At 54.6% G+C, this 57,671-nt stretch carries 52 protein-coding genes and 1 pseudogene (2 of these 53 cut by a window edge); 20 read left to right on the forward strand and 33 right to left on the reverse strand.

Translation table 11 applies throughout. From position 1 onward, the window contains the following. Positions 1-1,209, forward strand: the 3' portion of a protein-coding gene (accC, locus tag ACMV5H_RS10440) for an acetyl-CoA carboxylase biotin carboxylase subunit (RefSeq protein WP_021180772.1). It extends 141 nt beyond the left edge of the window; 1,209 of the gene's 1,350 nt are visible here — the last part of the coding sequence; its start codon lies beyond the left edge, outside the window; the stop codon is at positions 1,207-1,209. 83 nt (positions 1,210-1,292) lie between these two features. Here accC and gatZ read toward each other — a convergent pair whose 3' ends face one another. From gatZ to ACMV5H_RS10470, 6 genes are all read right to left on the reverse strand, one after another. Continuing rightward, positions 1,293-2,582: a tagatose-bisphosphate aldolase subunit GatZ gene (gene gatZ, locus ACMV5H_RS10445; protein WP_414821794.1), complete on the reverse strand. Its 1,290-nt coding sequence runs from the start codon at positions 2,580-2,582 to the stop codon at positions 1,293-1,295. A gap of 85 nt (positions 2,583-2,667) precedes the next feature. Then, positions 2,668-3,627, reverse strand: coding sequence for a sugar kinase (locus ACMV5H_RS10450; RefSeq protein ID WP_115159786.1), 960 nt, complete (start codon positions 3,625-3,627; stop codon positions 2,668-2,670). A gap of 34 nt (positions 3,628-3,661) precedes the next feature. Next, on the reverse strand, positions 3,662-4,651 hold the full coding sequence (locus tag ACMV5H_RS10455; protein ID WP_059199005.1) for an ABC transporter permease: 990 nt from the start codon (positions 4,649-4,651) through the stop codon (positions 3,662-3,664). Then, positions 4,651-6,144 (reverse strand): sugar ABC transporter ATP-binding protein, encoded by a 1,494-nt coding sequence (locus ACMV5H_RS10460; RefSeq protein ID WP_414821795.1) that lies wholly within the window; start codon positions 6,142-6,144, stop codon positions 4,651-4,653. Before ACMV5H_RS10460 ends, ACMV5H_RS10455 begins: the two co-directional genes overlap by 1 nt. Before the next feature lie 401 nt (positions 6,145-6,545). Next, positions 6,546-7,436: a substrate-binding domain-containing protein gene (locus ACMV5H_RS10465; protein ID WP_098929671.1), complete on the reverse strand. Its 891-nt coding sequence runs from the start codon at positions 7,434-7,436 to the stop codon at positions 6,546-6,548. Between the two features lie 68 nt (positions 7,437-7,504). Continuing rightward, positions 7,505-8,359: a tagatose bisphosphate family class II aldolase gene (locus tag ACMV5H_RS10470; protein ID WP_414821796.1), complete on the reverse strand. Its 855-nt coding sequence runs from the start codon at positions 8,357-8,359 to the stop codon at positions 7,505-7,507. A gap of 401 nt (positions 8,360-8,760) precedes the next feature. On the opposite strand from ACMV5H_RS10470, the gene ACMV5H_RS10475 reads away from it, so the two are divergent. The 8 genes from ACMV5H_RS10475 (at position 8,761) to fis (ending at position 15,827) form a co-directional block, all read left to right on the forward strand. Then, positions 8,761-9,591 carry a DeoR/GlpR family DNA-binding transcription regulator gene (locus tag ACMV5H_RS10475; RefSeq protein ID WP_414821797.1) on the forward strand — a complete coding sequence of 277 codons (831 nt, stop codon included), beginning with the start codon at positions 8,761-8,763 and terminating at the stop codon, positions 9,589-9,591. Positions 9,592-9,601: 10 nt separating this feature from the next. Further along, positions 9,602-10,561 (forward strand): sugar kinase, encoded by a 960-nt coding sequence (locus ACMV5H_RS10480; RefSeq protein ID WP_071681558.1) that lies wholly within the window; start codon positions 9,602-9,604, stop codon positions 10,559-10,561. Positions 10,562-10,692: 131 nt separating this feature from the next. Beyond that, complete coding sequence (locus ACMV5H_RS10485; protein ID WP_024486310.1) at positions 10,693-10,935, forward strand: YhdT family protein; 243 nt, start codon at positions 10,693-10,695, stop codon at positions 10,933-10,935. Next, positions 10,925-12,370, forward strand: a complete 1,446-nt coding sequence (gene panF / locus ACMV5H_RS10490; RefSeq protein ID WP_094981536.1) for a sodium/pantothenate symporter — start codon at positions 10,925-10,927, stop codon at positions 12,368-12,370. Before ACMV5H_RS10485 ends, panF begins: the two co-directional genes overlap by 11 nt. Before the next feature lie 10 nt (positions 12,371-12,380). Next, positions 12,381-13,262: a 50S ribosomal protein L11 methyltransferase gene (prmA, locus tag ACMV5H_RS10495; protein ID WP_021180783.1), complete on the forward strand. Its 882-nt coding sequence runs from the start codon at positions 12,381-12,383 to the stop codon at positions 13,260-13,262. Positions 13,263-13,454: 192 nt separating this feature from the next. Further along, positions 13,455-14,189: a carbonic anhydrase gene (locus ACMV5H_RS10500; RefSeq protein WP_414821798.1), complete on the forward strand. Its 735-nt coding sequence runs from the start codon at positions 13,455-13,457 to the stop codon at positions 14,187-14,189. 355 nt (positions 14,190-14,544) lie between these two features. Then, on the forward strand, positions 14,545-15,549 hold the full coding sequence (dusB, locus tag ACMV5H_RS10505; RefSeq protein ID WP_059199012.1) for a tRNA dihydrouridine synthase DusB: 1,005 nt from the start codon (positions 14,545-14,547) through the stop codon (positions 15,547-15,549). Beyond that, positions 15,531-15,827, forward strand: a complete 297-nt coding sequence (fis, locus tag ACMV5H_RS10510; RefSeq protein ID WP_000462905.1) for a DNA-binding transcriptional regulator Fis — start codon at positions 15,531-15,533, stop codon at positions 15,825-15,827. The genes dusB and fis overlap by 19 nt, the downstream gene beginning before the upstream one ends. 79 nt (positions 15,828-15,906) lie before the next feature. On the opposite strand, the gene ACMV5H_RS10515 is transcribed toward fis, so the two are convergent. Further along, positions 15,907-19,224 carry an autotransporter domain-containing protein gene (locus ACMV5H_RS10515; protein ID WP_414821799.1) on the reverse strand — a complete coding sequence of 1,106 codons (3,318 nt, stop codon included), beginning with the start codon at positions 19,222-19,224 and terminating at the stop codon, positions 15,907-15,909. A 363-nt stretch (positions 19,225-19,587) separates the two neighbouring features. On the opposite strand from ACMV5H_RS10515, the gene lpxP reads away from it, so the two are divergent. Then, positions 19,588-20,508 (forward strand): kdo(2)-lipid IV(A) palmitoleoyltransferase, encoded by a 921-nt coding sequence (gene lpxP, locus ACMV5H_RS10520; protein WP_223500461.1) that lies wholly within the window; start codon positions 19,588-19,590, stop codon positions 20,506-20,508. 131 nt (positions 20,509-20,639) lie between these two features. Beyond that, positions 20,640-21,329 (forward strand): CTP synthase, encoded by a 690-nt coding sequence (locus ACMV5H_RS10525; RefSeq protein ID WP_094981542.1) that lies wholly within the window; start codon positions 20,640-20,642, stop codon positions 21,327-21,329. A 30-nt stretch (positions 21,330-21,359) separates the two neighbouring features. On the opposite strand, the gene ACMV5H_RS10530 is transcribed toward ACMV5H_RS10525, so the two are convergent. Next, a complete protein-coding gene (locus tag ACMV5H_RS10530) occupies positions 21,360-22,049 on the reverse strand; it encodes an LrgB family protein (RefSeq protein WP_021180789.1) in 690 nt (229 codons plus the stop codon). Beyond that, positions 22,042-22,464, reverse strand: coding sequence for a CidA/LrgA family protein (locus ACMV5H_RS10535; protein ID WP_059199016.1), 423 nt, complete (start codon positions 22,462-22,464; stop codon positions 22,042-22,044). Before ACMV5H_RS10535 ends, ACMV5H_RS10530 begins: the two co-directional genes overlap by 8 nt. Positions 22,465-22,598: 134 nt before the next feature. Between ACMV5H_RS10535 and ACMV5H_RS10540 the strand changes: the two genes are divergently transcribed. After that, a complete protein-coding gene (locus ACMV5H_RS10540) occupies positions 22,599-23,483 on the forward strand; it encodes a LysR family transcriptional regulator (protein WP_094981540.1) in 885 nt (294 codons plus the stop codon). Positions 23,484-23,735: 252 nt separating this feature from the next. Then, entirely contained in the window at positions 23,736-25,463 is a 1,728-nt protein-coding gene (locus ACMV5H_RS10545; protein ID WP_223498546.1) for a SulP family inorganic anion transporter, read from the forward strand. Between the two features lie 36 nt (positions 25,464-25,499). Here ACMV5H_RS10545 and ACMV5H_RS10550 read toward each other — a convergent pair whose 3' ends face one another. The 5 genes and pseudogenes from ACMV5H_RS10550 to ACMV5H_RS10570 form a co-directional block, all read right to left on the reverse strand. Beyond that, a complete protein-coding gene (locus ACMV5H_RS10550) occupies positions 25,500-27,149 on the reverse strand; it encodes a Na+/H+ antiporter (RefSeq protein WP_021180793.1) in 1,650 nt (549 codons plus the stop codon). 184 nt (positions 27,150-27,333) lie between these two features. Then, positions 27,334-28,695 (reverse strand): NCS2 family permease, encoded by a 1,362-nt coding sequence (locus ACMV5H_RS10555; RefSeq protein WP_039995975.1) that lies wholly within the window; start codon positions 28,693-28,695, stop codon positions 27,334-27,336. A 390-nt stretch (positions 28,696-29,085) separates the two neighbouring features. Then, positions 29,086-29,490, reverse strand: a pseudogene (locus tag ACMV5H_RS10560) (VOC family protein). A 46-nt stretch (positions 29,491-29,536) separates the two neighbouring features. Further along, positions 29,537-30,205, reverse strand: a complete 669-nt coding sequence (locus tag ACMV5H_RS10565; protein WP_414821800.1) for a glutathione S-transferase family protein — start codon at positions 30,203-30,205, stop codon at positions 29,537-29,539. Next, positions 30,202-30,426 (reverse strand): lipocalin-like domain-containing protein, encoded by a 225-nt coding sequence (locus ACMV5H_RS10570; RefSeq protein WP_414821801.1) that lies wholly within the window; start codon positions 30,424-30,426, stop codon positions 30,202-30,204. Before ACMV5H_RS10570 ends, ACMV5H_RS10565 begins: the two co-directional genes overlap by 4 nt. A gap of 211 nt (positions 30,427-30,637) precedes the next feature. Between ACMV5H_RS10570 and bhsA the strand changes: the two genes are divergently transcribed. Together bhsA and ACMV5H_RS10580 are read left to right on the forward strand one after the other, a co-directional pair. Then, positions 30,638-30,898 (forward strand): multiple stress resistance protein BhsA, encoded by a 261-nt coding sequence (gene bhsA / locus ACMV5H_RS10575; protein ID WP_021180798.1) that lies wholly within the window; start codon positions 30,638-30,640, stop codon positions 30,896-30,898. A gap of 196 nt (positions 30,899-31,094) precedes the next feature. Further along, positions 31,095-31,844: a 3-oxoacyl-ACP reductase family protein gene (locus ACMV5H_RS10580; protein ID WP_059199020.1), complete on the forward strand. Its 750-nt coding sequence runs from the start codon at positions 31,095-31,097 to the stop codon at positions 31,842-31,844. A gap of 58 nt (positions 31,845-31,902) precedes the next feature. Here ACMV5H_RS10580 and ssb1 read toward each other — a convergent pair whose 3' ends face one another. Next, positions 31,903-32,445 (reverse strand): single-stranded DNA-binding protein SSB1, encoded by a 543-nt coding sequence (ssb1, locus tag ACMV5H_RS10585; protein WP_024483970.1) that lies wholly within the window; start codon positions 32,443-32,445, stop codon positions 31,903-31,905. A 287-nt stretch (positions 32,446-32,732) separates the two neighbouring features. Here ssb1 and uvrA point away from each other — a divergent pair, with 287 nt between their 5' ends. Then, the gene (gene uvrA / locus ACMV5H_RS10590) at positions 32,733-35,561 is read left to right on the forward strand and encodes an excinuclease ABC subunit UvrA (protein ID WP_024528000.1); all 2,829 of its coding nucleotides are present in this window, start codon (positions 32,733-32,735) and stop codon (positions 35,559-35,561) included. A 218-nt stretch (positions 35,562-35,779) separates the two neighbouring features. Here uvrA and ACMV5H_RS10595 read toward each other — a convergent pair whose 3' ends face one another. The 4 genes from ACMV5H_RS10595 to ACMV5H_RS10610 all read right to left on the reverse strand — a co-directional run bounded on the left by ACMV5H_RS10595 (position 35,780) and on the right by ACMV5H_RS10610 (position 38,906). After that, entirely contained in the window at positions 35,780-36,199 is a 420-nt protein-coding gene (locus ACMV5H_RS10595) for a DUF1090 domain-containing protein (protein ID WP_059199022.1), read from the reverse strand. Between the two features lie 372 nt (positions 36,200-36,571). Further along, entirely contained in the window at positions 36,572-36,925 is a 354-nt protein-coding gene (locus ACMV5H_RS10600) for an MmcQ/YjbR family DNA-binding protein (protein WP_021180803.1), read from the reverse strand. A gap of 245 nt (positions 36,926-37,170) precedes the next feature. Beyond that, the gene (locus ACMV5H_RS10605; protein ID WP_414821802.1) at positions 37,171-38,364 is read right to left on the reverse strand and encodes an amino acid aminotransferase; all 1,194 of its coding nucleotides are present in this window, start codon (positions 38,362-38,364) and stop codon (positions 37,171-37,173) included. 74 nt (positions 38,365-38,438) lie between these two features. Further along, on the reverse strand, positions 38,439-38,906 hold the full coding sequence (locus ACMV5H_RS10610) for an Lrp/AsnC family transcriptional regulator (protein WP_414821803.1): 468 nt from the start codon (positions 38,904-38,906) through the stop codon (positions 38,439-38,441). Positions 38,907-39,130: 224 nt separating this feature from the next. On the opposite strand from ACMV5H_RS10610, the gene ACMV5H_RS10615 reads away from it, so the two are divergent. Continuing rightward, positions 39,131-39,898 carry a transporter substrate-binding domain-containing protein gene (locus ACMV5H_RS10615; RefSeq protein WP_414821804.1) on the forward strand — a complete coding sequence of 256 codons (768 nt, stop codon included), beginning with the start codon at positions 39,131-39,133 and terminating at the stop codon, positions 39,896-39,898. Positions 39,899-39,972: 74 nt separating this feature from the next. Here ACMV5H_RS10615 and alr read toward each other — a convergent pair whose 3' ends face one another. Both alr and dnaB read right to left on the reverse strand, forming a co-directional pair. Next, positions 39,973-41,052, reverse strand: coding sequence for an alanine racemase (gene alr, locus ACMV5H_RS10620; protein WP_414821805.1), 1,080 nt, complete (start codon positions 41,050-41,052; stop codon positions 39,973-39,975). A 17-nt stretch (positions 41,053-41,069) separates the two neighbouring features. Next, positions 41,070-42,482, reverse strand: coding sequence for a replicative DNA helicase (gene dnaB / locus ACMV5H_RS10625; RefSeq protein WP_024483977.1), 1,413 nt, complete (start codon positions 42,480-42,482; stop codon positions 41,070-41,072). A gap of 167 nt (positions 42,483-42,649) precedes the next feature. Here dnaB and ACMV5H_RS10630 point away from each other — a divergent pair, with 167 nt between their 5' ends. Further along, on the forward strand, positions 42,650-43,639 hold the full coding sequence (locus ACMV5H_RS10630) for a quinone oxidoreductase (RefSeq protein ID WP_059199026.1): 990 nt from the start codon (positions 42,650-42,652) through the stop codon (positions 43,637-43,639). Positions 43,640-43,934: 295 nt separating this feature from the next. On the opposite strand, the gene pspG is transcribed toward ACMV5H_RS10630, so the two are convergent. The 3 genes from pspG to ACMV5H_RS10645 all read right to left on the reverse strand — a co-directional run bounded on the left by pspG (position 43,935) and on the right by ACMV5H_RS10645 (position 46,048). Then, complete coding sequence (gene pspG / locus ACMV5H_RS10635) at positions 43,935-44,153, reverse strand: envelope stress response protein PspG (protein ID WP_021180810.1); 219 nt, start codon at positions 44,151-44,153, stop codon at positions 43,935-43,937. A gap of 158 nt (positions 44,154-44,311) precedes the next feature. Continuing rightward, positions 44,312-45,322 (reverse strand): tRNA dihydrouridine(20/20a) synthase DusA, encoded by a 1,011-nt coding sequence (gene dusA, locus ACMV5H_RS10640; protein ID WP_024528008.1) that lies wholly within the window; start codon positions 45,320-45,322, stop codon positions 44,312-44,314. Between the two features lie 153 nt (positions 45,323-45,475). Further along, positions 45,476-46,048, reverse strand: coding sequence for a sugar O-acetyltransferase (locus tag ACMV5H_RS10645; RefSeq protein ID WP_059199028.1), 573 nt, complete (start codon positions 46,046-46,048; stop codon positions 45,476-45,478). Positions 46,049-46,268: 220 nt separating this feature from the next. Here ACMV5H_RS10645 and zur point away from each other — a divergent pair, with 220 nt between their 5' ends. Next, the gene (gene zur, locus ACMV5H_RS10650) at positions 46,269-46,778 is read left to right on the forward strand and encodes a zinc uptake transcriptional repressor Zur (protein ID WP_024483981.1); all 510 of its coding nucleotides are present in this window, start codon (positions 46,269-46,271) and stop codon (positions 46,776-46,778) included. A 115-nt stretch (positions 46,779-46,893) separates the two neighbouring features. Here zur and ACMV5H_RS10655 read toward each other — a convergent pair whose 3' ends face one another. The 4 genes from ACMV5H_RS10655 to ACMV5H_RS10670 form a co-directional block, all read right to left on the reverse strand. Continuing rightward, positions 46,894-47,103 carry a CsbD family protein gene (locus ACMV5H_RS10655; RefSeq protein WP_024483982.1) on the reverse strand — a complete coding sequence of 70 codons (210 nt, stop codon included), beginning with the start codon at positions 47,101-47,103 and terminating at the stop codon, positions 46,894-46,896. Between the two features lie 286 nt (positions 47,104-47,389). Beyond that, positions 47,390-48,751: an MATE family efflux transporter DinF gene (gene dinF, locus ACMV5H_RS10660; RefSeq protein ID WP_414821806.1), complete on the reverse strand. Its 1,362-nt coding sequence runs from the start codon at positions 48,749-48,751 to the stop codon at positions 47,390-47,392. A gap of 111 nt (positions 48,752-48,862) precedes the next feature. Then, positions 48,863-49,471, reverse strand: a complete 609-nt coding sequence (lexA, locus tag ACMV5H_RS10665; RefSeq protein WP_021180815.1) for a transcriptional repressor LexA — start codon at positions 49,469-49,471, stop codon at positions 48,863-48,865. A gap of 123 nt (positions 49,472-49,594) precedes the next feature. Further along, positions 49,595-49,963: a diacylglycerol kinase gene (locus ACMV5H_RS10670; RefSeq protein WP_021180816.1), complete on the reverse strand. Its 369-nt coding sequence runs from the start codon at positions 49,961-49,963 to the stop codon at positions 49,595-49,597. 322 nt (positions 49,964-50,285) lie between these two features. On the opposite strand from ACMV5H_RS10670, the gene plsB reads away from it, so the two are divergent. Beyond that, positions 50,286-52,751 (forward strand): glycerol-3-phosphate 1-O-acyltransferase PlsB, encoded by a 2,466-nt coding sequence (plsB, locus tag ACMV5H_RS10675; RefSeq protein ID WP_414821807.1) that lies wholly within the window; start codon positions 50,286-50,288, stop codon positions 52,749-52,751. A 69-nt stretch (positions 52,752-52,820) separates the two neighbouring features. On the opposite strand, the gene ubiA is transcribed toward plsB, so the two are convergent. From ubiA to malK, 5 genes are all read right to left on the reverse strand, one after another. Next, positions 52,821-53,687 carry a 4-hydroxybenzoate octaprenyltransferase gene (ubiA, locus tag ACMV5H_RS10680; protein WP_414821808.1) on the reverse strand — a complete coding sequence of 289 codons (867 nt, stop codon included), beginning with the start codon at positions 53,685-53,687 and terminating at the stop codon, positions 52,821-52,823. Positions 53,688-53,704: 17 nt separating this feature from the next. Then, positions 53,705-54,226: a chorismate lyase gene (ubiC, locus tag ACMV5H_RS10685; protein WP_414821809.1), complete on the reverse strand. Its 522-nt coding sequence runs from the start codon at positions 54,224-54,226 to the stop codon at positions 53,705-53,707. A gap of 300 nt (positions 54,227-54,526) precedes the next feature. Next, positions 54,527-55,429 carry a maltose operon protein MalM gene (malM, locus tag ACMV5H_RS10690; RefSeq protein ID WP_094982846.1) on the reverse strand — a complete coding sequence of 301 codons (903 nt, stop codon included), beginning with the start codon at positions 55,427-55,429 and terminating at the stop codon, positions 54,527-54,529. A 112-nt stretch (positions 55,430-55,541) separates the two neighbouring features. Beyond that, positions 55,542-56,837, reverse strand: a complete 1,296-nt coding sequence (locus ACMV5H_RS10695; RefSeq protein WP_141234374.1) for a maltoporin — start codon at positions 56,835-56,837, stop codon at positions 55,542-55,544. A gap of 29 nt (positions 56,838-56,866) precedes the next feature. Beyond that, positions 56,867-57,671 carry the 3' portion of a maltose/maltodextrin ABC transporter ATP-binding protein MalK gene (gene malK / locus ACMV5H_RS10700; protein ID WP_059199032.1) on the reverse strand. The gene runs 311 nt beyond the window's last position, so the window shows 805 of its 1,116 coding nt (coding positions 312-1,116); its start codon lies off the right edge, out of view; the stop codon is at positions 56,867-56,869.

The following is a 57,671-nucleotide window of genomic DNA, read 5'->3' on the forward strand; positions in this document are numbered from 1 at the left end:
ACCGTTTGTATCGGCCCTGCACCGTCAGTTAAAAGCTATCTGAACATCCCGGCCATCATCTCCGCCGCCGAAATTACCGGCGCCGTGGCGATCCACCCGGGTTATGGCTTCTTGTCCGAGAACGCCGACTTTGCCGAGCAGGTAGAGCGCTCTGGCTTTATCTTCATCGGCCCACGCGCCGAAACCATTCGCCTGATGGGTGACAAGGTTTCTGCCATCAGCGCGATGAAAAAAGCCGGCGTACCTTGCGTACCAGGCTCCGACGGCCCGCTGACCGATGACATGGACAAAAACCGTGCCTTCGCCAAGCGCATCGGTTATCCGGTGATCATCAAGGCTTCCGGTGGCGGCGGCGGTCGCGGCATGCGCGTAGTGCGCGGCGACAAAGATCTCGAGCAATCCATCTCCATGACCAAAGCGGAAGCCAAAGCGGCTTTCAACAACGACATGGTGTATATGGAGAAGTACCTGGAAAACCCACGCCACATCGAAATTCAGGTGTTGGCAGACGGTCAGGGCAACGCCATCTATCTGGCTGAACGTGACTGCTCCATGCAGCGCCGCCACCAGAAAGTGGTCGAAGAGGCACCAGCACCGGGGATCACCCCAGAGCTGCGCCGCTACATCGGCGAGCGCTGCTCAAAAGCCTGTGTGGAAATCGGCTATCGCGGTGCGGGTACCTTTGAGTTCCTGTATGAGAACGGCGAGTTCTATTTCATTGAAATGAACACCCGTATCCAGGTGGAACACCCGGTTACCGAAATGATCACCGGCGTGGATCTGATCAAAGAGCAGCTGCGTATCGCTGCCGGTCAACCGCTGTCGATCAAACAGGACGAAGTGAAGGTACAAGGTCATGCGGTGGAATGCCGTATCAACGCCGAAGACCCGAACACCTTCCTGCCAAGCCCAGGCAAGATCACCCGCTTCCACGCTCCTGGTGGTTTCGGCGTGCGTTGGGAATCTCATATCTACGCTGGCTATACCGTGCCGCCGTACTATGACTCCATGATTGGCAAGCTGATCACCTACGGTGAAAACCGTGACGTGGCAATTGCCCGCATGAAGAACGCCCTGGCTGAGCTGATCATCGATGGCATCAAAACCAACGTTGAACTGCAGCAGAAGATCATGACCGACGAAAACTTCCAGCATGGTGGCACCAACATCCACTATCTGGAGAAGAAGCTGGGTCTGCAGGAAACCTGATTATCGGTTAACGATATTGGGCTAATAAAAAACACCGCATGAGAACTTCTGCGGTGTTTTTTTATTGGGGCTGGGTCTCTGCCTCAAAGCACGTTTAGCGCCTCTTCCTGCCGCTCATTACACCCATACGCATACGCACGCAATACTTCCTGGATCTTGTCGATCATCAGGCTATGTGGGTCACCAGCACACTCGCCAGCCATCAGGCGTGGAAATTGCAGCGGAAAATACTGGCTCAGCATACCCAACGGAATGGTTACCCCGCTCAGGTTTGCCACCAGCTTGTCGATGGCCGCGCTGATGCGCGCTTCAGGCCAGTAATAGCGGATCCGATCGGACAGGCTGTAGTGCAGATCGATCATCGCCTTCGAATGACGCGGATCGTAATACTTCTTCCAATACTTGGGCTCATCCTGCATCACGCTGTCGATCACCGCCAGCACGTGGCTCTGCTGTTCTGCGGCGATCAGTTCCTTCTCGATCAGCGCCAGGCTGAAGATCGCCTCACGCAGGGCAAAGGTCAGCGCCGGGCCGACTTTCAGGATCGCAAAGTGATCGCGCACCAACTGGCGGAACGCTTTCGGGGTTTGATAATCCGTAGAATGGGCCTCAAACACCAACGGCGTTGACTCAATCATGGCGGAAAGCTGGCGCGCCTGTTCCGGCTGGTAGTGGATCACCGTGGAATGGTCGAACTCGACTCCCGGCTGTACCACCAGCCCCACCACCCTTCCCATGGCCTGCTCCAAGCCTAAGCGAGCAAATGCCAGCCGATGCGTCTCGATGGTCTCGGCGGCATCCTGTGGCCGCGTGACGTGTACCTGAGCGATAGCGTGGCTTTCCCCACCTGGAACCGGCACTTCCGTACCTATCACGTAGCTCAGCGCGTGCCGCTGCTCAGGAGTGGCCGCAGCTTCCGCCACCGCACATAACCGTACCGCACGCTCGGCCACCACCGTTGGCGGCAAAGGAACCGGATCGTCCGCGCAGGACATGGAAGCATCCAGATGAATTTTACTGAACCCGGCCTGAACGTAATCGGCAATCAGGCGTTCGGCTTTCTCCATCGCCAGCCCAGCCGGTTCATCCTGCCAACAGTTCGGCCCAAGATGGTCACCCCCCAATATCAACCGTGACTGCGGGAAGCCAACCTTGGCGGCAATGGCATACACAAACTCGCGGAAATCCGCCGGTTTCATTCCGGTGTAACCGCCGAATTGGTTCACCTGGTTGGAGGTGGCCTCAATCAATACCTTACGCTGGCTAGCCAGGTCAAAACGCAACGTGGCCTCGATCACCAACGGATGTGCCGAGCAAACCGAACAGATGCCAATATGCTTGCCGCTTTTATGCTGCTTAATAATAGATTTCATACTTTTGGCCTCATTTACCCGTCGCCTTTCAAGTCACAGGGTAAGCAATGTCCTGAACTGAATATTCAGGACGTTGGAATGTTACTTACAGCGCGCCGACCGGCACGGTCCGTTGCTGCTGCAAGAAAGCGTCGATTTCAGCGAAGGTAGAGGTCCCTTCCATTGGCCCACGCCGGGTCACCGCCAGCGCGCCGCAGGCATTGGCATAGCGCAGCGCCTGGGAAACGCCGTGCCCCTGCAACCGACAAGCAATATAAGCGCCGCCAAAGCAGTCGCCTGCCCCGGTCGGATCAACCTCGTCTACGGCATAGCTGTCGACATGCAGGGTTTCATCCGCGGAATAATAGCTCGCCCCTTTACTGCCGCGTTTCACCACCACTTCTTTAATGCCGTCCTTCAGGTAGCGAGCAATCGCCTCATCCAGCGTGGTTTGGGAGGACAGCAGCATCACTTCGCCTTCACTCGGCATATAGATATCGGTCAGCTCCAGCACGTAATGCAGCGCATCACGCATCTCGGGGATATTGAGCATTTCCTTGCGGATATTCGGATCGAAAGACAAGGTGCCGCCGTTCGCTTTGACGATCCCCGCCGCCTTCTTCACCGCATCCACCATATGGAAGGAAAACAGCGATGAACCCATGATGTGGAAGTGCTGGCAGTCCTGCAGCAGTTCAGCATTCACATGCTCGGCCGATAATTTCCCACAGGCTGCGTTCTTGATATTGAAAATAAAATCGCGATCGCCGTTGGAGTGGTAGGTAACAAAGGCGCTGCCGGTAGTCTCATGCGGCAACACACGGATGCCTCGCGTATCCACTCCGTCAGCCTTTAGGCGTTCGATATTCAGCGTGCCGAAGCCGTCGTTACCCACGCAGCTGATAATGCCGCACTGCCCGCCCAGCTTGGTCACCTGGTCGATAAAAATCGCCGGGGCACCACTGGGGAAAGGACCATTCCATAAGCCTGGATGGGTAAAAGATTGGCCAACCTTATCGGCCATGATCTCAACCAGGATCTCGCCGATGGTATAAATTTTTCTCATTGTCCCGTTCCTTATACAAATCTGCCTGTGATCGTTAGCCACGTTTCTTCTTGTTTCTGACGTCGACATACACCGCGATAAGGATCACCAGCCCCTTCACCACCATTTGATAGAAATAAGGCACGTTCATTAAATTCATACCGTTGTTGATGACCCCGATGGTCAGCGCGCCGATCATGGTGCCGATCACCGTGCCGTAGCCGCCATTCAGGCTGGTGCCCCCCAACACGGCGGCGGCAATGGCATCCAGCTCATAGCTCAGCGCGGCGTTAGGCTGGCCGGAATACAGCCGTGAAGCCAGGATCATGCCGCTGATGCCCGCCATCACGGCGGTGATCATAAAGACCTTTATTTTCAGCGCAGAAACGTTAATCCCCGAATAGATCGCGGCCTCTTTATTGCCGCCGGTGATATAAATTTTGCGGCCAAAGGTGGTTTTCGACAGGATGAAGTGGTTGACGATCAGCAACACCAACAGGATCCAGATGGGGATCGGGATATAGAGGAACTCGCCGTTACCCAGCGCCAGAAACGCCTCGTTCTTGATCATGATCGGCGTGCCATCGGTGACGATATAGGCGATACCCCGGAAGATCCCCATCGTCGCGACGGTAACGATAAACGACGGGATACCGGCCATCGCAGTCAGGCTACCGTTAACCAGGCCCAACACCAGCGCGGCCATAATCGACAGCGGGATCACCAGAATAAACGGGATGCCAAACGACAGGCCAAGCGCGGCAAAAGTCCCCACCAGTGCAATGGTTGACCCCACCGAAAGATCGATATCCCCCAGCAACAGCACGTAAGTCATGCCATAGGCGGTGATGGCAATGATCGAGACCTGCAAAATAATATTGGTAATATTATTTACGCTCAGGAAACTGTCGTTGATCACGCTGAACAGGATCACCAAGGCCACCAGGCCCGCCAGTATGCCGCCGTACTGTTTGGCGGCTTTTGCCAGTTTCCCTGGCCCGTTGAACGCCGAATGGCCCTCGGCGGCCAGCACTTTATCGCTCATTATTTCACTCCTGTTGCTGCGGTCATGACCTGGGTTTGCGTGAGTCCATCGGTGGCAAAAACGTCGGCGATCTGCTTGGCGCGCATCACCACCAGCCGATCGCTGAGCGCCATGACTTCCGGCAGTTCGGAAGAGATCAAGATAATGGCAGTGCCCTGTGCAGCAAGCTGGCGTATGACGTTATAAATCTCGAACTTGGCGCCAACATCCACGCCGCGCGTTGGCTCGTCGAGAATTAAGATGCGTGGCACCTTTTCCAACCATTTCGACAGCACGATCTTTTGCTGATTGCCCCCGCTCAGGGTGCTGACCAGTTGATGTGGCGAGCTGACCTTGATGTTCATCCGCCGGATTGCCTGCTGGGTTTTCGCCTCTTCGTGCTTATGGTTGATCAGGCTGGAGCCCGCATACTGAAAGGCCACGTGATGGGTGTTCATGCTGACGTCATGCATCAGCACCAACCCCTCCTCCTTGCGGTTTTCCGTCACGAAGGCGATGCCATGCTCTATCGCCTGCTTTGGATTGCGAATAGTGACTACCGCCTCATCGATGCGAATTTCACCTTGATAGCCAGTCAGGCCAAAAATTGCCTTCATCACGTCTGAACGCCCCGATCCCACCAGCCCAAAAAAGCCCAGCACTTCACCTGCACGCAGTGAGAAATGGATATCGTGAAACAGTTTGTCCTGCGAAAATTGCCTGACTTCCAGCACCGGCACTTTCTCCGCTGAAGGAGGTTCGCCGATGCGTGGCGGGTAGATATTGGTCATTTCGCGGCCAACCATCTGGGCAATCAGCCGGTGAATATCGGTTTGGTGTTTATCATGGGTGGCGATGAACTCGCCGTCACGCAGCACCGAGATATCGTCAGATACCCGCATGATCTCATCCATGCGGTGCGAGATATAAATCACCGCGCAGCCGCGCTGTTTCAGCTTGTCGATAATGCCAAACAGGATGTCCGCCTCGTTATCGCTCAGGGACGACGTGGGTTCATCCATGATCACGACATCCGCCGGGTAACTCAGCGCCTTGGCAATCTCTACCAGTTGGCGCTGGGCCATCGACATGGTGCCGACAATTTGCTGCGGATCGAGCGGAATGGCCAAGTCCGCCAGCAGGCGCTGGCAATCATTCACCATCTGACCATCGTTAATAAAACCAAAACGGGTTGGCTCATTATTGGCATAGATATTCTCTGCTACGCTCATATTATTGCTCAGGCTCAGCTCCTGAAAAATAATCGCGATACCCAACTTTCTGGAATGCTGGGGGTTGGCAATAGTGACGCTCTGCCCTTTGAGTCGTATTTCTCCTTTGGTCGGCGGATAAATGCCTGCCAATATTTTCATTAACGTGGATTTACCGGCGCCATTTTCGCCGAGCAGCGTATGGACTTTACCTTTGCGTATTTTCAGGCTGACATTTTTTAATGCATGAACATGGCCGAAACTTTTGGCTATTTCCGTTACCGCCAGCACCGTATCCGTCATTATTTCCTCCACCCAAATAGCCCTCACCCTAACCCTCTCCCACAGGGCTGAGGAATCCCCACTAATTTTTTCTTAGTGGTTTCAGAGAACTAGAGCGAGTGTTTTACGATCAATCTGTTCCATTTTGGTCGTAAATTGGCAGTGAGAGAATGACGAACCACTTCTTCTCGTCTGCTTGAGGCTATTTTTTAGTCCGCTTTTGGCTAAAAAACAGCCTATTTCTCATCTCGATTTTTCTGGGGATTCCTCAGCCCACAGGGAGAGGGGACCGATCGAGTTCGCTGATTTCTCTGCGTAATACCCTGCCTTTCTTATTACTCCCTCACTTTCCGAAGTTGTATGGGCTAACTACATACTTCGGACAGCTCCCTCTCCCTGTGGGAGAGGGTTGGGGTGAGGGGCTATTTACCGGTGTAAACACCAGGTGCGACCGGGATCATTTTCGCTACAGGTTTACCATTCAAATGGTCGACGGCGGCATCAATTGCCTTGGCTCCCATTTGGTCTGGGTATTGGCGGATAACTGCCACGAAGGTCTTGTCGCTGTCGACGGCGTCGCGAGCCTCTTTCATCCCGTCGAAACCGATGATCTTGATATTGTCGTTACGCGCGGATTTGGCGGCGATCACCGCAGCCAGCGCAGCATCATCACCAAAACCAAACAGGCCGTTCAGATCCGGGTGTGCCTGCATCATGTTCTGCGCTACGGTTAACGCTTCCGCCCGGGTGATGCCGGTTTGGATCGCCACAATCTTCACGTCTGGCGTATCAGCCAGCCCTTTCTTGAAGCCGTCCACGCGTGCCACCACCGATTGCAGCGCCGGATAATCGATAATCGCTACCTTGCCTTTACCGTTGAGCAGTTTGCCCATCAGCTTGCCCGCTTCGACACCACCGGCGTAGTTGTCGGTAGCCACGTGAGTGACCACCGGCACGCCCTCGGCGGCCACATCAACGGTAATCACCGGAATACCGGCTTTCTCCGCTTTGATAATCGCCGCCTGTACGCCTTTGGAATCCACCGGGGAAATAATAATGGCGTCGACCTTCTTGGTAATAAAGTCTTCTACGTCGGAGAGTTGTTTATTCAGGTCCTGATTGGCAATGGAAATATTCAGCACCACGTCGTCTTTCTTGGCTTCCGCTTTCATTGCATCGGCCAGATCAATATAGAATGGATGCTGTTGCGTCAGCAGCGATGCGCCAATTTTATATTCCTTGGCTAACGTTGCCTGCGAAAATACGGCCAGACCGATGGCCAGCACGGAGCCTAATACCTTTAATTTATGCATGATCTATCCTCAGTTTTTATTATTGCTGCTTGGTTTTTCTTACTGTTTTGTAGGGAACTTATTAATATTTACAGCTGACCTTCACAACCACATACGCCAATCACTTTTTCCACCACCCGTTGCATGGCGCTTTTCGCTGGCTGCATATAATGGCGCGGGTCATTGGCATCAGGATGCTGGTGGAAATACGCTTTCAGGGCATCCGAGAAAGCGATTTTCAGCTCGGTCGCCACGTTGACCTTGCAGATGCCTAAACTGATACAGCGGCGGATATCGCTATCGCTCAGGCCGGAAGCCCCGTGCAACACCAGCGGCACTTCAACGCGATCGCGTATCTGTTCCAGGCGGGCAAAATCCAGCTTGGGTTCGGACTGGTACAGGCCATGCGCGGTACCGATAGCCACCGCCAGCGAATCGATCCCGGTACGGGCAACAAACTCCACCGCCGCCTCTGGAGAGGTATAGATAGCGTCTTTCCCTTCCACGATCAGGTCATCTTCCTGCCCTCCCAGGCGGCCTAACTCTGCCTCAACGCTAGCGTCGTAGCGGTGGCTGTACTCTACGATTTGTTTGGCCAGTGCCACGTTTTCTTCAAAAGGAAAGTGAGAGCCGTCGATCATTACGGAACGGATCCCGGCGTTGATCTTATGGAAGATATCGGCGGGTTCTTCGTGATGATCCAAATGCAGCGCCAGCGGGATCTGATACTCGTGCGCCAGCGCCTTGACGATCATGATGATGTTTTCCAGCCCGCCGTAGCGGTAAGTGCCGGTCGTTCCCGCCAGGATCACCGGCGAACGATACTGTGCAGCGGTTTCGACCACCACCTGCAAGATTTCCAGGTTGTGGATGTTGAATGCCGGCACCGCGTACCCTTGCTGCTGCGCTTTCTGCAGCATGTTTTTGCTTGAAATGATGTACATCGATTCTCCTCGATCCCGCATCTGATACCGCAGTCGGTAATTACAAAATGAAAACTTATTCGGACAAACTTTCTAAGTGAAACCGAATATAGAGATAAAATGGGCAAAAAAGCGTGATAGGGATCGAAGATTATTAAATAACTTTCAAAACGTAACTTAACAAGATGGTAATTACGAAACATAAGGCATGTTCCGGTATTTGCGCGCTTAAGATCGCCATGCCACGAGTATACCCCACCCGAAAATAGCATCTAACATTATGAATAATAGTAAAAATATATGCTTGTTCGTTCACCCATCGCAGACTTTCAAAATAACGAAAGCCTGCGTGGGTATTACTTTCAATTAGAAAGTATGAAGGATATAGTAGCCCCTATTACCGTTTAACGATGGGGGCAAATGTGCCCAGAAAGTCATCTAACCTGCTGAAACGCAGATTGAAAATTGCTGAAATCGTCGGCCTGCAGGGAGAGATCAAGGTCGAAGATCTTTCTGCCCAGTTGGGGGTTTCCGGCGTGACGATCCGTGGCGATCTCAGCTACCTTGAACAACAAGGCTACCTCAAGCGATCCTTTGGCGGAGCCATTGCAACCCCAACACAGCCGTTGGCGGCGCCGATCGATACAGGGCTCGCCCTGCCCCCGCTCACGCTGGCTAACCAGTTGGAAATCGCCCGCCACTGCGCCAGGATGATTGCCGATCGCGATACGCTGTTTCTCGGCCACGGCGACATCTGCCGCAAAATCATCCCGTTCCTGAGCGGCCTGAAAAAGCTGCGGCTGATCGTCAATGACCTACAGCATGCGATCCTGGCCGATCAGTTTTTGGACGGTGAAATTATCGTCGCAGGTGGGGAGTTGATCCGCTCACATACCGCGCTCAGCGGTAAAGCGCTGGATAATGTGATCCAACAGTTCACCATCAACCACTGCATTCTCGAGGCCAGCATTACGGACAGCTCCGGCATCCTGAATATCGACCAGCCGCTGTTGGCGTCCCACTACCAGCGCTGCCTGGACAAGGCGCAGAATAAAACCGCCATCATTACCCACTTGCCCATTCAGGCCAGTGCGATCGGGACTATCGGCCACCTCAGCCAGGTGGATAATCTGGTGACCAACCGTGGCGTGAATGAACATTATCAGCAGCAATTATTCGAATCCGACTTCAGCATCCGCTACACCAATAACGAATGTTTTACCTGGGCCAACCGGGAAACGATCGGGGAATAAAGGGGCACTTATGTCAGTTAGCATCTGCACGATGGGTGAGTTACTGGTTGAATTCCTTTCAAAAAATTATAATCAGGGATTCACTCAGCCAGGCGAGTTTCTTGGGCCGTTCCCCAGCGGGGCACCGGCTATCTATGCCGCTCAGGTGGCGCGGCTTGGCTTTGGCTCCACGCTGTTTGGCTGCGTGGGCAACGACGATTTTGGCCGCCTGAATATCGAGCGCCTGCGTCTGGAAGGCGTGATCACCGACGGCATCAGCGTGATCGACAAGGCCCCGACCGGCACGGCGTTTGTCAGCTATCGCAACCCGTTGGAACGCGATTTTATCTTCAATATCCCCAACAGCGCCTGCGGCTTCTTTACCGCCGACCATATCGATCTGGGCTTGCTGAACCAGTGCCAACATTTCCACATCATGGGTTCTTCGCTGTTCTCATTCCGCATCATCGATGCCATGCGCCGGGCGATCCAGATCGTCAAGGCCAATAAGGGGACGGTGTCGTTCGATCCCAATATTCGCAAAGAGATGCTCAATATCCCGGAGATGAGCCAGGCCTTCGATTACATCCTCGAATATACCGATATCTTCCTGCCGAGCGAGGGAGAAGTGCACCACTTTGCCAGCAGCAAAAATCAGCAGGAAGCGGATATCGTGCAGGAACTTTTGGCCAGCGGCGTGAGCCATATCGTGATCAAGCGGGGCCAGAAAGGGGCCAGCCATTACCAGCAACAGAACGGCCAGACGCAGGAGCTACACACTCCAGGCTATAGCAGCAAGATGGTCGATCCGACCGGGGCAGGCGACTGCTTTGGCGCTACCTTTGTCAGCCTGTTCCTGTCCGGCTTCAGCGCAGAAAAAGCGTTGCAGTATGCCAATGCCAGCGGTGCCCTGGCGGTGTCCCATAAGGGGCCGATGGAAGGGTTATCCAGCCTGGCGCAGATCGAGCACTTTATTGCACAACAGGCGTAAATCCCATCAACCGGCCAGCCTTTGGCCGGTTTTTTATCCCGATTGCCCACATAACGGCTTGGCAAAACCGTCCCTTGTCGTAAAATCCCCTCCTTTGCCAATCCATAACCGTAAACCCCTTGGAGGCACGGATGGAACAACGCTTTGTTCAAGCTAACCGCGAAGCACGCTGGGCACTGGGCCTGACGCTGCTTTACCTGCTGGCCTGGTCGCTGGCGGCCTATCTGCCAGACAGCAACGCCGGGATCACCGGGCTGCCACACTGGTTCGAAATGGCCTGCCTGCTGGTACCGCTGCTGTTTATAGGCCTGTGCTGGCTGATGGTACGCGGCATCTTCCGCGATATCCCCCTGGAGGATAGCGATGCAAACTGAGGTCATTCTGCCGCTGGTTGCCTATCTGTTGCTGGTATTTGGCCTTTCGGTGTATGCCTATACCCGTCGCCAAAGCGGTAACTTCCTGAGTGAATATTTCCTCGGCAACCGTTCGATGGGTGGCTTTGTGCTGGCCATGACGCTGACCGCCACCTATATCAGCGCCAGTTCGTTTATTGGTGGACCGGGTGCCGCCTATAAATACGGCCTTGGCTGGGTGCTGCTGGCGATGATCCAACTGCCCGCCGTCTGGCTTTCACTTGGCGTGCTGGGGAAAAAGTTTGCCATTCTGGCGCGGCGCTACAATGCCATCACCCTTAACGATATGCTGTTCGCTCGCTATAAGAGCCGTTTGCTGGTGTGGCTAGCCAGTCTAAGTCTGTTGGTCGCCTTCCTTGGGGCGATGACGGTCCAGTTTATCGGCGGCGCCCGTCTGCTCGAGACTGCGGCGGGCATTCCTTACGACACCGGCCTGCTGATATTTGGTATCAGCATTGCGCTGTACACCGCGTTTGGCGGCTTTCGTGCCAGCGTGCTGAACGATGCCATGCAGGGGCTGGTGATGCTGATAGGCACGATATTACTGCTGGTTGCGGTGATCCACGCGGCAGGCGGCTTGCACAGCGCGGTTGATAAGCTGCAACAGATCGATCCGGCGTTGGTCTCACCGCAAGGCGGCGATCAGATCCTCAGCCTGCCGTTTATGGCTTCGTTCTGGATCCTGGTGTGCTTTGGCGTCATTGGCCTGCCGCACACCGCCGTGCGCTGTATCTCGTATAAAGACAGCAAAGCCGTGCACCGTGGCATTATCCTCGGCACCATCGTGGTGGCAATTCTGATGTTTGGTATGCACCTTGCTGGCGCCCTGGGCCGTGCGGTACTGCCAGATCTGAAGATCCCCGATCAGGTGATCCCAACGTTGATGATCACCGTGCTGCCGCCGTACGCCGCAGGGATCTTCCTGGCCGCACCGATGGCAGCGATCATGTCGACCATTAATGCGCAACTGCTGCAATCCTCAGCCACGATCATCAAAGACCTCTATCTGGGCGTACGTCCTCTGCAGATGAACAATGAGAAGATGATCAAACGCTTCTCCAGCCTGACTACGCTGATCCTCGGATTGCTGGTGCTGCTGGCCGCATGGCGTCCGCCAGAAATGATCATCTGGCTGAACCTGCTGGCATTCGGCGGCCTGGAGGCCGTATTCCTGTGGCCGTTGGTGTTGGGCCTGTACTGGGAACGTGCCAACGCGCAAGGTGCCCTTAGCTCAATGGTCACCGGTGCGTTATGCTATACGCTATTAGCCAGCTTCGGCCTGCAACTGGCCGGATTGCATCCTATTGTGCCTTCGCTGTTACTCAGCCTGTTGGCGTTTTATCTCGGTAACGTCTACGGCGAAAAACGCCAGTTGGCGTCGTCCTTATCTTCTTGAGAGAATTGTTATGCCTTGGATCCAACTAAAACTGAACACCACCGGCAGCCAGGCAGAAGACCTGAGCGATGCGTTGGTTGAAAGCGGCGCGGTGTCGGTCACCTTTCAGGACACCCACGATAATCCGGTATTTGAACCGCTGCCGGGTGAAACCCTGCTGTGGGGCGATACCGATGTGATCGGCCTGTATGATGCCGAAACCGATATGGCCGAAGTGGTCGCCATACTGGAACAACACCCGTTGCTGGGCAACGGTTTCCGCCACAAAATCGAACAGTTGGAAGATAAAGACTGGGAACGCGAGTGGATGGATAACTTCCACCCAATGCGTTTTGGCGAGCGCCTGTGGATTTGCCCAAGCTGGCGTGACGTGCCCGATCCAGACGCGGTGAACGTCATGTTAGACCCAGGCCTGGCGTTTGGTACCGGCACACACCCGACCACCGCGCTTTGCCTGCAATGGCTGGATGGATTGGATCTGGCTGGTAAAACCGTCATCGACTTCGGCTGTGGCTCCGGCATCCTGGCGATTGCCGCATTAAAACTTGGTGCCGCCCGCGCCATTGGCATCGACATCGATCCCCAGGCCATTCAGGCCAGCCGCGACAACGCACAGCGTAACGGCGTTTCAGAGCGTCTGGAGCTGTATCTGCCAAAAGACCAACCGGCCGATCTGTTGGCCGATGTGGTGGTGGCGAACATTCTCGCTGGCCCGCTGCGTGAACTGGCACCGTTAATCAGCGACCTGCCAAAATCCGGCGGCTATCTGGGCCTGTCAGGCGTACTGGCGACTCAAGCCGCCAGCGTAGCCGAAGCCTACCAGGATAAGTTCAACCTCGATCCGGTGGCCGAGCGCGAAGAGTGGTGCCGCATCACCGGCCAACGCAACTAGTTACATTTTCCCCGCCTGCCAAAAACCATCGGAAATTTAATCAGTTCCGGTGGTTTTGTTCTTTTCCTAAGGATCCGCCAGTTTATCCCGGCACTTGCTGGGGGTATTCTCCTGCTCGGAGTGAAGGTAGCCCGCAGCATATGAGCCGCCCACCCAGGATAATTGGTATTTTTATTGGACAAGGATTAGGAAATGAAAGGAAAAATGTTGCTTGCCGCCCTGTTGGCCGCCAGCTTCTCTACCGGTGCCGCAGAGCATGCTCATTGGGGCTATGAAGGCCAGGAAGACCCGGCGCATTGGGGCAAGCTTTCACCCGATTTTTCACTGTGTGAAACCGGTAAAAACCAGTCCCCGGTCAACATCCAGGGCGCGCTGAAAACCCAGCACGGCAAACTTGAGCTGGCTTTCCAGCCGGGCAAACAGCAAATCGTCAACAACGGGCACACCATTCAAGTCAACGTCAGCGAAGGTAACACCCTACGGCTGGATAACGACACCTTCACGCTGCAGCAGTTCCATTTCCACGCCCCGAGCGAAAACGAGATCGACGGCAAGCAGTTCCCACTGGAAGCACACTTTGTCTACAAGGACAAAGACGGTGCCCTGGCGGTGCTGGCCCTGATGTTCCAGCAAGGTAAAGCCAATCCGCAACTGGCGCAGGCCTGGCAACAAATGCCTACCGCCGTCGATCAGACCGCCGTGCTGAACAAGCCGTTGGATATCAAAGCGCTGCTGCCGAAACAGTTTAACTTCTACCGCTTCAGCGGTTCACTGACGACGCCCCCCTGCTCCGAAGGGGTCAGTTGGTTGGTGCTAGATCAGCCTGTAAGCGCTTCTGCCGAACAGATTAGTCAATTCCACTCAGTAGTGCACCATAACAACAATCGTCCGCTACAGCCGCTCAACGGCCGCGTCATCGTCGATTGATTCTTGCCTGCGACAACTACCGCTGCCCTCACTGGGGTGGCGGTAATTTCCAGCATCATTCTTGCCGATTTGTCAAAGTATTAAGCTGACAATGTTACAAATAACCTGATGTTACGATCTGTTATTACCGGCGCGTAAAGATAAAATCCTGTCGTTAGTGGAATATTTTAGCGCACAAAAATCAAGCAAAATCACACAACCAATTGTTAAATAAACATAATATTTTTACCAATGGAGGATAAGCGCACTTTTATTGCCCAATAACTGTCGATTGGTTAAAGTTTGGCCTTTCATCTGAATGAAAAAATGCGTAATATACGCGCCCTTGCGGACACAGTATGGTCAGTCTTTGTCTATGCGCATTGGACACCACCAGTTAACAAATTGCCTGATTGCGGCCCCGATGGCCGGCATCACAGATCGCCCATTCAGAACCTTATGTCATGCAATGGGTGCTGGGATGGCTGTATCCGAAATGCTCTCCTCCAACCCGGAGGTGTGGCGCACGGATAAGTCACGTCTACGTATGGTACATAGCGATGAACCAGGGATCCGTTCCGTGCAAATAGCCGGATGTGATCCTGATGATATGGCCGCCGCGGCGCGCATTAATGTGGCCAGCGGTGCACAGATCATCGACATCAATATGGGGTGCCCAGCCAAGAAAGTGAACCGGAAGCTTGCAGGGTCTGCGTTACTGCAGTACCCGGATCTGGTTAGACAGATCCTCCTCGCGGTAGTTAACGCGGTGGATGTGCCGGTAACACTTAAGATCCGAACCGGCTGGGAACCAGAGAACCGTAACTGTGTAGAAATTGCCCAACTGGCCGAAGATTGTGGTATACAGGCCCTGACGATTCATGGCCGAACCCGTGCCTGCCTGTTCAACGGCAACGCGGAGTACGACAGCATTCGGGCAGTTAAGCAGAATGTTTCCATTCCGATTATCGCGAATGGCGACATTACTGACCCGCATAAAGCCAGAGCAGTGCTCGACTACACTGGGGCTGATGCCCTGATGATAGGCCGTGCTGCTCAGGGGAGACCCTGGATCTTCCGGGAAATCCAGCATTATCTGGACACTGGGGAGCTGCTGCCACCGATGCCACTTGGCGAAGTGAAGCGCTTGTTAATAGGGCATATTCGGGAATTGCACGGCTTTTACGGCCAAGGCAAGGGATTCCGGATTGCTCGAAAGCACGTCTCTTGGTACTTACAGGAGCATGCCCCTAATGACCAGTTTCGGCGCACATTCAACGCCATAGAGGATGCCAGCGAACAGCTGGAGGCGTTGGAGGCATATTTCGAAAATCTTAGCGTAAAAAAAGAGCTGACAGAACTATGTTCGAACAACGCGTAAATTCTGACGTACTGACCGTTTCAACCGTGAACTCACAGGACCAAGTGACTCAAAAGCCTCTGCGTGACTCGGTTAAGCAAGCACTGAAGAACTATTTTGCTCAACTGAACGGTCAAGACGTTAACGATCTGTATGAGCTGGTACTGGCTGAAGTTGAACAGCCACTGTTGGACATGGTGATGCAGTACACCCGTGGCAACCAGACCCGCGCTGCCCTGATGATGGGGATCAACCGCGGTACACTGCGTAAGAAATTGAAAAAATACGGCATGAACTGATAACAATCAGTTAAGATGTTGAAAAAAGGCGCTTTTACCTCATTCGGTAAGCGCCTTTTTCTTTTATCATACCGGCCTGTCAGAAACGCCAGGTGGCCGACAGGTTACCTGCTACCGAGTCATAGCCAGAACGGAACAGATCGCTCTCTACCCCCAAGCCCAGCTCCACATCCCTATTGATTTGGTAACGAACCCCGGCTTTCACCCCCATGGAGTCACGCCCAGTCACCTGATTCTTGTTGCTGAAGCTTGCCGCCCGATAGTTGGCGAAAGAGGCTTCTTGCGACACATCGCCATCCAACAACTCATGATCCCAGGTAAGTTGCAGATCGGCAGCAATAGCCGCGCCCGAAGAGAGCGGAAGATCCCAACTGCTGTTGACCCCAATGCTGGAGCGCAGAGAATCAAAAGTGCTCGAACCTAGCGCCAGGCGGCTACTGTCATTGCCCGTTTCCGTCACGCTTGGGCGATGCAGGGTTGTGTAATTCAGTGCGGCCACAGGGCCAGCGCTCCATTGGTCATTCAACGCCCAACGATAACCGCCACCAGCAGCAACAGAACCCGCCAGGCCGGTCCAACTGGCATGTTGGCTCGCTTGATAACTCTCGACGCTGATGCTGCGATCCAAACGGCTATCTTCAATGCCAAACCGGCCATTGCCGAATAAATACATCCCCGCTTGCCGATCGGCGGCATAACGAGCCTGGATACCCAGATCGAAAGCCGTGGTTTTACCGCTGGCGTTCTCCGGTGATTTGACCGTTACCGATTGTCCACTGACCGCACCATGGAAGCCATAAACCCAGTCGCTATTCTGTTCGCTGCGCTTGTCTGCACCAAAGACTATGCCGTAGCTGCTGGCATCATAGCCAACCTGACTACCCTGGCGCTGCTGCCAGAAACCGCCACCAAAGGGTATGGCAAAACTATGCCATTCGCCTGCAACCTGCTGCTCTGGCGTGGTGGGATGAGATCCGCTGACAATCCGCGTAATCTGCTGTTCACGATTGAGAGAGCTGGCGAACATCGCACTGTACGCAGCAGGAGAGAGCTGCGGCAAAGCGCTGCTGATACTCCCACCGTCGGCGGCAGAAAAGTCCAGCGTACGGTACAGCGGCTGGATGTCTGCACCCGCGCCCGAAACGATATGGTCCAACGCCTGGCCGACCTGCCGAGCATTGTTGTCCTGCGCATACTGACTGTAGGCGTTGTCAGCGCGCAGCATCGCAAGTTGCCAACGATCCTCACCCTGCGGCGTTGCCTGCAAGGTCAGCGTAGGCGAACTGAGTAAGCCGTTCACCGTACGGAATTCTCCGCTATGCGAGGTGGCTTTCAGCATCTCGCCCGAATCCAGCCGCCAGTCTGTTGCATACCAGTCTGGCTGCGGTGCGAACGTCAGTTGACCATTAAATTCAGCATGGCCATTTACCTGCAAGGTATCGTGTCCACCACGGCCATCGACCTCTAACAGCAACTGCCCATTCTCGCCCTGTTGATAGAGACCCGTGACCTCGATTTGCCCTAGCGAATTACCTGGCGCGAGGATACCGTCATTCACAAAGCGGCCCGCCGGGTTCAAGGTATAATCGCTGTTGCCAGCCAGCGTGGAGCCTGGTGCGATAGACATGCTGTAAATCTGGTGGTGGCCATTAAGCGAAGTTATCCCCCCGCGAGTGCTCAGCGCCAGATTGTCGATACCTTCAATATTTCCCCGATAGTTGAACCGGAAACTGGGGTCTGCCTGATCGGTGGCCTGCCCTTGCAAATTGGCCAGGCGCCCAAAGGTAAACTGGGTCAGGCGCTGCTGGCCATGATCATCCAACTGGTTATAATCCGAGTAGATATTCCCTTCCAACTGGGCACCATTTAACAGATTGATATGGTTGACCAACGCGTTTTGCGAGATATACATCGCCGCACCTTTAGCGGCAACCCGGCCGCTAATATCCGCATTATTGACCAGCGCCCCCTGTAGCTCTGGCAATAATGTTGCAGCCTCCCCGCCAACATAATGTATCCAGGAGCCCCGGTAATCCACATCGTTGCCCAGCAGGTTGTTGCCAAAATCAAAACTGAGGGCAACGCCATTAGCGCCTAGCGCTTGAACATCGCCTCGCTGAATTAGATTATGGTTCTTACCATAAGCAAACATCACGCCGCGGCCATTCATCCCGTCGGCGTAGACGCGAGTGCCAGGCTCAACGTTCAGCGTGTTGTTTTGCCCATCGATACGAATACCTGCCCCACCGGCGCCCTGCGTTAACAGATCCGCTTGCTGGGAGATGTGATTGTTACTGCCGTAAACATGTAAGCCAACGCCCAATGTCGCGGTATTATACTTCCCCGTGATGTAGCCATCGCCCTGCTTGTTACGTAAAAAGTAACCGTGTCGATTAACCAGCGTCTGCCCATCACCGTAGAGCGAAAAGCCGAAGAAATTACGCCGATCGATCTGATAATCCATGTCCTGCAATAACGCCAACTCGGCTTCCATAAACGTGGTGTAGTTGCGGTAATTCTGATGGCTCATCATGCTGTTTTTCAGCTCAATGTGGCTCATATAGTTATCGTCAACCGAGCCATCGTCAGCCAACATTCTCACCGGAATACCAGACATGGCCCCCGCCAGCACTTCATCCACGTGTTTACCTGCGAAATACCCCTTATCAAGGCGCACATCAAAACCTTGCGGATCCCAGGCGTTATTGCACCCTTCACAAAGTATGACCTGACCGGGGCGTGCCGGATTTCCATTGTCATCGCGCAGATGTGCAGTCCAGGAACCGAAAGGCATATCGGTGTCAAAAGCTGGGGTAAATGTCCCTTCCCCAGCCCAATCGGTGGCCATATTAGAAATACCCAGCCCATGAGCCAGTTCATGAACGGCAACGCTGACCAGATCCGTTTTTCCGGAGCGAGGTAATTGCGCAGGGACATAGGGAATATGGTCAAAATCCATTTTTCCCATGATAAATTGGCCATGAGAACCGAAGGTTAACTCGCCGGTATCAATACCGTTCAAAGCCCCCTGCAATTGGGTAATGGTGATTACACCATCGGTGACCGATTCGCTGGAGCCTGCAGCGTTCACCTCATCAAAAGTACCTACGTTGATGATGGCAGGCAATTGATCGGGTCTGGGGGTAATGACTTCAGCCCAATACCGCATGGCATCCAGTATTTTTGCTTTCTGCTGGTAATTCAGATCCCAGGTGGACTCAATTGGCTGTGGATAGTCCGGCATAAAAGGGCCATCACCCACATCAAAGAAACGTACCTGGAAGACGGCAACATTATTCGTGTTATAAACCAGGTAACTGTCTGCGGCGTAGCTAGGGTGACTGGCGAAAAAACTGGTTAACGCCGCGGTGATCAAAAGCTTTTTCAAATTAACCATCCTTGTGTACAAATGAAAGGAAATATTTCCTTCCAGTATAGAAGGACATACCTCGTTTAAACAAAGAATCAACATAACTAACAAGAAATACCCAAATAGCCCCCGGATAACCCTTTGTGGACGTATCACCCCCCCACTCTCACGCCCACGTTTTGTGTGGTATAATCGTGAGTACGAGAGCCCCCTTCGCTGGCGAGCAGCCGTCCTTCCGAAGTCTGATAGCAGTGCGAACCGCCCTTCGAATGTAAAGGTTTAGTCAACGGCTAAACGATCGTCATGACTGGGTGTCAGAGTATGGTATCGCTATTGAGTCGCTTCTTTATGCGCTACAGGTTTCTACCCCATTTCGCATACAGAGTTGATATGAAGCGTCCACAAACTTTTAAACGTGCATTACTGCACCCTCGCTACTGGCTTACCTGGTTTGGTCTGGCGGTACTGTTCCTGCTGGTTCAACTACCCTATCCCCTGCTGCACAAGCTCGGTGGCTGGATGGGCCGCACCTCTATGCACTTCCTGAAACGCCGCGTGTCGATCACCCGCCGCAATCTTGAACTGTGCTTCCCGGAGATGGACGAAGCACAGCGCGAACGTCAAATTATCGGTAATTTCGAATCCCTCGGCATGGGCCTGCTGGAAACCGGCATGGCCTGGTTCTGGTCAGATAAACGCGTGAAACGCTGGTTCAACGTGAGCGGCATCAACCACCTGAAACAAGCCCAGCAAAATGGCCGTGGTGTGCTGGTGATTGGCGTGCATTTCATGTCGCTGGAGTTGGGCGGCCGGGCGATGGGCCTGTGTCAGCCGATGATGGCCATGTATCGCCCACACAACAACAAGGCGATGGAATGGGCACAGACCAAAGGCCGCATGCGCTCGAACAAAGCCATGCTGGATCGCAAGGATTTGCGCGGCATGGTGCAAGCCCTGAAGCGCGGCGAAGCCGTATGGTTCGCTCCCGATCAGGATTACGGCCCACGTGGCAGCGTGTTTGCCCCGCTGTTTGCCGTCGATCAGGCCGCCACCACCAGCGGGACCTTTATGCTGGCCCGCATGGCCAAACCGGCGCTGGTACCGGTCGTACTAATCCGCCGCCCGAAAGGCTGTGGCTACGATCTGCTGATCCAACCGGCGTTAGAAGACTACCCAATCGACGATGAAGTGGCCGCCGCCGCCTACATGAATAAAGTGGTAGAAAAAGAGATCATGCGCGCTCCAGAGCAATATCTGTGGCTGCATCGCCGCTTCAAAACGCGCCCTACGGGTTCGCCTTCACTGTATTAAACTCGCTTTCAGGGGTGCCACTTCTGGTACCCCATCCCCCTCGCGCATTTTGTGCTCTCTTTTGAAAAATTCACAGACCCGTTTTTAACTCTGCTGTAACATCCTTTTTTACCCGCTCAGGAAAAGAAATGATGAAAACGCAGGTTCGTCTTGCTCTGATTGGTGATTACCGCAGCGAAGCCGTTGCCCACCAGGCCATCCCCGTCGCTCTCCAACTTACCGCCTCACACCTCGATATTGATATCCAATCCCAGTGGCTCCCCACAGAATCTTTGACCGATGTCTCTGTCCTGCAGGATTATGATGCTATCTGGGTGGTCCCTGGCAGCCCCTATCGCAACGATGGCGGCGTCTTTATGACGATCCGCCATGCTCGCGAGCAGAACATCCCCTTTCTAGGGTCTTGCGGTGGGTTTCAATATGCGGTGGTGGAATATGCACGCAATGTGATGGGTTGGCACGATGCTGGCCACGCGGAGACCGATAGCGGGGGCCGCTTGGTGATCGCACCGCTGAGCTGTTCACTGGTTGAGAAAACCGGCACCATCCTGTTTCAGCCAAACACGCTGATCGCCCGCGCCTATGGCAAGCTGGAGACTCACGAAGGCTATCACTGTAACTTTGGTGTTAACCCTGAATTTGTGGCGGATTTGGAGCAACACCCACTGATCATTAGTGGGCATGACATTGAAGGCGATGTGCGCTCGGTGGAACTGCCAGGGCACCGTTTTTATGCCGCTACCCTATTCCAGTCAGAACGTGCAGCGTTACGTGGGGATCTTTCCCCACTGATTGTGGCCCTGATCCAGGCCGCTCGATAAGCCTTGCCGGGGGCTAACCCAGCCCCTTGATTACCACATTAACCGGCCAATCAAGGGTGCCCCGATCACCGTGATAATCCCCGCCAACATCATTACCAGGCTAGACACCACCCCTTCCTGCTGGCCTATCTCATAGGCTCTGGCGGTACCGGCACCGTGGGAAGAAGCACCAAACCCCGCCCCTTTCGCCAGACCGCTGCGCACCGACAGGCGCAGGAACAGAATATCGCCTACCGCCATGCCAAACACGCCGGTAATCACCACAAACAGTGCCACCAAATCGGGTTGCCCCCCCATCTGCTTCGCCGCTTCCAGCGCGAACGGCGTAGTGATAGAACGCACCGCCAGGCTGCGCTGCACTTCATCCGGTAACGTCAACCAACGGGCCAGCCACACCGAGCTGTAAACGGCTACCACCACTGCGGTAAGCACCCCGGCGCTGAGAGAAAGCCAATGGCGGCGGATAATATGCAGGTTTTCATATACCGGCACGGCAAAAGCGATGGTTGCTGGGCCAAGCAGCCACAGCAGCCAGTGCGTTTCACCGATATAGCTCTGATACGAGATATGCGTCACCACCAGCAATAGCACCAATACCATCGGCGTTAGCACCAATGGCATCAACAGCAGGCTACGGCGACGGCGATAGAGCCGTTTATTGGCAAAGTAGAGTACCAATGTCACCACCAGGCAGGTGATACTGAGGATCACGTCATTCATTACGCATTTTCCGCCGTTGCAGCCAGATCTCGAAGCGATAAACGCGATCCACCACCAACCCGGTCGCTCCCAGCGTCAGCATGGTGCTGATGGCAATCACCAGAAAAATCTTCCAGCCTTCCACCATCAACAGTTGGGCATAGTTCACCACCGCCACCACCGCTGGCACAAAAAACAGCAGCATTTCGGCCAGTAACCAACGCGATCCCGCTTTTACCCAGTTGAGCGGCAAAATGCGCAGCAGGATCAGCGCCAACATCATCAACATCCCCACGATATTGGCGGGCAAAGGCAGATGAAACAGTTGCACCAGCCGATCGGCAAGCAAGAATAACAAGGCATATAGCACTACCTGGATCGGCACCTGTAAGCGAGTCAGCAAAGCAGGCGCAGCACGGCGTAACGCCAGAGACATGAAAGCAACCTCAGAAAAAATCAAGGCTTACAGTATACGCAGCCGGGAAACCCTGCCTGAAATGAATTAAAATTATCAACATCATGCCGTAAGGGAATAGTTTCCCGGCGGCACCGCCTTCAGGAGAGCCCAAAGTGGATGTCCGCACCCTGCGTTATTTTGTGGAAGTGGTCCGCCAGCAAAGTTTCACCCGCGCGGCCGAGAAGCTGTTTGTTACCCAACCCACCATCAGCAAGATGTTGCGCCATCTGGAAGATGAGTTGGAGTGCACACTACTGGTACGCGAAGGGCGCAAGCTGCACCTCACCGACAGCGGGCAAGCGGTTTATCAGCGCGGCCTGGCGATCCTCGATGAGTTCCGCCAGTTGGAGGCCGAGCTGGAGGACATCAGCTCGGTGAAAAAGGGGGTGCTGCGGCTGGGTATTCCACCGATGGTCGGCAGGCAGATCGCCGGTTTGATCCGTCAGTTCCGCCAGACCTATCCGGGGATCGAACTGAAGATCTCCGAACTGGGCGGCCTTTCGGTCGAACAGGCGGTGTTAACCGGAGAATTGGATCTGGCGATGACGATACTGCCCGCAGTCTCTGACCAGCCGTTGACCTTTTTGCCCCTGCTAAGCCACCCGATGTGCGTAGTTGTGCCAAAGACGGCACACTGGCTCAACCGCACCAGCATCGCGATCAATGAGCTGGCCGAGTGGCCAATCCTGATTTATAACGAAGACTTCACGCTGTATAAAATGCTGATGGCAGCCTTTCAGCAGGCGGGCTTCGAACCCAAGATTGCCGTACGCAGCGGCCAGTGGGATTTTCTGGCAGCGATGGTGCAGGCCGGAGTGGGAATTGCCACCTTACCGGAGCCAGTCTGCCAATGGCTGGATAAAGAAAACCTGATCTGGCTGCCGCTGGAGCCACGTATGGAGTGGCAAGTGGGGCTGATCTGGCGCCAGGGCAGCTATCTTTCCCACAGCGCCCAGGCCTGGATTGCCTGCTGCCGGGAGTACTGGCCTCAGCCTTGATAGTCTTCTGTTTCCCCTCACCCCAACCCTCTCCCAAAGGGCGAGGGAGCCGATTCAGAGCGCCTATCAAGTAGCGTGATCAATCTGTGGCCCGTAAAGTCCCTCTCATTGCATAACGGTAGCAAATTCACGTCATAATCCCCTGCTATACTTCGGCTAATGCTCACCCAAAATCACAAAAAAACCGCTGATTTACTCTTCCGGCCAACGAAAGAGACAGCATGCCCCTTTATTCAGCCGGATGGAAAAGATATGCAGCGGAAATCCCTCCAGAGTATCGCGCCTGGCCTGATGAACCTGCTCGCTTACGATCGTAGCTGGTTGAAACCTGATATCCGCGCTGGCCTCTCGGTGGCAGCAGTGGCATTACCGGTGGCGATTGCCTACGCCGAGCTGGCTGGCGTGAGCGCCATCGTCGGGCTTTACTCCTGTATTCTACCGATGATCGCCTACGCCATTTTTGGCTCATCGCGTCAGCTGATCGTCGGGCCTGATGCAGCCACCTGCGCGGTCATCGCCGCAGTAGTCACTCCTCTAGCGGCTGGCCATACCGAGCTGCACTGGCAATTGACCATCGTAATGACCCTGATGATGGGAACCTGGTGCCTGATTGCCAGCCGCTTCAAGCTGGGAGCCATTGCAGACCTGCTGTCACGCCCGATCCTCAATGGATTGCTCAACGGCGTGGCGCTTACGATTATCGTCAATCAGATCAGCAAGATATTCGGGTTTGCCTCGTCCTCCAGCGAGCTGATTGAACGTATTTACGCACTGCCGGTTAACTTACTCAACAGCCATTGGCCCACGGTGCTTATGTCACTGCTGACGCTGCTGATCCTGCTTGGCGTCCACTACACCCGGCCTAACTGGCCTGCACCGCTGTTCGCCGTAGTGCTGACAACGGCGTTGACCTGGGCGGCTAATTTGCCGCATTTTGGCATTGAAACGGTTGGGGGCTATACCGGTGGCGGTTTGCCCATGGTGTCATGGCCTGATTTTAAACCCGGGCTGCTGCGCGATCTGGTGATCCCGGCGCTCAACCTTGCCGTAGTCAGCTTTGTCAGCATGATGCTGACCACCAGGAGCTTTGCGGCAAAGAATGGCTACGAGGTTGACGCCGACAGCGAGTTTCGCGCACTGGGGCTGGTGAATATCGTCTCCGGGCTTTCGCAGGGGTTTGCCATCAGCGGTGCCAACTCTCGTACCGCCGTTAATGATGCCAACGGCGGAAAAAGTCAGTTGGTCTCGGTGATTGCCGCGCTGGCGATCGCTTTGGTAGTGGCATTTTTTAGCGAGCCGCTGCAGTTTATCCCCATCCCGGTGCTCGGCGTGGTGCTGATTTACGCCTCTTGGTCACTGCTGGATATGCGCAGCATTTTCCGGTTGCGCAAACGCAACCGCCCCGCGTTCTATCTGGCGCTGTTTACTTTCTTGAGCGTGCTGCTGGTAGGGATCATTCCCGGCATTGGGCTGGCGGTGCTGCTGGGTCTGTTGCAGTTTCTACAGACGGTTTTCCGGCCAACCGAACAGCTACTGGGGGTCAATGCAGACGGTATGATCCATTCGCTGGGTAAGAGCAACGGCGTCCAGCCTGTCGATGGCGTCATTATGTACCGCTTTAATTCGCCGTTGACCTATTTTAACGTTGCCTACTTCAAGCGGCGGATCACCACTCTGGTAAATGGAGCTCCGGGCCATCCACGTTGGGTGGTTATTGACGCGGTGGCCAGCTTCACCCATGCGGATATTAGCGTGTTAGCCGCTATCGAGGAATTGAAGCGGGATTTGCAACTACGGGGGATCGGCCTGGTGCTCGCAGGCCGCCGTACCGAGCTGACACGCTGGTTTCGCCTGGATCGCTCCGGCAGCAAGGAGAATAAACTGATCCTGGTTCCCGACCTGTATCTGGCGTTGAAGCTGATCCAAAGCAAGGAGAGTAAAGCGCAAGGGGATCGAGATGCCGAAGCCTTGGCTGAATAAGATAGGGGCCGCATAGCGGCCCCCGTAAAGATGTGGTTAGCCTTCTCGCTCAACCAGTAAGGCTTCCAGCAGATCGAGATCGTGCAGCAGTTTTTGCAGCGTCTCGTTGCTGATTTTTTGCGTAGCGCGTAGGTGATAAAGCTCACCACGCTCCGCCCGCAAGGCGGTCAAACGGAAACGCCGCTCGAGATTTTCCAACGCCAGCGCATTTTCGATATCGTCTTTACTGGCAATACGCCGCCGCAACATTCCGGTCACCCTGGAACTGACCTCTTTGAGCACCTGCGGATCGAGGTTTTCCTCGGTGTCGGCCACCAGCCGCTCTTCCATCTTGTTGATGCTCTCAATCGCCACCTCGGCAGCCATGGCAATCGCCATGCGCTCTTCGGTCTTGCTGGCGCTCTTGTCTGCGACATGCACCCCGCGCAGCAATAACGGCAACGCCAGTACGCCAACGATCAGTGACAGCAAGATCACCCCGGCGGCGATAAACACCAGCTGATAGCGCGCCGGGAAGGCGGTGCCATCGCTAAGTAACAGCGGGATAGAGAGCACACCAGCCAGCGTAATCGCCCCACGCACGCCAGCGAAAGAAGCAACCCACAGCTCACGTATGCTGTAATCGCCAAACTGTAGAGGGCGCTTTTTCATAAAGCGATTACTGGCCTTTTTCATTACCCACAGCCAGCTGAAACGCAGCACCAGCAGCGCGGCGTAGATAATCGCCACGTCGGTGAACAGATACCAGGTCTCGATAGTCGGATCCAGTTCAGCCTGCACAATCGAGGTTTCCAAGATCCCCGGCAGTTGCAGCCCCAACATGATGAACACCATGCCGTTGAACACGAACTCCAGCATCGCCCAGACGCTGTTAGCGCGCAAACGCATGGCCAGCGGTGCGTTACGGATCACGCCAGACTGGCTGATGGTCATCCCCGCCGCGACGGCAGCCAGGATGCCGGACACGCCGATATGTTCGGCAATCAAATAGGAGGCAAAGGGTAACAGCAACAGCAGCACAATCTGCGTGGCCGGATCGTCTCCGCTCCAACGGCTCATCACGCGCAGCGATTTACTGTAGGTCCACGTCACCGCCACACCGGCCAGCAGGCCACCGATTGCCACCTTCAGGAACTCCATAGTGGCGCCACCGACGGTAAACACCATGGTCCCCATTGCCACCGCGATGGCAAATTTTAACGATACCAGGCCAGAAGCGTCATTCATCAACGCCTCACCTTCCAGCACACTCATGATACTTCTTGGGATACGCCCTTTACCGACGATACCGCCCAGAGCCACGGCATCGGTAGGAGACAATACTGCCGCCAGCGCAAACGCGGCGACCAGCGGGATCCCTGGTACCATCAGGTAAATGAGATAACCCACGCCGACAACGGTGATCAACACCAACACCAGGGCCAACCCCAGGATTTCACGCCCGTGGTGCAAGAATTCACGGGTAGGCGTTTTCCATCCGTCGGCAAACAGCAACGGTGGAATAAACAGCACTAAAAACAGTTCGGGGTCAAAATCAACGTGCAACCCGAAATGCGGCCAGGCCAGCAAGGCCCCAATGGCAATTTGCATCAAGGGTAACGGGATCTGGAACGGCAACATGCGTGTTACCACCCCAGACAGGGAGACCACCAGGATCAAAATGAGGATTGTAAAAAATATTTCCATGCTTTCCTTAGACTCTTAAGTTCAGATCACCAAAGCGCGCGGGTAACAGTGTCCGAATAGTAGATCACTTTTTTTCTCAGTTATAAAGCTTGTTGTGCCTTTCAAAACACGTCGCAGAAAAGGGGAAGAATAGTCTTAAGGAAATGAACGACGGGGCCGGAGGATGGCCCCGTAGAAGAAAGGCTTAAATTGCCCAACCACCCGCATAGAATGCCACCAGCGCCACCGCGATTAACACGGTACCGATATTCAGCCTACGCCATTCACCAGAGAACACGCGGCCAATCACCAGCGAGCTGAAGCCCAGCATGATGCCCGTCACAATGTTACAGGTCAGCACGATAAACACCGCGCACAACAAACCGGCCATGGCGTCGACAAAGTCGTCGAAATCCAGCTTGGTGACGTTGCTCAACATCAGCAGGCCAACGTACATCAGCGCAGGAGCGGTGGCGTACACTGGCACCAGATAGGACAGCGGCGACAGAAACAGGATCAGCAGGAATAACAGCCCAACCACGGTGGCCGTCAGGCCGGTTTTACCGCCCGCCGCCGTACCTGCGGCAGATTCGATATAAACCGCGGCAGGTGCAGCCCCAACCAGCCCGGAGAAAATGCTGCTCAGGGAATCAGAGGTCAGCGCTTTGCCACCGTTAATGATCTGGCCATCTTTATCCAGCAGATTGGCCTGCCCGGCGACCGCACGGATGGTGCCAGTGGCGTCAAACACCGCAGTCATTACCAATGCCAACACGCTTGGCAACACCACCGGCTGTAACGCCCCCATGATATCCAGGCTGAAGATCAGCGATTTGCCATCCGGCCCCGCCAGGCTAGGCATGGCGAACAACCCTTGGTATTTCACCGCCGGGTCGAAAATCAGGCCGATAACCGAAATGGCAATAATGACCAGCAAGATACCGCCAGGTACACGCAGTTTTTCCAGGCCGAAGATCACCGCCAAGCCGATTAACGTCATCACCACCGGAAACGAGGTAAATGCTCCCAGCGCTACAGGCAAACCATCCAGCGGATTTTTCACCACCAGGCCGACACCGTTAGCCGCGATCAACAGCAGGAACAGGCCGATACCAATGCCGGTACCGTGCGCTACTCCCATTGGCAGGTTACGCAGGATCCAGGAACGGATACCGGTAATCGAGATAATGGTAAACAGGATCCCCATCAGGAATACCGCGCCCAGCGCCACGGGAATGCTGATCTGCTGACCCAGCACCAGACTAAAGGCGGTGAACGCCGTCAGTGAAATGGCACAACCAATCGCCATCGGCAGGTTGGCCCACAAGCCCATCAGCAACGACCCCAAACCGGCAACCAGGCAGGTGGCAACGAATACCGCAGTCGGTGGGAAACCGGCTTTACCCAGCATGCTGGGAACCACGATCACCGAGTAGACCATCGCCAGGAAGGTGGTTAGCCCTGCCACCACTTCCTGACGCACGTTGGTACCCCGTGCTGTAAGTTTAAAGTACGCATCAAGCCCGCCTTTGGGTGTCACGGCGTTATTTGCTTGAGAATTCGACATGTTGCTGTCCCCTGTTTTTCATTGCTGCCAGCCTGGATGAAGTGGCTTGTTATCCCACTGATGCATGGTCATTACGAAACCGTTTCCGTCACGTTCGCTTCCTTACCCTTCAGGAACGCGGCAACAGACGCCGTGTAAAAGGCAAACGTTTAACTCTCATCGCATGCAGCGGGTGATTTATGGTGGTCTTACTCCCAAAAATCCCAAACGCTACTGGGCGGGATTTTCAAGGCAAACGATTATCTAGCCTTCTATGCCGTCTGATCAACTAAAGATCGCGACAATTTATGCGAAAACGTATTGCGGACGCGCATTGTTGAAGATGTCAGGTTTATCGACTTACGGCTTGAAGAGGGGAGATCGCCCCGACAGTTTGGGGCGGAAAGATGATTACGACTGCATCGCCTGCTCATCCATATACATCAACTCCCAGATATGACCGTCCAAATCCTGGAAGCCATGGCCATACATAGTGCCGTAATCCTATGGCTGATTATAGGTATTGCCACCGGCGGCAATGGCTTTGCGTACCAACGCGTCTACCGCAGCACGGCTGGGTTGCGACAGGCAAATCAGCACTTCCGTCGCTTTGTTGGCATCGCTGACGGGATTGGGGGTAAACAGTTGGAATTTCTCGTGAGTCAGCAACATCACGTAAATACTCTCACTCACGACCATGCAGGCGGCAGTGTCATGGGTAAACTGCGGGTTGAAGATAAACCCCAGTTGGCGGAAGAACTCGATAGAAGCGGGCAAATTGCTGACGGGCAGGTTAACAAAAATTTGCGTAGCCATGGGCTACCTCCTATGAAAGTGACCCTATCGAGTATAGTTCAAGCCTTCACCCCAGCACGCTAAACGGCCCCCCCTGTTCCAGAGCCCGTTGATATGCAGGACGCGCGTGAATGCGTTGCAGATAGTCTTGCAGTTTCGGGCACCCCTCCAGCCCGCCTCGTCCAGCTAGCGCCTCCACCGGGAAACTCATCTGGATATCCGCAGCGCTGAATTCATTGCCCACAAACCAGGTGCTTTTATTCAGGTGTTGCTCCAGATAATCGCGATGCGTGACAATCTGCTTATCCAGATACTCTCTCTGTACCCCTTTACCGATCGCCCCGGCAATCGGGCGTATCACCCATGGGATCGGCGGGTGTCCTAAACGGCTAAACACCAGTTTCATTACCAGCAGCGGCATCAACGACCCTTCTGCATAGTGCAGCCAATAGCGATACTCCTGGCGAGCGTGAAAATCCGTGGGCGTGAATAACCCTTGTGCGTCATAGGCTTCCTGCAGGTATTCAATAATGGCGCCCGACTCGGCCAGTGTCAGATCGCCGTCTACCACTACCGGCGATTTGCCCAACGGGTGGATCTTTTTCAATTCGGGCTGTGCCAGCATGGTGGTTTTATCGCGTTGATAACGCAGAACCTGATAGGGAACACCGAGCTCCTCCAGAAACCATAAAATGCGCTGCGAACGCGAGTTGTTCAGATGATGCACGATAATCATGATTTTTCTCCCTCAGCGGCCTGGAACCGTTGCCACACCAATTCGCCAATTTGCACGCTGTTGTCCAGTTGCAACGGCACGGTGCGTAATGTGAGTGTCTCGCCAATGAAACTGTAGAAGCGGATCTGCTGGCTACCCAGCCAGTTGGGGAACGAACAACCCCCGACCCGATGAATGACGCACTGTTTATCTTCATCAATCCGATAGTGGCCAACTGCCAATAAACTGATTCGTTGTCATCACATTCGCTCCCTTGACGCCCAGGTTAAAAGGTAGTTGTGATTTCAACTATCACCAACCCTACGTATAATTCAATTTATTTGATGTAGATACTCAAAACTCTCCGATTTTCCATTACCGCCAAGTGGCCTATCATTCAACACATCGAGAGAAAACGGCCTCTCACCTAACAAAACCCCTGAGGATTGAATTATGAAAAGCATCAAAATTTTTGCTACCGCTGTACTGTTAACTTCCGCTTCTTTCGCCAGCATTGCCGCTGACCAGGTCACCAGCCAGCCAACTGCCGACTCACAGAAAATCGGTGTGGTTTCCGTAAGCGGTGCCAGCAACCTGAGCGCTCTGGAAGCCGAACTGGCAAGCAAAGCGGCCGCATCCGGTGCCAACTCTTACCGTATCGTTTCCGCCGGTGGCCAGAACAAGCTTTACGGCACAGCAGAAATTTTTAACTAATCGTCAGATTATGAGCCCCGCAAGGGGCTTTTCGCGTTTTAACCGGTAATACAAACCGGAACAACCAGACTACTCTATAATGTAACCCATCCCCGCCAGCCAACCGGCACATGGCCCATTTTGGCAATCCCCTGCCTGCGTTTTCCCAGATACTGCAGTTGCTATTTATAACCATTACAACTTTTGGAGAGATATCATGTCGGTAACCCAACTTCTGTCTGGCCGAGTAGCTTTTGTCCAAGGTGGTTCACGCGGTATCGGTGCCGCCATCGTTAAACGCCTGGCACGTGAAGGCGCTACCGTCGCATTCACCTACGTTTCCTCCCCCGATAAAGCCGATGAGGTGGTTGAAGCCATTACGGCGGCTGGCGGTCAAGCCATTGCCATCCGTGCAGACAGTGCCGACGCAGAGGCTCTGCAACAGGCTATACGCCAGACGGTAAACAGCTTCGGCAAGCTGGATATTCTGGTGAATAACGCGGGCGTGCTGGCAATGGGTAACCTGGAGGAATTGTCGTTAGCAGATCTGGATCGCACGCTGGCCGTTAACGTCCGCAGCGTATTTGTTGCCAGCCAGGAGGCCGCCCGCCATATGAATGATAATGGTCGCATTATCAATATCGGCAGCACCAACGCCGAGCGTATGCCGTTTGCCGGTGGAGCGATCTACGCCATGAGCAAGTCGGCGCTGGTCGGCTTAACCAAGGGCATGGCTCGCGATCTGGGTTCACGCGGTATTACCGTCAATAACGTCCAGCCCGGCCCGGTAGATACCGATATGAACCCGGCAGATGGCGATTTTGCCGAACAGTTGAAACCGATGATGGCCGTTGGCCGTTATGGTAAGGATGAAGAGATTGCCAGCTTTGTGGCTTATCTGGCGGGGCCGGAGGCGGGATATATCACCGGTGCCAGCCTGGCGATTGACGGTGGCTTCTCAGCGTAATGCCCTCTAAAGCAAAAAAGCCCCAAAAAGGGGCTTTTCGTTTTGAACCTGAGGACAATCAGAACGGAATATCGTCGTCAAAGTCCATTGGTGGTTCGTTGCTGGCCGCTGGTGCGCTGTTTTGCGCTGGGCGAGCCTGCTGCTGTTGACCACCGCTGAACTGGTTGCCACCCTGTGGCTGCTGAGGTTGACCCCAACCGCCCTGCTGGCCACCCGCTGGAGCGCCGCCGCCTGCTGGAGCACCACCACCTTGGCGGCCGCCCAACATCTGCATGGTGCCACCCACGTTGACCACGATTTCGGTGGTGTATTTTTCTACGCCCGCCTGATCGGTCCATTTACGGGTCTGCAATGCACCCTCGATGTAAACCTGGGAACCTTTACGCAGGTATTCACCCGCCACTTCTGCCAGCTTGCCGAACAACACCACGCGGTGCCATTCCGTTTTTTCTTTCTGCTCGCCAGTAGCCTTGTCACGCCAGCTCTCGGAGGTCGCCAGGGTAATGTTGGCAACTGCGCCGCCATTAGGCATGTAACGGACCTCAGGGTCTTGACCCAGATTCCCGACCAAAATTACTTTGTTTACGCCTCTGCTGGCCATGTTCGATCTCCCGATGAGTCATTTAAGTGGATTCAGACCACATTTTGGATAGTCTAAACCACAAATTGTAGCATGCCACCTGCTTAGATTATACCTGCGAAGTGCCTTCCAAAAATGTCCCGGCGATCGACCTTGTTGCATTCGTATACTGGATATTCATTCAGGTTTTTTTGTGCCATAATTATGCGTTTCGTACTGGCCGAGCCGTTTTTTTGCGCAATAGATCACATAATCGCCCACAAAAGAACGCAGACAGGCGCGGTGTATCATCAAGACGGGAAGTGTAAATGGACAATATCGAAGTTCGTGGTGCTCGAACCCACAATCTCAAAAACATCAACCTGATTATCCCGCGCGACAAGCTGATCGTCGTCACCGGTTTATCAGGTTCAGGCAAGTCCTCACTGGCTTTTGATACCCTGTATGCCGAGGGGCAGCGGCGCTACGTTGAGTCGCTCTCTGCCTACGCTCGCCAGTTTCTTTCGCTGATGGAAAAACCGGACGTCGACCACATTGAAGGTCTATCCCCGGCGATCTCCATCGAGCAGAAATCGACCTCGCATAACCCGCGCTCCACGGTCGGGACCATCACCGAGATCCACGATTACCTGCGCCTGCTGTTTGCCCGCGTCGGCGAACCGCGTTGTCCGGATCACCACGTTCCGCTGGCGGCACAAACCGTCAGCCAGATGGTGGATAACGTGCTCAACCAGCCGGAAGGCAAACGCCTGATGCTGTTGGCACCGGTGGTGAAAGATCGTAAGGGTGAACACACCAAGACGCTGGAAAACCTGGCAACCCAGGGCTATATCCGCGCGCGTATCGACGGTGAAGTGTGCGATCTCTCCGATCCGCCAAAGCTGGAACTGCAAAAGAAACACACCATTGAAGTAGTGGTGGACCGTTTCAAAGTGCGTGACGATCTGGCACAGCGTTTGGCCGAATCGTTTGAAACCGCATTGGAACTGTCCGGCGGTACCGCCGTCGTCGCCGATATGGATGACGAAAAGGCCGATGAACTGCTGTTCTCCGCCAACTTTGCCTGCCCCATCTGCGGCTACAGCATGCGCGAGCTGGAACCCCGGCTGTTCTCGTTCAACAACCCGGCCGGCGCCTGCCCTACCTGTGACGGACTGGGCGTGCAGCAGTTCTTCGATCCTGAGCGTGTGGTTCAGAACCCCGAGCTTTCTCTGGCCGGTGGCGCTATCCGCGGTTGGGACCGCCGTAATTTCTATTATTTCCAGATGCTGCGCTCGCTGGCGGAGCACTATAGCTTTGATGTGGAAGCCCCGTTCAGCAGCCTGGATGCCAACGTGCAGAAAGCGGTACTGAGCGGTTCGGGCAAAGAGTCGATCGAATTCAAATACATCAACGATCGCGGTGACACCACCGTGCGCCGCCATCCGTTTGAAGGCGTGCTGCATAATATGGAGCGCCGCTACAAAGAAACCGAATCCAGCGCGGTGCGTGAAGAGCTGGCCAAATTTATCAGCAACCGTCCTTGCGCCTCGTGCCGTGGCACCCGCCTGCGTGAAGAAGCCCGTAACGTGTTCGTGGAAGATACTACGCTGCCGGAGATCTCTGAGCTCAGCATCGGCCATGCCATGACCTTCTTCCAGAATATGAAGCTGAGCGGTCAACGTGCCCAGATCGCCGAGAAGGTGTTGAAAGAGATCGGCGATCGTCTGAAGTTCCTGGTTAACGTCGGGCTGAACTACCTTTCACTGTCACGCTCTGCGGAAACGCTGTCCGGCGGTGAAGCCCAGCGTATTCGCCTGGCAAGCCAGATCGGTGCTGGTCTGGTAGGCGTGATGTACGTGCTGGATGAGCCATCCATTGGCCTGCACCAGCGCGATAACGAACGCTTGCTGGAAACCCTGATCCACCTGCGTAACCTGGGTAACACGGTGATCGTGGTAGAACACGATGAAGACGCAATCCGCGCAGCCGACCACGTGATCGATATCGGCCCTGGTGCTGGTGTTCACGGCGGCCAGGTGGTAGCGGAAGGCACCGTCGATGACATCATGGCCCAACCGGATTCACTGACCGGTCAGTTCCTTAGCGGCAAGCGCTCAATCGCCATTCCGGCCGAACGCGTGCCCGCGGATCCGACCAAAGTGCTGAAACTCAGCGGCGCACGCGGCAACAACCTGAAAGACGTGACGCTTACGCTGCCTGTCGGGCTGTTTACCTGCATTACCGGCGTTTCCGGTTCCGGCAAGTCAACGCTGATCAACGATACACTGTTCCCGATCGCCCAACGCCAGCTCAACGGTGCAACCATTGCCGAAGCGGCTCCTTACCGCGAAGTGACCGGCCTGGAACATTTCGACAAGGTGATCGATATCGATCAGAGCCCAATTGGCCGTACGCCACGCTCTAACCCGGCCACCTATACCGGGATCTTCACCCCGGTGCGCGAGCTGTTTGCCGGGGTACCTGAATCCCGTACCCGTGGCTACACGCCGGGCCGTTTCAGCTTTAACGTCAAGGGCGGCCGCTGCGAAGCCTGCCAGGGCGACGGCGTGATCAAGGTAGAGATGCACTTCCTGCCGGATATCTACGTGCCTTGCGATCAGTGCAAAGGCAAACGCTATAACCGCGAAACGTTGGAAGTGAAGTACAAGGGTAAAAACATCCACGAAGTGCTGGAGATGACCATTGAGGAAGCCCGTGATTTCTTCGATGCCGTGCCCGCCTTGGCGCGTAAGCTGCAAACGTTGATGGAGGTTGGGCTTTCCTATATCCGCCTCGGGCAGTCGGCCACCACCCTTTCCGGTGGTGAAGCGCAGCGTGTGAAACTGGCGCGTGAGCTGTCGAAGCGGGGTACTGGTCAGACGCTGTATATCCTCGATGAGCCTACTACCGGCCTACACTTCGCCGATATCCAGCAGTTGCTGGCGGTACTGCATCAGTTACGCGATCAGGGTAATACCATCGTGGTGATTGAACACAACCTGGACGTCATCAAGACGGCGGACTGGATCGTCGATCTGGGGCCGGAAGGCGGCAGCGGCGGCGGTGAGATCCTGGTGTCCGGCACGCCGGAAACCGTGGCCAACTGTAAAGAGTCTCATACCGCGCGGTTCCTGAAACCGATGTTGCAGAGATAACACCGTGGCCAACATGCCGAACACCAAGCTCGGCATGTTGGCCGTTATTACGGCGCAACCTAGGGACAGCAATAAGTTTCCACCTTAGAATGGCAGGAGCGGATTTGGGGTTTTAACTATCACACGGATATGTAAGTGCCGCGCAGTGGTGAAATAACTCTCACCACCCAAATTCAGCATTATTTATCTGCAGCTAAAATATACTCATATCGGCAAGGCTACCTTCCCCATGACTCCACCTGCTTCAGTTCAAATTCGGCCTCAGCTAATTTTCTCTGTCGCTTAGCAATTTTGCTCGGTTTGCCTTTGAGCTGTGCTTCATATAGCTCTTGTTTTCTTTTCTCTACCTTACGTTGCTTCTTGGCAATTTCATACTGGCGATCGAATTCGAACGGCTGAGTGGCAGGTGCATAATCGTATCTATTATAACGGCCTTTGTAACCACCGTGGCAGTAGGTCTGCACATTGGCCAAGGCCCGATTCAGCCCCTCAACACGATGGACATTGCCATAACGCGTCGCGTACTCGAGCTGCTCTCGCAGTTTTTGTTCTTTTATTGCACAATTTGGCGCCGCCAATGATAATGAGGAATAAACGAGCAGTGGCAGTACGAGAAATATTGAATGATGCAGTTTCATAATTAAATTTCCTTTTAGTAGGTTCCCCTACGGATCCCTTATCCTTATTTGCCTTTAAGCAGATTGATATAGACGCATTAATAACACAGTCATAATTTAAATTCCAATGAGAACTATCTTAATTAACAGTTCCGTGTATTTAAAATAAATTATCACCCTATTTTTATCAAAATTTAAATATGCGCCAATTAATAGAAAATAATCTAATTAGTGGAATTAAACCAAAAAAAACCTTGCCAATCCTGTTTCTCAGAACTAAATAACGCAGTAAACGATATTGGCCTACAAAATAAAATTTCCCCATAGGTATCGGGGGCGTCGTCCTCTGGCCTGTCGCCACTCTTGAGCCAACAGGCCTGGCCACCTATAAATTCAAATGCGCAGCTCTTGGCGCACCTGATCGGGCAACCCTTCCAGCACCAAACGATATGAGCTGTCGATCAAATGATAAAACTGCGAATTGGGCAAGTTGCCGTCCAGAAATACCGCGTTCCAATGGGCTTTATTCAAATGTTCGCAGGGGACGATTTCCGGATGCTGCTCACGTAGGCTTTCTGCCAGCTCCGGGCTGCTTTTGATCGCCAACGCTGGGCGACCCTGCACTTCACACACCATAGCGAACATGACATCACCCACCTTGATCTGGCTGGCCTGCCATTGGTTTTGATCGCTTTGGTGTGCGCCAGGTTTCGCCATGCAGTATTCCAGCAGTGCTGAGTTATTCATTGGGTTATTTCCCGAAAGACACAATGCGGCGCGAACCACTGTGAGTATGCTGTTACCAGCCAGATACCCTGCCAGTCAGATAGAGAACCGCGCCTGGTCGCTGAAAGCAAGGCTTGATGGCGCTTGCGAAAAGTCTTAGCGCTCTCAGACAGTATATTCTTTATCCAGTTGGCGGCAACCGCCAACACGCAGAAACAATAAGGGGCGATATCGCTATCGCCCCTAAAATCACTGCATTCAGGTCGTTACTGCACCGCGGCAAAGGCCTCGGCCACTTGACGAACGTTATTGTGGTTCAGGCCCGCCACACACATACGACCGCTGTGGATCAGATAGACACCGAACTCTTCACGCAGCCGGTCAACCTGAGCCGCGCTGAAGCCGGTGTAGCTGAACATGCCGCGCTGCTCGAGCAGGTAATCGAAGTTACGCTGTGGCAACGCGCCCTTGAGCGTTTCGACCAGCGCTTTACGCATCTCCAGAATACGGTTGCGCATGGACTCCACTTCGGCCAACCATTGCGCTTTCAACTGCGCATCGTTCAGCACTTTTGCCACCACCTGAGCACCGAAGTTCGGTGGGCTGGAGTAGTTACGGCGCACGGTCGCTTTCAGCTGCCCCAGCACACGCTCGGCGGCTTCGCTGCTTTCACACACCACAGAAAGCCCACCCACGCGCTCACCGTACAGTGAGAAGATTTTCGAGAATGAGTTGCTCACCAGGCACGGCAAACCGGCAGCCGCAATGGCGCGAATGGCGTAGGCATCCTGATCCATTCCGCCGCCAAAGCCTTGATAGGCGATGTCGAGGAACGGGATCAGTTCACGTTCGGCGATCACTTTAACCACCTGATCCCACTGGGCATTGGTGAGATCGGAACCGGTCGGGTTATGACAGCAAGGATGCAGCAGGGCAATGCTCTTGGGCGGCAGCTGTTGCAGCGTGCTCAGCATGGCATCAAATTTCACCCCCAGTTTTTCACCGTCGAAATAGGGGTAAGTATTCACTTTGAAACCGGCGCCACCAAAGATGGCCACGTGGTTTTCCCAAGTCGGATCGCTGACCCAAACCTGAGAGTCCGGGAAATAGCTTTTCAGGAAGTCAGCCCCCACTTTCAACGCACCAGAACCGCCCACGGTTTGAACGGTGGCAATGCGCCCTTGTTGCAGCATGGGGTGTTCAGCACCAAATAACAGTTGCTGGATTGCGCTACGGTAAGGCTGTAGGCCTTCCATCGGCAGGTAGACCGAGGCCCCCTGTTCAACGCTGTTAAGTTGGGCTTTAGCAGCGGCAACGGCCTTCATCTGTGGGATGATGCCTTGCTCATTGTAGTAAAGGCCAATACTCAGGTTCACCTTGTGCGCACGGGGATCTTTTTTGAATTTTTCCATCAGCGACAGGATCGGGTCACCTGCATAGGCTTCAACATTCTGGAACACGGGTTGGTTCTCCTGATTTTGGTTGTTCGGGCACAGTCCCTAATATAGCCACAAATCGGCGTTGGGTTTTAGCTTTATCTGGTCACCGGAAGCAAACCGTTTTCTTTGATCCGTTCCAGCACCACCGCCGTTTTGATATGCCCGACGCTTTTATGGCGGGAAAGCGTCTGGCTGATAAACTCACTTAACGCTGGCAGGTCTGCTACCGCCACTTTCAGCAGGTAGTCGGCATCGCCGGTAGTTTTATAAACGTCAACAATTGCGTCCACTTCTGCCAGCATCTGATGGAAACTGTCGATCTGCTCTTGGGTATGGGTCAGCAGGCTTACCTCTATCAGCCTCACCAGTCCTAATCCCATCGCCTCCGGTGCCAACCTGGCGTGATACCCTTTGATCAACTGGGCCTGCTCCAGGCTGATACGGCGGCGCGAGCATTGCGAGGCCGAAAGCCCGACCAGTTCGCTCAGTTCCTGATTGGTCAGACGGCCATTGGCCTGTAACAGCGTCAGGATTTTCATATCAAAATCGTCAATGTTGTACATAGCCACCTGTAAAATGTGTTAATAAATATTGACGCTACAGACTAGCAGCTTTTTTAGCCTTGCAACCATCGGTGCTGGCGGGTTGTGAGAGACATAGCAGCAAAGCCAGCTTCCTTGCTCAGAAATGGCATAAAAAACGGCCAAATTACGCAAACCAACAACAATTAACGGCAAAACCGCGCATAAAACCACAAATGTATTTGTCGACATGAAAAGGAAATTTGATGAAAAAACTATTGCCTCTCGCCTTGCTGGTCGCCACCGGGAGCACCAACGCACAATCCAATCTGGACAAGGTATTGCAGCAAAAAACGCTGACGGTCTGTACCACCGGCGATTACAAGCCCTACACCTTCCTGAAAGAGGATGGCAGCTACGAAGGCATTGATATCGCTATGGCCGAGTCGCTGGCCAACAGTCTGGGGGCCAAAGTGAAATGGGTAAAAACCACCTGGAAAACCCTGACGCCTGACTTCGTGGCCGGGAAATGTGATATCGCCATGGGGGGGATCTCAGTGACGCTGGAACGCCAGAAGCAGGTGTTTTTTGCCGAGCGGCTTGATACCGACGGCAAGATCCCGCTGGTACGTTGTACCGACGTGAAAAAATACCGCACCATTGAGCAGATTAACAAACCTGCGGTGCGGCTGATCGAGCCTGCCGGTGGCACTAACGAAGCCTTTGTCCGTGCTCATCTGCCCAAGGCCAACCTGACGCTGTCCCACGATAATATGGGCATTTTCCAGCAGTTGGTGGATCGCAAGGCCGACGTGATGATCACCGATGCCTCCGAAGCCCTGTACCAGCAGAAACGTTATCCCAAGCTGTGTGCGGTGAACCCGGATAAGCCGATGCAGTACGGTGAGAAGGCCTATATGTTGCCGCGTGATGATATGAGTTGGAAGCTGTATGTCGATCAGTGGCTGCACTTGAGCAAGGCCAGCGGGGAGTATCAGAAGATTATCGGCCAGTGGCTGGCAGTGAAGAAGTAAAGCTCCTCCTCACCTAATACGTTAAGCGGGCGCACATGCGGCGCCCTTACGCAGTAGTGTGAGACTTGGGGAAGTTACTCGCCTATATATTCCATCGTGACGCGCTGGGTAAGCTTGGTGATCAGTTCATAAGCGCTGATGCCGCTAAAGGCAGCCACCCGTTCAACCGGCAGCTCATTGCCCCACAAAACCACTTCATCACCCACCTTATCGCTGGCATCCGGCCCCAGATCGACGGAAATCATATCCATGGAGACGCGGCCGACGATCGGTACTTCACGTCCGTTCAGCCATATCGGCGTGCCAGAAGGCGCACTGCGTGGATAACCGTCGCCATAGCCCATCGCCACTACGCCCAGGCGGGTATCTCGTTCACTCACCCATAGCCCGCCGTAGCCCACCGGTTCACCAGCTCGATGCTCACGCACCGCGATCAGGCTGGATTTCAGCGTCATGGCTGGTTGCAGCCCAAAATGATCGGCGTAGGGTTCCTCCAACGGGGATACGCCATACAGGATAATCCCCGGGCGTACCCAGTCACGATGAGCCTGTGGCCACAGCAAGATCCCACCGGAAGCCGCGATCGACTTCAGGCCCGGCTTATCGTTGGCGAAATGCTCAAAGCAGCTGATTTGCTTTTCGGTGGCATCCACCAAGGGCTCGTCGGCGCGGCTGAAGTGGCTCATGATATTGACAGGCTGAACCACGTTGCGACAGGCGCTCAAACGCAGGTAGAACGCCTCTGCCTGTTCCGGACGCACGCCCAGACGATGCATACCGCTATCGAGCTTCATCCATACCGATACCGGGTGCGCCAGTTCAACCTGCTCCAGCGCTTCAAGCTGTTCGATGCTGTGAACGGCGGTTTCGATATTATTCGCCACCAGCGCGGGCAAATCTTCAGCACAGAAAAAACCTTCCAGCAGCAGGATCGGTTTAACGATGCCACCGGCACGCAGCATCAATGCTTCGCCGATACGCGCTACGCCGTAACAGTCGGCATCTTGCAAGGTATGAGCCGTTTCCAACAGGCCATGTCCATAGGCGTTGGCTTTCACCACGGCAATCAGGCGGCTTTGCGGCGCCAGGCGACGGATCTGTTGCAGGTTGTGTCGCAGGGCGCGGCGATCGATAACAGCAGTTGCCGCTTTCATTTCAATTCCTTAGCTGATTATTCGTCATCATATTGTGGCCCCGCATAGTTATCGAAGCGTGACCACTGGCCGTTAAAGGTCAGGCGTACGGTACCAATCGGGCCGTTACGCTGCTTACCCAGAATAATTTCGGCAATCCCTTTCAGATCGCTGTTCTCGTGATAAACCTCATCACGGTAGATGAACATAATCAGGTCGGCATCCTGCTCGATGGAGCCAGATTCACGCAGGTCGGAGTTAACCGGGCGCTTATCGGCGCGCTGTTCCAGGCTACGGTTCAACTGCGACAGTGCCACCACCGGCACCTGCAGCTCTTTCGCCAACGCTTTGAGCGAGCGGGAAATTTCAGCAATCTCCAAGGTACGGTTGTCGGAGAGTGACGGCACGCGCATCAACTGCAGGTAGTCGATCATGATCAGGCTGATCCCGTCATGTTCACGGAAAATACGCCGCGCGCGGGAGCGTACTTCGGTAGGCGTCAAGCCAGAGGAGTCGTCAATATACATATTGCGCTTCTCCAGCAGGATCCCCATGGTGCTCGAGATCCGCGCCCAATCCTCGTCATCCAGTTGGCCGGTACGGATACGGGTCTGATCCACGCGCGACAGCGAGGCCAGCATACGCATCATAATCTGGTTGCAGGGCATCTCCAGGCTGAAGATCAGCACCGGTTTATCCTGCGTCATCGCGGCATGTTCGCACAGGTTCATCGCGAAGGTGGTTTTACCCATTGCCGGACGGGCCGCGACGATGATCAGGTCAGACTTTTGCAGACCGGCGGTTTTCTTGTTGAGATCGTGATAGCCGGTGTCTACGCCGGTAACACCGTCGTGCGGCTGCTGATAGAGCTGTTCAATGCGGGCGACGGTATCTTCCAGAATACGTTCGATACCTTTGGGGCCTTCATCTTTGCTGGCACGGTTTTCCGCGATCTGGAATACCCGGGATTCCGCCAGATCGAGCAGATCTTCGCTACTGCGCCCTTGCGGATCGTAACCCGCATCGGCGATTTCGTTGGCGACGGAGATCATTTCACGAACTACCGCACGTTCACGCACGATGTCGGCATAGGCACCAATGTTGGCCGCACTTGGGGTGTTTTTCGATAATTCTGCCAGATAGGCAAAACCGCCCACCGTTTCCAGATCGCCCCTCTGTTCCAACGATTCGGACAGCGTGATCAGGTCGATGGGCCGGCTCATCTCCAGCAGACGCTGCATTTCGGTAAAGATCAGGCGGTGTGGACGGCTGAAGAAGTCGTTGGCGACCACGCGCTCCGCCACGTTATCCCAGCGTTCGTTATCCAGCATCAAACCGCCCAACACGGACTGCTCCGCCTCCAGCGAATGTGGCGGCATCTTCAGCCCTTCCATCTGGCGGTCTCTGGGTTCGTACGTGTTTGTCTTGTTGGTTGGTTTTTTGCCTGCCATGAAGCCTATTCTTTATTCAGTTGCGAATGGGGGTAGCTGACGCAAGAGTATACGTGATTTTCAGTCATGATTCGCTGCGCAAAAAAGGATTAATCACTGCGCAACGAGCTAGATAGTGTGGGCCGATAAGCGTAGGGTGAAAACAGCCATTTAAACGAGGTAGCGACATGTCAAAACGCATCCAATTCTCCGCCACCGGCGGCCCAGAAGTGCTGCAGTATGTTGATTTTACTCCTGTCGATCCCGCTGCGGGGGAGGTTCAGGTCGAGAACAAGGCGATCGGTATCAACTATATCGATACCTACGTACGTAGCGGCCTGTACCCACCGGCAAACTTCCCTAGCGGGTTAGGTACCGAAGCGGCTGGGGTAGTCATCAAGGTCGGGGCAGGTGTCAGCGCGGTCAAACCGGGCGATCGCGTGGTTTATGCCCAGTCCGCACTGGGTGCCTATAGCGAAGTTCACAACGTCCCGCTGGAAAAGATAGCTATCCTGCCGGATAACCTCACTTTCGAACAGGGTGCTGCCTCGTTCCTCAAAGGGTTGACCGTACATTATCTGCTGCGACAAACCTATGAGATCAAGCCAGGAGAGGTGTTCCTGTTCCATGCCGCCGCAGGGGGCGTCGGACTGATCGCCTGCCAGTGGGCCAAAGCGTTGGGTGCCAAACTGATCGGCAGCGTGGGTTCAGATGAAAAAGCAGAGCTTGCCTTGCGTGCCGGAGCCTGGGCTACCATCAATTATCGCCAGGAAAACATTGCCCAGCGCGTAGCTGAACTGACCAACGGCGAAAAGGTTAACGTGGTCTATGACTCCGTAGGGCAAAGTACCTGGCAGGACTCTTTGAACAGCCTGAAGCGCCGCGGGCTGATGGTGAGCTTTGGTAATGCCTCCGGCCCGGTTACCGGCGTCGATCTGGCGTTACTCAATCAGAAAGGCTCGCTGTACGTCACCCGCCCTTCACTCAACGGTTACATCACCAACCGCCAGGAATTGCAGTTTGCCAGTAACGAGCTGTTTTCGCTGATAGGCAGTGGTGCGATCAACGTTGACGTGAAGGAAACACAAAAGTTTGCGTTGGCAGATGCCCAGCGGGCACACCAGATCCTGGAAAGCCGCCAGACCAGCGGTTCCAGCCTGCTGATCCCTGGCCTGTAGCAGCAAAAAGAAAGGGCCTCATAAGGGGCCCTTTCTAGTTTACAGCGCTTTGTAGGGGTAGAGCAGAGTCCGCCAGAGATGGGGGTTGCTTCAAGCAACACTCTTGTCAGCTCTCGCGGTGATGAAAATGATTAGCATCACTGCTGCAGAGCCATCCTAGCAGCCTCGATAAGTAAAAAATATGATTAATGTGCCGCATTCGCATTTAAAACATCAAGCTGTGATCCCCGCCACACTGGCAAGCAATCTGCCTAGTGAGTTTCAGCGTGACTGACTGATATTTCGGCAAAAAATATTAATAGCGCCGTATCTGTGGTTTCTGCATAGAACGGTATATCCACACGCCAACCACCGCCAGGATCAGCCACGGCAGCAGTTTAAACACCATGGCAAACAGCCCGCCCAGCAGCATAAAAGCCGCGGCCACAAATAACGCAGCCATCACGCCCAGCAGTGAAATACCCGTTACCAGCAGCATGGCGACAAAGCCGATCAGAAAGAACAGTTCTAACATGGGTTGCTCCTTGGCAAAACAATAGGTCTGTCTTGTTCTTTACAAGAAACGTGCCAACTTGAAGTCAATGATAACTTATTGAAATCATATAAAAATAGCGCCACAACCGGTGGCGCCATTGGTCAAAAAAACCAACTTTTAGTCAAATTTTTTGCCGATTATGCCATTTCAGTGCGAGGTGAGCGCACCAATGCCAAAGCCTGTTCGACGGTGCGCACATCGGCCCCTGGCTTATGGGCATTTTCACTCAGATGGCGGCGCCACTGCCGCGCGCCAGGAATGCCCTGGAACAGGCCAAGAATATGGCGAGTGATGTGACCCAGATAGGTTCCGTTCGCTAGCTCGCGCTCGATGTACGGATACAGCGATTCGATAATCGCCACGCTGTCCATCACCTCGCTCTGGCGGCCGAAAATCTCGCTGTCCACCCGCGCCAGAATGCCAGGATTTTGGTACGCCTCGCGCCCCATCATCACACCGTCCAGATGCTGCAGGTGCTGTTGGGCTTCTTCCAGCGTTTTCACGCCGCCGTTGATCGCAATGGTCAACGCCGGGAAGTCACGTTTCAACTGATAAACACGCGGATAGTCCAACGGAGGGACTTCACGGTTTTCTTTCGGGCTCAGGCCGGAAAGCCAGGCTTTACGGGCATGAATGGTGAACATATCGCATTCCCCACGCCCGGCAACGGTAGAGATAAAATCGCACAGGAACTCATAGCTGTCCTGATCATCAATGCCAATACGGGTTTTTACCGTCACCGGGATCGACACCACGTCGCGCATCGCCTTGATACAGTCGGCCACCAAGGTCGCCTGCCCCATCAGACAAGCACCAAACATGCCGTTTTGTACCCGATCCGACGGGCAACCGACATTAAGGTTGATCTCGTCATAGCCACGCTGTTCCGCCAGTTTGGCACAGTGCGCCAGTGCTGCCGGATCGCTGCCCCCTAGCTGCAAAGCCACGGGGTGCTCTTCCTCGCTGTATGCCAGGTAGTCACCTTTACCGTGGATGATCGCGCCGGTGGTCACCATTTCGGTGTACAGCAGCGTTTCCTTACTCAGCAGGCGATGGAAGTAACGGCAATGGCGATCGGTCCAGTCCAGCATAGGGGCAATGGAAAAACGATTGGCGGCGTATTGGGTATTATTAATATCTTTCGTCATGCTGAGTTACTGGCTACCTGATAAGTCCGGGACTCGACAATCAGCGCGTTGTGCCGATGCCGCAAATGGCTATTATAACGGCAATCGACGGTCTTGGGGAAACCGTCGTTCATTCTGATTAGGATCTCAGAGCGGTAACGTTTTCTCTCGGCCCTATTCCAATTGTCGGATCACGCGACACGGCTGCCCAAGCGCCAACACGTTAGCCGGAATATCCTCGGTCACCACGCTGCCTGCGCCGATGGTAGTGCCATCACCAATGGTGACGCCAGGCAGGATCACCACGTTGCCGCCAATCCAGACGTTACTGCCAATCACCACCGGCTTGGCTGAGGTATGGAACGGAAAATCGGCATTGCCGGTAAACCGCTCGCTGGCCTTGAGCGGGTGGCTTGGCGTGTAGATTTGCGCGTTTGGGCCAATCAGCGTGTTATCACCAATGGTGATGGTGTTGCAGTCAAGAAACACCGCATTGACGTTGATAAAGCAATTCCTGCCAATGCTGATATGCTGGCCATAGTCGCACCAGAACGGTAATTCAATCCAGCTGTCATCACCCCATGCTGCAAACAACTCACGCAACAGACGCTGTTTCTCTTCAGACTGAGGTGAGTCCAACGCTGCGAGCTGTTTAGTCAGGCTCCTCGCCCGATGGTACATGGCAATCAGCTCATCATCACGGCTGTTATATACCTCACCACGCAGCAATTTCTCTCTTTCTGACATCCCAGGCTCCTGAAAGGTTTGACACCTTACGGGTTATACCGCCGTGCCCGAGTGGAGCCTATGACATAAAGCGGCAAATCGTGATCCACATCTCATTGTGCCTAGTCTTGCTGCGCAAAATCGCCCGATTTGCTGCGTTATCCAGGGAAAGCGGGGCAACCCTCGGCGATTACGTTGAAACATGATAAAATCGGCTTCTTTGCATAGCCGGATAATTGCCATGAACTCAACCAACCAGGAAAAGCTGCTCGCGCAGGCTGAACAACTCTGTCAGCAACGCAACGTGCGACTGACCCCGCAACGGCTGGAAGTGTTACGCCTGATGGCTGAGCAACCCGGCGCCATCAGCGCTTACGATTTGCTGGATTTACTGCGTGTGGCAGAGCCGCAGGCCAAGCCACCTACGGTCTATCGTGCACTGGATTTCTTGCTGGAACAGGGATTTATCCACCGCGTTGAATCGGCAAACAGCTATGTGCTGTGCCACCACTTCGAACAGCCAATGCATACCTCCGCCCTGTTTATCTGCGATCGCTGCGGACAGGTCACGGAGCGTACTACCGAAGGGGTGGAAGAAACCTTGCAGAAACTGGCTCAAGAATCAGGGTTTGTGCTGCGCCACAGCGTAGTGGAAGCCCACGGTCTGTGTTCTGCCTGTGTGGTGGTAGAAAATTGTGAAAACCAACACGATTGCGATCATGACCACAGCATTGTGGTAAAGAAAAAATAAGCGGATTGGGTTGCAGGAGGGAGCGGGTACATCCTTGTTCCCGTGGCCGTGGCAGGGGGGAAATCTGCCAGGCCGGATGGTGTCGTAGCGCCGCAATACTCAGCGGCTCATCGCGCTACCAACGATACTTGCTGTGTTCTTCCCAGGCTTTGACTTCTTTTTCGGCTGCCTCTTTCTGGTAGCCATAGCGTTCCTGGATTTTACCGACCAGCTGTTCGCGTTTCCCTTCGATCACGGTGATATCGTCATCGGTCAGCTTGCCCCATTTTTCCTTCACTTTACCTTTAAACTGCTTCCAGTTACCGTCGGCTTGATCTTTGTTCATAATCTCTCCGTTACTCTTGGTTGTCAGTTTTAGATAAATCTGGCTGGACTTAACTGAGTCAAATTTAAGGTTATCTAATGCGTCCGTTGCCAATTAAGCGCGGGCTTAATTCGCCAGCCACGTGATTAACTATAGTCACCCATCACGAAAAGTGCCCGAAAAGCAGCATGAAATAGGGTTAGAAAAAGTCTTAATAGCAAAAAACGCCGTTAAAACAGTAAGCAAGCGAACCAAAACAGCCCTCAGCACATGTAACTAAATGTGAATATCCATCCCGTATCATCAACTAGTCTGGCCTATCCATCGCTAATGGGGGGGATGAAAACCAGGTGCCCTGCACGCTATGACGATGCCATACCCAGCCCAAAGCCGCCCCGCGCAGTGCCAGGAATACCGCCAGAGCCAGCCATAAACCGTGGTTGCCCAATACCGGCAGGGTGAACAACGTCAGCCCGTAGCCCACTGCGGCTACCGCCATGCTGTTACGCATTTCTGCGCCACGGGTAGCGCCGATAAACATGCCATCCAGCAGGTAGCACCAAACCCCCACCAGGGGCAGCACTACCTGCCAAGGCAGATAATGATTTGCCAGCGCACGCAATTCCGGCAGCGTGGTTAAGCCCGCCACAATCTGCTGCCCGGCGAACAGATAAATAACGGCAAAACCACAGGCAACCAGGCAAGCCTGCCGACAGGCGGCACGCCATACTTTACGCAGTTGCCGCCCGTCCCGCGCACCATAGGCGTGGCCGGAATGGGCTTCCACCGCGTAGGCAAAACCATCCAGAGCATAGGCGGTAAAGGTCAGCAGATTCATCAACACCGCATTCACCGCCACCACCTCTCCGCCCATGCGGGCTCCCAGAATGGTCAACGAAGCGAAACACAGTTGCAGTAATAACGAACGCAGCATGATGTCGCGGTTAAGTGCCAGCAGGCGGCGCAGATCCCCACGCCACGCGGTTCGCAGCATTGCCAGCGAAATCCCCCGCATGCGTAGTACCCGCCATGCTAACCACAAACCCAGCAACAGCGTGGCGTACTCCGCAATCACCGTGGCAGTCGCGGCCCCCTGCACGTTCCAACCCAGCCCCATTACCAGCCAGATATCCAGCACGATGTTCAGCAGGTTACCGACAATCAACAGGATCACCGGCGCCCTCACGTATTGAACTCCCAGCAACCAACCGAGCAACACCATATTGGCCAACGCCGCCGGGGCACTCAGCCAGCGGATCTCCAAAAATAGCCTGGCCTGAACCAATACTTCCCGATCGCCCCCCACAATGGTCAGCGCCAAGGTGATCAACGGGGCTCGCAACAGCACAATCGCCAGCCCGGCCACCAGCGCCAACAATAACGGCTGCATAAATGCGCGAGCCAACCGGTAGGGATCTTGCGCACCCAGCGCCTGCGCCGTCAGCCCGGTGGTGCTCATACGCAGGAACAACAACAACATAAACAGGAAGCTGGTGGCCATTGATCCCACCGCGACCCCGCCAAGGTAGCTAGGGCTATCGAGATGACCGATAACGGCGGTATCCACCAGGCCAAGCAAGGGGACGGTAATATTGGAGAAGATCATCGGCAACGCCAGACGCCACAGAGCTTTGTCGGTGTCACTGGTGAAGGCAGAAAGCAGGCGCATGGCGATATGTTCCCGTACAAGCATGGATTTTAGCGTAGCTTAGAAATGACATCGCCCCAGAGTTGGGGCGAGGTTTGCCGTTTTAAAGGGCTGTAATACGAGGTAAAACGGTTAGATCCAGTCGCCGTTGCGGATAACACCCACCGCCAGGCCTTCGATGGTGAAGTTCTGCTGGCGCAGATCGACCACGATCGGTTGGAATTCGCTGTTTTCTGGCAGCAGTTCGACAACGTTACCGTGTTTCTTCAGGCGTTTGACCGTGACCTCGTCTTCAATGCGGGCGACGACGACCTGGCCGTTGCGTACGTCTTGAGTCTTATGCACTGCCAGCAGATCGCCATCCAGGATGCCGATGTCGCGCATCGACATGCCGCTAACGCGCAGCAGGAAATCGGCATTAGGCTTGAACAGTGAAGGGTCCACCTTATAGTGCCCTTCAATGTGCTGCTGAGCCAACAGAGGTTCACCGGCAGCCACACGGCCCACCAGAGGTAACCCCTCTTCATCTTCCATCAGCAAGCGGATACCGCGTGATGCACCGGAGATGATCTCGATAACGCCTTTGCGAGCCAGTGCTTTCAAGTGCTCTTCTGCAGCATTTGGTGAGCGGAACCCCAGGCGCATTGCGATCTCGGCACGCGTCGGTGGCATGCCCGTTTGCGAAATATGATCGCGAATCAGGTCGTAGACCTCTTGCTGTCTGGTAGTTAGTGCTTTCATTCCGCCCCCTGTTTGTTTATACAGTCTTGCTGTGAGTATATACAGCTAAGTCTGGATTGGGAACCGAAGAATAAATAAAAATCAGCAGGTAGCGAGCGTGATCGCAACGATACCCGCTGGTTTTCACGCCAAATGCTGCCAAAGTACCGAAGCCCAAACGAACAGCGCCAGAATGATTGCCAGCGATACCGCCGCCGAGCCCATATCTTTGGCCCGCCCGGAAAGCTCGTGATATTCCGTCCCCACGCGATCGACAACGGCCTCAATCGCACTGTTGAGGATTTCGACAATCATCACCAGCAGCACCGAGCCGATCAACAAGATGCGCGCTATCGCTCCCACATCCAGCCAAACCGCCACGATGATAGCCACCACGGTCGCCACCAGTTCCTGACGGAATGCGGCTTCGTTCTGCCAGGCAGCGGTTAAACCTTTATAGGAATAGCCTGCCGCTTTAATGATACGCGTCAGGCCAGTTGCTTGATTTGCCATAGTTAAGAACGCCTTTCTCCAAGATGGATCATGTACCCGTCGTGTTGCAGCCGCAACGTTCCAGACAGATTTGCCAGCCCAATCACATTTTTATCGCAGCGCAGTATACAGCAAGGTTGGAATACCTTAATCACCTAGCTATGTCGTACCATTGCCGCGAGCGCATGAGTGCGCTAGAGCGGCCAATTTGATATCCATCAGGTATAATTCAACTATGTACTTCCATTGCCGTGAACGGCCGTGGATTTCCCAACGCCACAGATCTGCTACCCGGTTTCTGGTATGCTTGCGGCGAATTGCTAACAAGAGGCTTCACGTTGTCATGTCAGGTTGGCGTAAAATCTATTATAAGATATTGAACTTACCACTAAAAATGTTGGTAAGAAGTAAGGTTATCCCAACAGATCCGGTCACGGAGTTAGGGTTGGATCCCTCACGACCGATTTTGTATGTTTTACCTTATAATTCCAAGGCGGATTTACTCACCTTGCGCACCCAGTGTCTGGCGCAAGATCTGCCCGATCCCCTTAACCCGTTGGAAATCGATGGCACCGTGCTGCCAAGCTACGTGTTTATCCATTATGGCCCACGCGTATTCCGCTATTACACTCCCAAAGAAGAATCGGTAAAACTGTTCCACGATTATCTGGATCTGCACCGCAGCAACCCGGATCTCGATATTCAGATGTTGCCGGTATCGGTGATGTTTGGCCGCTCCCCTGGGCGCGAAGGTCACGGCACGCCGCACCTGCGCCTGCTAAACGGCGTACAGAAGTTCTTCGCTGTACTGTGGCTGGGGCGTGACAGCTTTGTCCGTTTCTCCAACACCGTGTCGCTACGCCGGATGGCGACAGAGCACGGCACCGATAAGACCATCGCGCAAAAACTGGCCCGTGTCGCACGTATGCACTTTGCACGCCAGCGCCTGGCCGCCGTTGGGCCAAGCCTGCCAGCCCGTCAGGATCTGTTCAACAAGCTGCTGGCCTCCAAGGCGATTGAAAAAGCGATCGAAGATGAAGCGCGCAGCAAAAAGATCTCCCACGAAAAGGCCCAGCAGAACGCAATTGCGCTGATGGAAGAGATTGCCGCCGATTTCTCCTATGAAACGGTGCGCCTGTCCGACCGCGTGTTGAGCTGGACCTGGAACCGGCTGTATCAGGGTATCAACGTCACCAACGCCGAGCGTGTGCGTCAGCTGGCGCAGGATGGTCACGAGATCGTCTATGTGCCGTGTCACCGTAGCCATATGGACTATCTGCTGCTGTCCTATGTGCTCTACCATCAAGGGCTGGTGCCACCGCATATCGCAGCGGGTATTAACCTGAACTTCTGGCCTGCCGGGCCGATCTTCCGTCGCCTGGGCGCATTCTTTATTCGCCGCACCTTCAAGGGCAACAAACTCTATTCAACCGTGTTTCGTGAATACCTCGGTGAGCTGTTCACCCGTGGTTACTCGGTAGAATACTTTGTTGAAGGCGGGCGTTCCCGTACCGGCCGCCTGCTGGAACCGAAAACCGGCACCCTGTCGATGACCATCCAGGCCATGCTGCGTGGCGGTACACGTCCGATCACCCTGGTGCCGATTTATATCGGTTACGAGCACGTGATGGAAGTAGGTACTTACGCCAAAGAGCTGCGTGGCGCGACCAAAGAGAAAGAGAGCCTGCTGCAAATGGTGCGTGGCTTGCGCAAGCTACGCAACCTCGGCCAGGGCTACGTAAACTTTGGTGAACCGCTGCCGTTGACTACGTACCTGAACCACAACGTCCCGCATTGGCGTGAGTCTATCGACCCGATCGAAGCACAGCGCCCAAGCTGGCTGACGCCTGCGGTCAACGATCTGGCGGCTCAGATCATGGTGCGTATCAACAACGCTGCCGCCGCCAACGCCATGAACCTGTGTTCCACCGCGCTGTTGGCCTCACGCCAACGTTCGCTGACCCGTGAGCAGTTGCTTGAGCAGTTGGAATGCTACTTACAGTTAATGCGTAACGTGCCGTATGCACCGGACGCCACCGTACCCGCGCAAACGCCAGACCAGTTGCTGGATCACGCTTTAAACATGAACAAGTTTGAAGTGGAGAAGGACAACATCGGCGACATCATCATTCTGCCGCGCGAGCAAGCGGTGCTGATGACGTACTATCGCAACAATATCCATCATATGTTGGTACTGCCTTCGTTGATCGCCTCTATCGTGATGCATCACCGCCGCGTGTCGCGCGTTGAGCTGTTGCGTCAGGTCAGCCTGATCTATCCGATGCTGAAGGCCGAGCTGTTCCTGCGTTACGACAAAGAACAGCTAGCCGAAGTGCTGCAACCGCTGATCGAAGAGTTGATACGCCAGCAGCTGATTTGTAGCAAAGGCGATGAGCTGGTGCTGAACCCTGCGCGCATCCGTCCGTTGCAGCTGTTGGCCGCCGGGGTGCGTGAAACCCTGCAACGCTATGCCATCACCATGTCGATCCTCAGCGCCAACCCAAGTATCAACCGGGGTGCCCTGGAGAAAGAGAGCCGCATTATGGCCCAGCGTTTGTCGGTGCTGCACGGCATCAACGCGCCGGAATTCTTCGATAAGGCGGTGTTCTCCACCTTGGTGGCGACGCTGCGTGAAGAAGGCTTTATCAATGATATTGGCGATGCGATCCGCGAGCACACCATGGAGGTTTACACCATGTTGAGCGATCTGATCACCCCGGAAATCAAGCTGACCATCGAAAGCGTCAGCATGCCGGAAGAAACCAATACCCCAGCGCTGGCGGCTGAAGTCGTAAAAGAAGACGAGTAACTTGCAGGCCAGTTACCACGAAAAAGGCATCCGTTAATGGATGCCTTTTTACTTTTTGCGTTGGGCAAATCACACGTAGCTAAGCGCAATACCGATGAACAACACCAAGCCGACGTAGTTGTTATTCAGGAAGGCACGGAAGCAGGCATCGCGATCGCGGCCAGCCACCTGCTTTTGCTGATGGATAAACAACGCCCCGGCCAGCAACAGCGACCAGTAAAACGCGCCCCCTAACTGCATCAGATAACCTACCCACAACATCAGTAACAGCGTAGCAAACTGCAACAGCCCGACAATCAGCTTGTCATGGCGGCCAAACAGCACCGCGGTGGATTTGATCCCAATCTTCACATCGTCATCACGATCGACCATGGCATACAAGGTATCGTAAGCCACCGTCCAGCAGATATTGGCCAGAAACAGCAACCAGCAGCTCAGTGGCAGCGACTCGCTGACAGCGGCATAGGCCATCGGGATCGACCAGCCAAACGCCGCCCCCAGCACCACCTGAGGCAAATTGGTCACCCGCTTCATAAACGGGTAAACCCAGGCCAGCGCCAGAGCCGCCAGCGACAGCCAGATGGTCATCACATTCAACGTCAGCACCAGCGCAAAGGAAACCAGCACCAGCGAGACAAACAGGATCTTGGCCTCTTTTTCGCTGACGCGGCCGCTCGGCATCGGGCGGCCTGCGGTGCGTTTCACATGCCCATCGAAAGCGCGATCGGCATAGTCATTCACCACGCAACCCGCAGCACGCATCAGGAAAACGCCAAGCACAAATACCAGCAATACCGACGGCGAAGGAACTCCCCCCCCTGCCAACCACAATGCCCACAGGGTGGGCCACAGCAACAATAGCGTGCCAATCGGCTTATCGATGCGCATCAGATGGCAATAGGCCTGCCATTTGCTTTGAATCACGCTCCCTTCCAAAGTTCTTTCTCCCCTAATTATGCCGGAGTGCCCTTTTCCACCGCATACAGTGGAGAGGCCGGTAGAAACAGTTCCGTCAGTAACAATGGTTTTCCCGCCAGACGGAGGCGAGAACGCCGCGCCCACAGATCCTTCTGCTGGCCAACATGGATATAATCACGAGTCAGGCTTTCACTGCTGAACAGATAACGGCCCAGTGGCAACGTCCCCAGATCGACCAGTGCCAGATCCGGCCCGGTCAGTGTTTCCTGTGGGATCACCGTACGCCCCAGCAGCCAAGGCTCGCCGTCACCCAGTAAAACGATCTCTCGCAGCCAATAGCGCTCGCTGTGTGGCAGATGAACCGCCTCTTCGGCAAGCTGGTCACGAGTGATGAAGCATTCACGCTGTGGTTCTACCTGCACACGGCCACAATGGCGCTCAAAACGGCGGGTCATGGAACCTAACTCTATCAGCCAATCGCTAACGGCGGCAGGTATTGAGGAATGTTCAGACAGCCACTCAATAGGCGGCAGGATAGGCTCCCTAATGTCAGACATTATGCTACTCCAGGCCGGAGGCTGCGTGCCGCGCCAAGCCATACAAACTGTTAACAGAAATCCATTGTAACGCAGAAATGCAAAAGCGGCAGGCAGATTCGTGACGTAACGCATCCCCCATTATCAGGGGGTAAACGGCAGGCTGTCGTAGTGGAAGATGTCATAACGCGAGAGAGTTCGTACTGTTGGCGCCACGCTGTCCCCCTCTGCTCGGTATCAGTGGGGAAACGCGGGTGGGCAGATGAAAAAAGGTGCGCCGAAACGCACCAATCATCAAGCCAGCATCGGTAGCGTGGGGGATTACCCCTTGCCTTTCACGCTGCCAATAAACGTTTCACGAGCGGTGGTGGAACCCAGTTTTTCGGCCTCATTCATCAGTTTCAGCGCCTTATCGATATCGCCCGCCTTGACCGCCTGTTTGATGCCGTTATTGAAGTAAGCCTCGGTGTCATTGAGCATCGGTTCTGCCGGTGCGCTGGCAACCGGTGCTGGAGCCGCAACTGCCGGAGCGGTGGCACCCACCACGACCGGTGGCGTTGCCGGAGCCGATTGCAGCATGCCAATCATGATGTTGCTGGCCCCTTGTTCTGCCGTCACCTTCAGCTTCAACGTGCCGCCAGTGCTGTGGCTGGCGATCGGATCCGGGATGTCCGGTACCGCGTTACCCACCCCTTGGGCGTAGGCTTTGGCCGGGTTGGTCAGGATGGTGGTTTTAGCCAGATCCTGCTGGGTGGTGTACACCAACAGATAGATCTGTTTTTGCCCCAGCGCAGGGGTCAGTTTCAATGTGCCCTCCAACCGATCGGCAGACATCACGCCCGGTGGCTGGTAAGCGAAATAGCTGCTCGGATAATAGGCCGCCGGGCGCATATGTTCATCCAGCACCAATACGCTTGGGGCATAGATTGAGTTTTTATTGGCCAGACTGCTCAGTTGGATTTCCAGCGATCCCCGATCGGCCGGCAGCGCAAATGCAGCAACGGCTCCTTGGATCTGGCCTTGGTTGATCTGTGGGCTGACATTATTGAGTTGGACATCCTGGGTCACCGGCGGTACCAACGGCTGCCAAGGCAAACTTTGCAGGGTAGTGGCACTGATGGCCGGTGCGACAGAAACGTTGGCCGGAGTATCGGCATAGGTCGCCAGCGGTGCGCCGACGGTCAACGCCAGAGACAGGCAGAGTGACAGTAGATTTTTTTTCATTGTTATACCCTCTCGCTTTGAGCGTGTATCCCGGCAGCGGGCAGGCAAGCGCACTACTGCCGGTTAAACGGTAAGAGGGAGGGTGTACAGACGCCCTCCCGTCAAGCCAGTATTACCACCAGATTTCCATCTGGGCACCGAAGGTGACTTCGCTGTCTTTACCACGGCTGAAGGTATGCATGCTGGTATCGTTATAAGCCGTACCTGCGTTGTAGCCCGCACCGGAATCGTTGTTTGCGTAGCCCCACTTCTCATCCCAGTTGGCGTAGGTCGCGAAGACACGGATCGCCGGACGTGACCAGATGCTGTTACCCGCTTGCCACTGTTGTGCCAAGGTGACTTTGTATTGGCCGTTGCGATCGCCAGTACGTTGAGACTTCACGTTGTCGTAGCCAACTTCCATCAAGGTGCTCATGATTGGCGTCCATTTGTACATTGGGCGCACGCCCACGGTGTACCAGGTGGTGCCGTTGTCATTGTCGCGGTTAACGTCCTGATACATGGCAACATACATCATTGCCCAATCATCGTTGAAGTCGATGGCACCGTGATCCAGCACGCGGATCATCTTGCCGTTGTTATCAATGGAAGAACCTTGGCTGCGGCCGTTGTTCTGCGCAGTCATGGAATCGGTGGCGTACTGTACCGTGAATTTGTTGAAGCCGCCCAGGATGCTCTGGGTATGTTCCGCGGTAAACATCCAACCGTCTTTGCTTGCCCCGTCGACCAGGTGGTAACCGTCTTGCTCATTGGCACGGCCATAATCCACACCCAGTTCCAACGTACCGCCAGGATTCAGCTCAAGGCCAGCCAAACGCAGGTCGTAGGTATCGTTGACGGTTGGACGCTCGTCACGTTGATTGTCGATATAACCTAAGGAACCACCGGATTCGGTGTTACGGGTCACGGCAGCAGACAGCTTGCCGAAGCCCAGGTCGATATTTTCCAGACCGGCACCAGGACCTGAGATGTCCCAGTAGTAGAAGTCGATCATATGGACGTCATGACGTTGATAGAAGCGCTTACCGGCCCACATGTTGGCACCTGGCAACGCGTCGATCAGGTTTTTACCCTGCACGTTCACTTCACGGAAGGCCGGATTGGTCGATTCCCAATCAGACTGTTGCGACACGGAATAGGCCACGTTGGTGTCGAAGTAGAAGCTCTTGTCGCCCTCTTTCCACACTTCCTGGCCCAGTTTCAGTTCCGCATAGGTTTCACATTCGTTACCCAGACGGTACTTACTGCTGGCACCGGTGGTCTGGAAACACTGTTGCTCACCGCCGCTCCCGGTCCAACCGATACCGGAACGTGCGTAGCCGTGGAAATCCACCGCCATCGCTGATGAGGATAAGACACCGGCGGCGACAGCCAGAGTCAGAGGAAGTTTGCGCAGAGTAGTCATCATTATTCTCCTGTTATACAGACCTTGATGCTTTAAACACCCGGTTCCTGATGCAGCCGTTTACACGCCGTCCCGTCCTCGCGGAACAGGTGGCAACGGTGTGGCGGCAGGCCGATGGCGAATGTTGCACCTTCTTCTACCAGCACCACGTCGTTCTGGCGGTAAACCAGGTTTTGACGAATTGCCGGAATTTGGATATGGATTTGCGTCTCGTTGCCGAGCTGCTCCACCACCTGTACTTCACCCATCAATGTCACTTCAGACTCGGAACTCGGTAACAGATGTTCTGGGCGGATCCCCAACGACAGGTTGGCCCCAACCTCAATGCCCTCTCCCTCAACCGGCAGCCATACCAATTGGCGATTGGGCATCGGCAGTTCGATCTGTACCCGCAGTGCTTCCACACCGGTCACTTTCACCGGCAGGAAATTCATTTTTGGCGAGCCGATAAAGCCCGCGACAAAGCGGTTGGCCGGGTAGTGATAGAGTTCCAGCGGCTTACCGATCTGGGCTACACGCCCGGCGTCCAGCACCACGATTTTGTCGGCCAGCGTCATCGCTTCGACCTGATCGTGAGTGACGTAAATCATGGTGCGCTGCAGCCGCTTGTGCAGACGTGAGATCTCAATGCGCATCTGCACCCGCAGTGCGGCATCCAGGTTGGAAAGCGGTTCGTCCAGCAGGAACACATCCGGCTCAGCCACCAGCGTACGGCCAATCGCCACACGCTGACGCTGCCCACCGGACAGGGCTTTTGGGCGTCGGTCCAGCAAATGCGCTAATTGCAGCACTTCAGACACCTGATTAACCCGCTGATTGATTTCCGCTTTTTTAGCC

The sequence above is a fragment of the Serratia sp. N21D137 genome (genome assembly GCF_047530005.1).
In the GTDB taxonomy this organism is placed as follows: Bacteria; Pseudomonadota; Gammaproteobacteria; order Enterobacterales; family Enterobacteriaceae; genus Chania; species Chania fonticola_B.

Bases quoted from the DNA above. Each gene is read 5' to 3' on its own strand.
- lpxP (WP_223500461.1), top strand. From the start codon at position 19,588: ATGAAGCGTCCACAAACTTTTAAACGTGCATTACTGCACCCTCGCTAC.
- plsB (WP_414821807.1), top strand. From the start codon at position 50,286: ATGTCAGGTTGGCGTAAAATCTATTATAAGATATTGAACTTACCACTA.
- ACMV5H_RS10460 (WP_414821795.1), bottom strand. From the start codon at position 6,144: ATGACGGATACGGTGCTGGCGGTAACGGAAATAGCCAAAAGTTTCGGC.
- ACMV5H_RS10455 (WP_059199005.1), bottom strand. From the start codon at position 4,651: ATGAGCGATAAAGTGCTGGCCGCCGAGGGCCATTCGGCGTTCAACGGG.
- dinF (WP_414821806.1), bottom strand. From the start codon at position 48,751: ATGCGCCTGCTTTCTGCCTTCACCAGTGACACCGACAAAGCTCTGTGG.
- gatZ (WP_414821794.1), bottom strand. From the start codon at position 2,582: ATGAAATCTATTATTAAGCAGCATAAAAGCGGCAAGCATATTGGCATC.
- ACMV5H_RS10550 (WP_021180793.1), bottom strand. From the start codon at position 27,149: ATGGAAATATTTTTTACAATCCTCATTTTGATCCTGGTGGTCTCCCTG.
- dusB (WP_059199012.1), top strand. From the start codon at position 14,545: ATGCGCATTGGACACCACCAGTTAACAAATTGCCTGATTGCGGCCCCG.
- ACMV5H_RS10600 (WP_021180803.1), bottom strand. From the start codon at position 36,925: ATGAATAACTCAGCACTGCTGGAATACTGCATGGCGAAACCTGGCGCA.
- ACMV5H_RS10695 (WP_141234374.1), bottom strand. From the start codon at position 56,837: ATGATGACTACTCTGCGCAAACTTCCTCTGACTCTGGCTGTCGCCGCC.
- ACMV5H_RS10615 (WP_414821804.1), top strand. From the start codon at position 39,131: ATGAAAAAACTATTGCCTCTCGCCTTGCTGGTCGCCACCGGGAGCACC.
- ACMV5H_RS10670 (WP_021180816.1), bottom strand. From the start codon at position 49,963: ATGGCAAATCAAGCAACTGGCCTGACGCGTATCATTAAAGCGGCAGGC.
- panF (WP_094981536.1), top strand. From the start codon at position 10,925: ATGCAAACTGAGGTCATTCTGCCGCTGGTTGCCTATCTGTTGCTGGTA.
- ACMV5H_RS10555 (WP_039995975.1), bottom strand. From the start codon at position 28,695: ATGTCGAATTCTCAAGCAAATAACGCCGTGACACCCAAAGGCGGGCTT.
- alr (WP_414821805.1), bottom strand. From the start codon at position 41,052: ATGAAAGCGGCAACTGCTGTTATCGATCGCCGCGCCCTGCGACACAAC.
- dnaB (WP_024483977.1), bottom strand. From the start codon at position 42,482: ATGGCAGGCAAAAAACCAACCAACAAGACAAACACGTACGAACCCAGA.
- ACMV5H_RS10655 (WP_024483982.1), bottom strand. From the start codon at position 47,103: ATGAACAAAGATCAAGCCGACGGTAACTGGAAGCAGTTTAAAGGTAAA.
- prmA (WP_021180783.1), top strand. From the start codon at position 12,381: ATGCCTTGGATCCAACTAAAACTGAACACCACCGGCAGCCAGGCAGAA.
- lexA (WP_021180815.1), bottom strand. From the start codon at position 49,471: ATGAAAGCACTAACTACCAGACAGCAAGAGGTCTACGACCTGATTCGC.
- ACMV5H_RS10500 (WP_414821798.1), top strand. From the start codon at position 13,455: ATGAAAGGAAAAATGTTGCTTGCCGCCCTGTTGGCCGCCAGCTTCTCT.
- ACMV5H_RS10470 (WP_414821796.1), bottom strand. From the start codon at position 8,359: ATGTACATCATTTCAAGCAAAAACATGCTGCAGAAAGCGCAGCAGCAA.
- ACMV5H_RS10545 (WP_223498546.1), top strand. From the start codon at position 23,736: ATGCAGCGGAAATCCCTCCAGAGTATCGCGCCTGGCCTGATGAACCTG.
- ACMV5H_RS10450 (WP_115159786.1), bottom strand. From the start codon at position 3,627: ATGAGAAAAATTTATACCATCGGCGAGATCCTGGTTGAGATCATGGCC.
- ACMV5H_RS10530 (WP_021180789.1), bottom strand. From the start codon at position 22,049: ATGAATGACGTGATCCTCAGTATCACCTGCCTGGTGGTGACATTGGTA.
- ACMV5H_RS10465 (WP_098929671.1), bottom strand. From the start codon at position 7,436: ATGCATAAATTAAAGGTATTAGGCTCCGTGCTGGCCATCGGTCTGGCC.
- ACMV5H_RS10580 (WP_059199020.1), top strand. From the start codon at position 31,095: ATGTCGGTAACCCAACTTCTGTCTGGCCGAGTAGCTTTTGTCCAAGGT.
- fis (WP_000462905.1), top strand. From the start codon at position 15,531: ATGTTCGAACAACGCGTAAATTCTGACGTACTGACCGTTTCAACCGTG.
- ACMV5H_RS10630 (WP_059199026.1), top strand. From the start codon at position 42,650: ATGTCAAAACGCATCCAATTCTCCGCCACCGGCGGCCCAGAAGTGCTG.
- malM (WP_094982846.1), bottom strand. From the start codon at position 55,429: ATGAAAAAAAATCTACTGTCACTCTGCCTGTCTCTGGCGTTGACCGTC.
- zur (WP_024483981.1), top strand. From the start codon at position 46,269: ATGAACTCAACCAACCAGGAAAAGCTGCTCGCGCAGGCTGAACAACTC.
- dusA (WP_024528008.1), bottom strand. From the start codon at position 45,322: ATGACGAAAGATATTAATAATACCCAATACGCCGCCAATCGTTTTTCC.
- ACMV5H_RS10515 (WP_414821799.1), bottom strand. From the start codon at position 19,224: ATGGTTAATTTGAAAAAGCTTTTGATCACCGCGGCGTTAACCAGTTTT.
- ACMV5H_RS10525 (WP_094981542.1), top strand. From the start codon at position 20,640: ATGAAAACGCAGGTTCGTCTTGCTCTGATTGGTGATTACCGCAGCGAA.
- ACMV5H_RS10565 (WP_414821800.1), bottom strand. From the start codon at position 30,205: ATGATTATCGTGCATCATCTGAACAACTCGCGTTCGCAGCGCATTTTA.
- ubiC (WP_414821809.1), bottom strand. From the start codon at position 54,226: ATGTCTGACATTAGGGAGCCTATCCTGCCGCCTATTGAGTGGCTGTCT.
- ACMV5H_RS10480 (WP_071681558.1), top strand. From the start codon at position 9,602: ATGTCAGTTAGCATCTGCACGATGGGTGAGTTACTGGTTGAATTCCTT.
- bhsA (WP_021180798.1), top strand. From the start codon at position 30,638: ATGAAAAGCATCAAAATTTTTGCTACCGCTGTACTGTTAACTTCCGCT.
- ACMV5H_RS10485 (WP_024486310.1), top strand. From the start codon at position 10,693: ATGGAACAACGCTTTGTTCAAGCTAACCGCGAAGCACGCTGGGCACTG.
- ssb1 (WP_024483970.1), bottom strand. From the start codon at position 32,445: ATGGCCAGCAGAGGCGTAAACAAAGTAATTTTGGTCGGGAATCTGGGT.
- ACMV5H_RS10645 (WP_059199028.1), bottom strand. From the start codon at position 46,048: ATGTCAGAAAGAGAGAAATTGCTGCGTGGTGAGGTATATAACAGCCGT.
- ACMV5H_RS10595 (WP_059199022.1), bottom strand. From the start codon at position 36,199: ATGAAACTGCATCATTCAATATTTCTCGTACTGCCACTGCTCGTTTAT.
- ACMV5H_RS10610 (WP_414821803.1), bottom strand. From the start codon at position 38,906: ATGTACAACATTGACGATTTTGATATGAAAATCCTGACGCTGTTACAG.
- pspG (WP_021180810.1), bottom strand. From the start codon at position 44,153: ATGTTAGAACTGTTCTTTCTGATCGGCTTTGTCGCCATGCTGCTGGTA.
- uvrA (WP_024528000.1), top strand. From the start codon at position 32,733: ATGGACAATATCGAAGTTCGTGGTGCTCGAACCCACAATCTCAAAAAC.
- ACMV5H_RS10535 (WP_059199016.1), bottom strand. From the start codon at position 22,464: ATGTCTCTGGCGTTACGCCGTGCTGCGCCTGCTTTGCTGACTCGCTTA.